At 41.6% G+C, this 46,771-nt stretch carries 31 protein-coding genes, 1 tRNA gene and 6 pseudogenes; 20 read left to right on the top strand and 18 right to left on the bottom strand.

Annotated elements, in window-relative coordinates; all coding sequences use genetic code 11:
• A partial coding sequence (locus tag V7L12_RS25015; RefSeq protein ID WP_335088455.1) for a hypothetical protein occupies positions 1-317 on the bottom strand: 317 nt, incomplete at its 3' end.
• A gap of 126 nt (positions 318-443) precedes the next feature.
• Positions 444-3,005: a caspase, EACC1-associated type gene (locus tag V7L12_RS25010; RefSeq protein WP_335088453.1), complete on the bottom strand. Its 2,562-nt coding sequence runs from the start codon at positions 3,003-3,005 to the stop codon at positions 444-446.
• Between the two features lie 170 nt (positions 3,006-3,175).
• Between V7L12_RS25010 and purN the strand changes: the two genes are divergently transcribed.
• Positions 3,176-3,838 carry a phosphoribosylglycinamide formyltransferase gene (gene purN / locus V7L12_RS25005; protein ID WP_335088451.1) on the top strand — a complete coding sequence of 221 codons (663 nt, stop codon included), beginning with the start codon at positions 3,176-3,178 and terminating at the stop codon, positions 3,836-3,838.
• 46 nt (positions 3,839-3,884) lie between these two features.
• Here the strand turns inward: purN and V7L12_RS25000 are convergent, their stop codons facing one another.
• The 4 genes from V7L12_RS25000 to V7L12_RS24985 form a co-directional block, all read right to left on the bottom strand.
• The gene (locus V7L12_RS25000) at positions 3,885-6,467 is read right to left on the bottom strand and encodes a GAF domain-containing protein (protein WP_335088449.1); all 2,583 of its coding nucleotides are present in this window, start codon (positions 6,465-6,467) and stop codon (positions 3,885-3,887) included.
• Between the two features lie 435 nt (positions 6,468-6,902).
• Positions 6,903-7,439 carry a bifunctional pyr operon transcriptional regulator/uracil phosphoribosyltransferase PyrR gene (pyrR, locus tag V7L12_RS24995; protein ID WP_335088447.1) on the bottom strand — a complete coding sequence of 179 codons (537 nt, stop codon included), beginning with the start codon at positions 7,437-7,439 and terminating at the stop codon, positions 6,903-6,905.
• Positions 7,440-7,528: 89 nt separating this feature from the next.
• Positions 7,529-8,500, bottom strand: a complete 972-nt coding sequence (cbiB, locus tag V7L12_RS24990) for an adenosylcobinamide-phosphate synthase CbiB (protein ID WP_335088445.1) — start codon at positions 8,498-8,500, stop codon at positions 7,529-7,531.
• Between the two features lie 86 nt (positions 8,501-8,586).
• Positions 8,587-9,027, bottom strand: coding sequence for an Rrf2 family transcriptional regulator (locus tag V7L12_RS24985; RefSeq protein WP_334819084.1), 441 nt, complete (start codon positions 9,025-9,027; stop codon positions 8,587-8,589).
• A 456-nt stretch (positions 9,028-9,483) separates the two neighbouring features.
• On the opposite strand from V7L12_RS24985, the gene V7L12_RS24980 reads away from it, so the two are divergent.
• The gene (locus V7L12_RS24980; RefSeq protein WP_104909531.1) at positions 9,484-9,897 is read left to right on the top strand and encodes an AbrB family transcriptional regulator; all 414 of its coding nucleotides are present in this window, start codon (positions 9,484-9,486) and stop codon (positions 9,895-9,897) included.
• 113 nt (positions 9,898-10,010) lie between these two features.
• Here the strand turns inward: V7L12_RS24980 and V7L12_RS24975 are convergent.
• Positions 10,011-11,914, bottom strand: a pseudogene (locus V7L12_RS24975) (chloride channel protein).
• Between the two features lie 473 nt (positions 11,915-12,387).
• On the opposite strand from V7L12_RS24975, the gene V7L12_RS24970 reads away from it, so the two are divergent.
• The 3 genes and pseudogenes from V7L12_RS24970 to V7L12_RS24965 all read left to right on the top strand — a co-directional run bounded on the left by V7L12_RS24970 (position 12,388) and on the right by V7L12_RS24965 (position 17,940).
• Entirely contained in the window at positions 12,388-12,774 is a 387-nt protein-coding gene (locus V7L12_RS24970) for a hypothetical protein (protein WP_335088443.1), read from the top strand.
• Positions 12,775-13,062: 288 nt separating this feature from the next.
• Positions 13,063-13,148, top strand: a pseudogene (locus V7L12_RS33345) (IS5/IS1182 family transposase); the annotation flags it as partial.
• Between the two features lie 361 nt (positions 13,149-13,509).
• The gene (locus V7L12_RS24965) at positions 13,510-17,940 is read left to right on the top strand and encodes a nitric oxide synthase oxygenase (protein WP_335088441.1); all 4,431 of its coding nucleotides are present in this window, start codon (positions 13,510-13,512) and stop codon (positions 17,938-17,940) included.
• 989 nt (positions 17,941-18,929) lie between these two features.
• On the opposite strand, the gene V7L12_RS24960 is transcribed toward V7L12_RS24965, so the two are convergent.
• The gene (locus V7L12_RS24960; protein ID WP_335088439.1) at positions 18,930-20,549 is read right to left on the bottom strand and encodes an ArnT family glycosyltransferase; all 1,620 of its coding nucleotides are present in this window, start codon (positions 20,547-20,549) and stop codon (positions 18,930-18,932) included.
• A 613-nt stretch (positions 20,550-21,162) separates the two neighbouring features.
• On the opposite strand from V7L12_RS24960, the gene V7L12_RS24955 reads away from it, so the two are divergent.
• Positions 21,163-22,332 carry a hypothetical protein gene (locus V7L12_RS24955; RefSeq protein WP_335088437.1) on the top strand — a complete coding sequence of 390 codons (1,170 nt, stop codon included), beginning with the start codon at positions 21,163-21,165 and terminating at the stop codon, positions 22,330-22,332.
• Positions 22,333-22,345: 13 nt separating this feature from the next.
• On the opposite strand, the gene V7L12_RS24950 is transcribed toward V7L12_RS24955, so the two are convergent.
• Entirely contained in the window at positions 22,346-23,653 is a 1,308-nt protein-coding gene (locus V7L12_RS24950; protein WP_335088435.1) for a recombinase family protein, read from the bottom strand.
• Between the two features lie 358 nt (positions 23,654-24,011).
• Here V7L12_RS24950 and V7L12_RS24945 point away from each other — a divergent pair, with 358 nt between their 5' ends.
• Positions 24,012-25,283, top strand: coding sequence for an alpha-L-fucosidase (locus tag V7L12_RS24945; RefSeq protein WP_335088433.1), 1,272 nt, complete (start codon positions 24,012-24,014; stop codon positions 25,281-25,283).
• Positions 25,284-25,511: 228 nt separating this feature from the next.
• Here V7L12_RS24945 and V7L12_RS24940 read toward each other — a convergent pair.
• From V7L12_RS24940 to V7L12_RS24920, 5 genes and pseudogenes are all read right to left on the bottom strand, one after another.
• A pseudogene (locus V7L12_RS24940) lies at positions 25,512-25,965 on the bottom strand (Hsp20/alpha crystallin family protein).
• Positions 25,966-26,586: 621 nt separating this feature from the next.
• The gene (locus V7L12_RS24935) at positions 26,587-27,297 is read right to left on the bottom strand and encodes a class I SAM-dependent methyltransferase (RefSeq protein ID WP_335088431.1); all 711 of its coding nucleotides are present in this window, start codon (positions 27,295-27,297) and stop codon (positions 26,587-26,589) included.
• A 507-nt stretch (positions 27,298-27,804) separates the two neighbouring features.
• A tRNA-Ala gene (locus V7L12_RS24930) sits at positions 27,805-27,877 on the bottom strand.
• A 65-nt stretch (positions 27,878-27,942) separates the two neighbouring features.
• Positions 27,943-28,671 carry an HAD family hydrolase gene (locus V7L12_RS24925; protein ID WP_334924244.1) on the bottom strand — a complete coding sequence of 243 codons (729 nt, stop codon included), beginning with the start codon at positions 28,669-28,671 and terminating at the stop codon, positions 27,943-27,945.
• The gene (locus V7L12_RS24920; protein ID WP_335088428.1) at positions 28,668-29,555 is read right to left on the bottom strand and encodes a class I SAM-dependent methyltransferase; all 888 of its coding nucleotides are present in this window, start codon (positions 29,553-29,555) and stop codon (positions 28,668-28,670) included. The genes V7L12_RS24925 and V7L12_RS24920 overlap by 4 nt, the downstream gene beginning before the upstream one ends.
• A 318-nt stretch (positions 29,556-29,873) precedes the next feature.
• Here V7L12_RS24920 and V7L12_RS24915 point away from each other — a divergent pair, with 318 nt between their 5' ends.
• Together V7L12_RS24915 and V7L12_RS24910 are read left to right on the top strand one after the other, a co-directional pair.
• Positions 29,874-31,055: an RtcB family protein gene (locus tag V7L12_RS24915; RefSeq protein ID WP_335088426.1), complete on the top strand. Its 1,182-nt coding sequence runs from the start codon at positions 29,874-29,876 to the stop codon at positions 31,053-31,055.
• A gap of 176 nt (positions 31,056-31,231) precedes the next feature.
• Positions 31,232-31,597, top strand: a complete 366-nt coding sequence (locus V7L12_RS24910; RefSeq protein ID WP_335088424.1) for a hypothetical protein — start codon at positions 31,232-31,234, stop codon at positions 31,595-31,597.
• A gap of 142 nt (positions 31,598-31,739) precedes the next feature.
• On the opposite strand, the gene V7L12_RS24905 is transcribed toward V7L12_RS24910, so the two are convergent.
• The gene (locus V7L12_RS24905; RefSeq protein WP_335088422.1) at positions 31,740-33,041 is read right to left on the bottom strand and encodes a dihydrolipoamide acetyltransferase family protein; all 1,302 of its coding nucleotides are present in this window, start codon (positions 33,039-33,041) and stop codon (positions 31,740-31,742) included.
• A 373-nt stretch (positions 33,042-33,414) separates the two neighbouring features.
• A pseudogene (locus V7L12_RS33340) lies at positions 33,415-33,757 on the bottom strand (ISH3 family transposase); the annotation flags it as partial.
• Positions 33,758-33,948: 191 nt separating this feature from the next.
• Here V7L12_RS33340 and V7L12_RS24900 point away from each other — a divergent pair.
• Positions 33,949-35,161, top strand: a pseudogene (locus V7L12_RS24900) (ISAs1 family transposase).
• Entirely contained in the window at positions 35,158-35,304 is a 147-nt protein-coding gene (locus V7L12_RS24895) for a hypothetical protein (RefSeq protein ID WP_335088420.1), read from the top strand. The pseudogene V7L12_RS24900 and the gene V7L12_RS24895 overlap by 4 nt, the downstream one beginning before the upstream one ends.
• A 131-nt stretch (positions 35,305-35,435) precedes the next feature.
• Here the strand turns inward: V7L12_RS24895 and V7L12_RS24890 are convergent, their stop codons facing one another.
• Positions 35,436-35,624 (bottom strand): hypothetical protein, encoded by a 189-nt coding sequence (locus V7L12_RS24890; RefSeq protein ID WP_335088418.1) that lies wholly within the window; start codon positions 35,622-35,624, stop codon positions 35,436-35,438.
• Between the two features lie 130 nt (positions 35,625-35,754).
• Between V7L12_RS24890 and V7L12_RS24885 the strand changes: the two genes are divergently transcribed.
• The 5 genes from V7L12_RS24885 to V7L12_RS24865 all read left to right on the top strand — a co-directional run bounded on the left by V7L12_RS24885 (position 35,755) and on the right by V7L12_RS24865 (position 41,896).
• The gene (locus V7L12_RS24885) at positions 35,755-36,132 is read left to right on the top strand and encodes a hypothetical protein (RefSeq protein WP_335088416.1); all 378 of its coding nucleotides are present in this window, start codon (positions 35,755-35,757) and stop codon (positions 36,130-36,132) included.
• 136 nt (positions 36,133-36,268) lie between these two features.
• Positions 36,269-36,550 carry a hypothetical protein gene (locus V7L12_RS24880; protein ID WP_104904624.1) on the top strand — a complete coding sequence of 94 codons (282 nt, stop codon included), beginning with the start codon at positions 36,269-36,271 and terminating at the stop codon, positions 36,548-36,550.
• Between the two features lie 104 nt (positions 36,551-36,654).
• Positions 36,655-37,842, top strand: a complete 1,188-nt coding sequence (locus V7L12_RS24875) for a TRC40/GET3/ArsA family transport-energizing ATPase (protein ID WP_334819124.1) — start codon at positions 36,655-36,657, stop codon at positions 37,840-37,842.
• A 256-nt stretch (positions 37,843-38,098) separates the two neighbouring features.
• Positions 38,099-41,404 (top strand): GAF domain-containing protein, encoded by a 3,306-nt coding sequence (locus tag V7L12_RS24870; RefSeq protein ID WP_335088414.1) that lies wholly within the window; start codon positions 38,099-38,101, stop codon positions 41,402-41,404.
• 168 nt (positions 41,405-41,572) lie between these two features.
• The gene (locus tag V7L12_RS24865) at positions 41,573-41,896 is read left to right on the top strand and encodes a hypothetical protein (RefSeq protein WP_335088413.1); all 324 of its coding nucleotides are present in this window, start codon (positions 41,573-41,575) and stop codon (positions 41,894-41,896) included.
• Between the two features lie 88 nt (positions 41,897-41,984).
• Here V7L12_RS24865 and dnaN read toward each other — a convergent pair whose 3' ends face one another.
• Positions 41,985-43,148: a DNA polymerase III subunit beta gene (gene dnaN, locus V7L12_RS24860; protein ID WP_335088411.1), complete on the bottom strand. Its 1,164-nt coding sequence runs from the start codon at positions 43,146-43,148 to the stop codon at positions 41,985-41,987.
• 584 nt (positions 43,149-43,732) lie between these two features.
• On the opposite strand from dnaN, the gene V7L12_RS24855 reads away from it, so the two are divergent.
• The 4 genes and pseudogenes from V7L12_RS24855 to V7L12_RS24840 form a co-directional block, all read left to right on the top strand.
• Positions 43,733-44,173, top strand: a complete 441-nt coding sequence (locus tag V7L12_RS24855) for a hypothetical protein (protein ID WP_335088409.1) — start codon at positions 43,733-43,735, stop codon at positions 44,171-44,173.
• A gap of 335 nt (positions 44,174-44,508) precedes the next feature.
• Positions 44,509-45,246 (top strand): toll/interleukin-1 receptor domain-containing protein, encoded by a 738-nt coding sequence (locus tag V7L12_RS24850; RefSeq protein WP_335088407.1) that lies wholly within the window; start codon positions 44,509-44,511, stop codon positions 45,244-45,246.
• A gap of 150 nt (positions 45,247-45,396) precedes the next feature.
• On the top strand, positions 45,397-46,149 hold the full coding sequence (locus tag V7L12_RS24845) for a formylglycine-generating enzyme family protein (RefSeq protein WP_335088405.1): 753 nt from the start codon (positions 45,397-45,399) through the stop codon (positions 46,147-46,149).
• A 102-nt stretch (positions 46,150-46,251) separates the two neighbouring features.
• Positions 46,252-46,434: pseudogene (locus tag V7L12_RS24840) on the top strand (diversity-generating retroelement protein Avd); the annotation flags it as partial.
• Between the last annotated feature and the right edge of the window lie 337 nt (positions 46,435-46,771).

Here is a 46,771-nt window from a genome sequence, read left to right as displayed (position 1 = left end):
AGTACCTCAACACGACTTTCAAGTACCTCAACACGACTTTCAAGTACCTCAACACGACTTTCAAGTACCTCAACACGACTTTCAAGTACCTCAACACGACTTTCAAGTACTTCAACACGACTTTCAAGTACTTCAACACGACTTCGGAGTACCTCAACACGACTTTCAAGTACTTCAACACGACTTCGGAGTACCTCAACACGACTTTCAAGTACCTCAACACGACTTTCAAGTACTTCAACATGACTTCGAGGTATCTGTATGCTGTGGAATAGCTGAACTTCTGAGGCGATCGCTTGAGTAAGCTCTTGGTTCATAATTATCTCTACTTGGAGTCTTTGTAAGTCCTATTTTTGAAAAAAAATTAGATCGTTCCGCTTCGCTACACTCAAAAAGGGAAAAGGAAAGAAGTGCATAGGGTCAAAGAGCTAAAGTATAAAGGGCTAAAGAGTCCTCCCAACCGCGCAGACAACACGAAAACCAACATTGAAGTCGATGTCGACGTGCTTCTGCTCCGCCCAATAGTTGCTGCCGCGGGACGCGGAACGGCAGACTTCAGGAATGAAGAGCCAGGAACCGCCCCGCAGCATTTGATATTGATTATTATCTATCCATGCACTTCCATCACTAGGCGCTCCTTTATAGCTGTCATGCCAATTATCTTGACACCACTCCAAGACATTCCCGTGCATATCGTATAATCCAAAGGCGTTGGGTGGAAAACTTCCTACTTCTGTTGTTTCTTGACGAGATTTGCCCTTTGGTTCAGAAGCGTAGGTATAATTCCCATTGTAGTTAGCTAACTCAGTTGTAATCGTCTCGCCGAAGTGAAATGGTGTCGTTGTTCCTGCACGACAGGCGTATTCCCACTCTGCTTCACTAGGTAGGCGATATTTACGCCTAGTTTTTCGACTCAGCTTTTCGCAAAAGTCTACTGCATCATTCCAGGACACTCTCTCTACAGGACGTTTTGCTCCCTTGAAGTAGGACGGATTGCTACCCATTATTTGCTGGTACTGTTCCTGAGTCACTTCAAACTTGCCTATAAAAAAAGCAGGTACATTCACAGCGTGCTGTGGTTCTTCAGTTGTGCTTCGACCATTTTCACCGGGTGGCGAACCCATCTTAAATGAACCAGCAAGAATCTCAACCATATCTAAAGTTATGCCATTGCCTAAGTCCTCCTTAAAGAACTTAGCTTGCTTGATAGGATCTCGTTTAATTACCTGTCCCTTTTTATCTACCGTTACCGTTTCATCACCCTTAAAAATTTCACAACCTGCTAGTGCTGTCACCAAACCTACACCTCCCCAGCCAGCCCACTTCAAAAACTTTTGTCGGGTTATTCGCTCTTGAGCCGGTTGAATGCGTTGAGCAGAACTTAGCTGCTGAATCGGAGATTTAATCAATTCTTGGCTTGCTACAACTCTGGTTTCAATTGCAGTGATGTCCGCTTGTTTAAGTCCTAGAGTCCGTTGAAGTTGCCTCAACCTCTGCCGAATATCATTACTATCAAGGGAATTTCCTGCTTTAATTGTTTTAATTAATTCCTGCTCATACTGCTGAAGTTTTTGATGATAGCTTTCAATCTGTGTTGTGATTTGCGCTTCAATTGGCGCAACATCTACATCCGTCAGTCCCAAGCGCTGCTGCTGTTGGCGTAAATTATTCCGGGTTGCCTCGCTGAGAGGATATTCCTGCTGCGTGCCAGTAAAAAACAGCCGTTGGTAGTCCTGGAGTTTCTGGTGATATGCCTCTACCTCAGCCGTAATCTGAGATTCTATCGCCGCAATGTCCCCATTCGCCAGTTCTAATTGCTGCTGGGTTTGCCGTAAGCGATCGCGGCTTGCTGTACTTAGGGGAAACTCCTCTCGCAGTGCCGTTGTAAACTCCTGCTGATATATTTGCAGGTTTTGCTGATGCGTCTTAAACCGTGCAGTCACTAGTGCCTCAATCGGCATCGTGTCCTCATTCTGCAGCTCCAAAATTTGCTGGAGATTTTGCAGATCGTGGCGATCGCTATCGGTAATTGTCTCGTCTCGCTCCAGTAGTTCAGTAAACACCTGCTGATACTGCTGGAGTTTTTTGCGGAACTCCTTGCGGTACGGTTCTAATATCTCATCTTCGATCGCCTTCGCCTCAGTTGTCTCCAATCCCAAGCGAGTCCTCTGATAATCTAATGTGCGACGACCAACAAGAGAAATTTCGCCTCGATGAATAAATCGCGCTACCTCTTTACGGTATCGCTGTCTGGGATCACCCGGAGCCACCTTTGTCAGTCGAATTTTAAAGCCTTCTCGAATTGCATAAATTTCCGGCTTCATCGCAGGTTGAAGTTCTCGCACCTTCTGACTGGCGTATTCATGGAGTTCATCGATGGAGATAAACTCATCTTGATCGCGATCGGCTTCTCCCGACTTGATACCTTCAATCAAAAAACGAGTGTAAATCGATAAATCTTGTCCCTTTTCCTCAAAGGAATATTGAGTTGAAGTAGAAGAAGTCAATACGGCTCGTCCTTCACCGCCTAACTGCTGCCGGATGTCAATTGTGCCGTCATCTTTGGCAGACATCCCCTCAGCAAACGCGCCACTAAAGCAGCTATCTAGGATCACCACCTGCCGCCGGGAGCGGCTTTCGATCATGCGATCGTGAATAAAATTGGCAGACACCGACGTTGAGCGAATCAATTCGCCCTGCGGTGTCTTACTGGTGTTGCGAGTCGCCAGATACAGCCTACCGCGATCGTCTTTGATGCCGTGTCCTGAAAAATACAGTAGCAGCAAATCATCCTTGTGCCGACTGGAGAACAGCATTTCGATCGCCATTTCTACAACTTGTCGCTCAGGATTTTTTAGCAGGGTAATATCTGACGCAGCAAATCCGCCCATTTCGGTATGCAGCAGTACCTCGCACACTGCTTCCACATCTCTAACTGCACTGGGTAACGGGTTCAGCCCCGGCTCATACTCACTGACCCCAATCAGCAACGCTACCTTCGCCATTTAACTCACCTATGCTGCGATCAAATCCTCTGCGGCTTTAATCTCTGTGTTGTTCCCTTCATACCAAGTTTTAGAATATCACCTATATCAATTGGACTAGTTATGAGCTAAATCTTTACCCACAACTTAGTATATATTTTTGGCATCTATAATTTTTCCTCTTAGCTGTTATGACCCTGTGCCCTGATTCTACCCTGAGCTTGGTTTCTCCTAGCATTAGCAATATTTGCCAACAAATCGCCCCTTTAAAACTGGGAATTATGGCTTCTGGGAATGGCAGCAATTTTGATGTAGTTGCCCAAGCTATCCAAGATGGGCGGCTAAATGCCCAAATTCAAGTTTTAATTTACAATAATCCCTCAGCGAAAGCAGCCGTCAGAGCAGCTAATAGAGGTGTAGAAACTGTCTTATTAAATCACCGCAACTATCAAAGTCGAGAAGAGTTTGACGAAAAAATTGTGCAGACATTGCGGCACTACGATGTAGAATGGGTGATTTTGGCAGGATGGATGCGACTATTAACGTCAGTTTTCATTGATGCCTTTCCTGAGAGGATTATTAATATCCATCCGAGTTTGTTACCTAGTTTCAAGGGAATCCATGCTGTAGAACAAGCCTTGGCATCTGGGGTAAAAATTACTGGTTGTACAGTACATATAGCTTGTTTAGAAATGGATAGCGGCCCAATATTAATGCAAGCAGCAGTACCAGTATTGCCGGATGATACAGCAGAAACACTCCACGCCAGGATTCAAAATCAGGAACATCAAATTTTACCATTAGCGATCGCTCTGGCAGCTTCTTCGTCAAAAGTTACACTAAGCTTGTCGTAAAAATACATATATCAAGTAGGAGCGCACATCTAGCTGTGCGCCTCTACTATTCATCAGAGTTAGCTTCAGCAGTTTGATACGCTTGTAGGAGCCTAGCATGATCGAGAGTAAATCCTACTTGCATCGCTATCTGGGCAAATAAATCAATCTCAGATTGTTGCCAATCACGGGGTTCAGAACACTGATGTGCAATTAACAAGCCAAATAGCTGCTCATCTTTAATAATTGGTGCTACTAAATTTGCTTTCACACCAAAAGATTCGAGCAGTTTAATATGACAATCAGCCAAACTAGACTCATAAATGTTGTTGATTGCGACAACGCGACCAGACTGGTACTTTTCTACATAGCCTTGAGTGAAACAGGGGTCATGGATTTTAGACCGCAAAACTTTGGGATAACCTGGAACTACTGATTCAGCAATGATAATTCCGAACCAATTAGCGTAAAAGCTATAAACCAACACTCGGTCAGTATTTAGTGTTTTGCGAACCTCTTCCACTGTGGTTTTGATGACATCCTCTTCGTTAAGTGATTGGCGAATTTTGCGGATAATATCCACCAATAACTGACTTCGCATACTTTCAGCTTCGATTCGTTGCAGCAGCCTAGCATGGTCGAGAGCAAATCCCACTTGCATCGCTATCTGGGCAAATAAATCAATCTCAGATTGTTGCCAATCACGGGGCTTGGAGCACTGATGTGCAATTAACAAGCCAAATAGCTGCTTATCTTTAATAATGGGGGCTACTAAATTTGCTTTCACAGCAAAGGATTCGAGCAGGTGAATGTGACAATCAGCCAAACCGACTTCATAAATGTTGTTGATTGCGAGAACGCGACCAGACTGATACTCTTCTACATAGCCTTGACCGAAACATGGGTCTTGGATTTCAGCTCGCAAAACTTTTGGGTAAGTGAGAACAACTGATTCTGCAATTACAATTCCAGACCAATCAGCGTTAAAACTATAAACCAGTACTCGGTCAGTACTCAGTACTTTACGAACCTCTTCTACAGTGGTTTTCAGGACATCCTCTTCGTTGAGCGATTCGCGAATGCTACCGATAGTATCCGCCAGCAAGCGACTTTGCACACCTTCAGCATCGATTCGTTGCAGGAGTCTTGCATGGTCGAGAGCAAACCCGACTTGCATCGCTATCTGAGCAAATAAATCAATCTCAGGTTTTTGCCAATCACGGGGTCTAGAGCATTGATGTGCAATTAATAAGCCAAATAGGTGTTCATCTTTGAGAATGGGGGCGACCAAATTTGCTTTCACAGCAAAAGATTCGAGCAGGTTAATGTGACAATCAGTCAAATCGGCTTCATAAACGTTGTTTGTGGCTTGAACGCGACCAGACTGATACTTTTCTACATAACCCTGAGCGAAACAAATGTCTTGGATTTCGGCTCGCAAAACTTTTGGATAACCTGGAACCACTGATTCGGCAATCACAGTTCCAACCCAATTAGCGTTAAAGCTATAAACCAGCACTCGGTCAGTACTCAGTACTTTGCGAACCTTTTCTACAGTCGTTTTCAGGACATCCTCTTCGTTGAGTGATTGGCGAATGCTACGGGTAGTTTCTATAAATACCTGAGCTCGATCTGCCTTTGAATCTACCTGTTTGAAAAGCCTAGCGTAGTCAAGAGCAAATCCTACTTGCATGGCTATGTGAGCGAACAAATTAATTTCAGACTGCTGCCAAAAGCGAAGTCTAGAACACTGATGTGCAATCAATAAACCGAATAGCTGCTTGCCTTTAATAATCGGTGCTACTAAATTAGATTTGACAGCAAATTGCTCTAGCAGCTCAATATCACCATCACTGAGATTGGCTTGATAGATATCATCAATAGCCCGGATGCAACCATTCTGATATTTTTCTATATATCCTGTCTCAAACCCAGTATTAGAGACTGTAACCCCTAACATTTTCGGTAAACCAGGTGCTACTGATTCGGCGATAAAGGTTCCATTACAGTTGGAGTTGAAACAAAAGATGGTTACGCGATCGATGCTTAAAGCTTTACGAATTTCTTCTGAGGTAGTTTTGAGAACATCTTCTTCATTGAATGATTCTCGAACCCAGCGGGTAATTTTTCTCGATAGCTGGGAGTAATCAGCTTCAGCTTCTTTTTGTTGTTGCAAACCCGAAAGCATCTCTGTGAATAAGTTTATGTTGCTCTCTAACATCACTAATTCATCTTGGCTAGCGATCAAAGATTGAGTAAACTCACTGTCTGGACGTAGCTGATTTTTGATAATATTAGAAGTTGCAGCAGCCTTGCTGACTCGACTAATAGCTCGATTAACTACAAAAACAGCGATCGCACCTGCTAAAATTGCTGTCACTCCCATACCAATTAACAAAAGTGACAATTGTCTTTGTAGAGCAAGTTCAGTTTCTGTTGAATTTTTTGCACTCTCTTGTCTGACTTGCGGAATTTCTGTATTAATTAAATTGATGCCATAGTTGTAAGTAGCTGTTCCAATTGCAACTACAGGAAGTACACTGATACTTAGTGCCCAAACTATTGCTTTAGTTTTTAAACTCCATTTTTGTTGCCAGAGTCTCTGTTGACGATTTTGTCTTGCTTGGTTTTGAGAAAAAGACTGACTCATAAATGAAACCTGGATTGTTGCAATTGAGAATCAAGTAAATAACTTCACCACCAAATTCTATACAAACTTTATTAAACAAGAACTAGCTTTGAGGAGTATTTTGAGACACTAATCTTCTAAGTCATGTCCTATAATGTTTTTATTTGCTTTCAACTCGAAAAAATTGGGTCTGATAAACAGGTTTGTCAACAATCTTATGGCGATCGCTTGGTTGGAATGTCTTATTTTCTCATTAGGAGTTGTGTTTTTATGACAAGACAGCCAAACAATCTTTATTTTTTAACAAGAGTTTTACAGACTTCTCACAGTTGACTCTTACCCGTAATCTCATGTCTGCTTAATTACTTACATTAGTTTTCAAGTACATGAGAGACAAAATGCAGGATTCATGCATCAACACAAAAGTTTGTACTTCTTTCCTCCTGCCTCCATAGCCTAATCTGCAATCAACTCTACTGCATCTCGTCCATCAGAATTTTGTAAGTAAACTTTGACAATTTCTTCTTTAGCTGTAGGCAACTTCTTGCCAATAAAATCTGGGTGAATTGGTAATTCTCGATGACCTCTGTCTACTAACACAGCTAAACGAATCGCCTCTGGTCTACCGTAATCGTTGACTGCATTCAAAGCAGCGCGAATCGTCCGTCCTTTGAAAATCACATCATCCACGAGTACAACCGTTTTCCCAGTAAGGTCAAAAGGAATTTCGCTTTTCGTTGGAGTCCGTAATCCAATTTTGTCAAGGTCATCTCGATAAAATGTAATGTCCAAAGCACCGACTGAGATTGCTACACCTTCGAGCGTCTCAATCTGACGCGCCAATAATTCGGCTAATAATGCACCCCTAGTATAAATACCAAGAAGCACCAGTTGAGACAAATCACGCGTCCTTTCGACAATTTGAGAGGCAAGACGAGTCAAGGTACGACGGATTTCTTCGGATGAGAGAATTTCAACTACTTTGGCAGACATAGCGAGTCATAAGTTAGGAGTGATAAGTTAAGAGTTAGGAGTTTTTATTCTTAACTCCTAACTCCTAACCCCTAACTTTATATTTATCATTACCTATTTGGGAGCATTAAGAATATAGCGATCGCTATCCCTAACCATAGCAAAAAACAATACCGAGTCAGCTGTAAAGCATTCTGAATAGAAGTTGCAGTAATGGCATAAATAGCATCTCCTAGTAGTGGTTTGTACTTAGCTACCCCCCGATACCAATTTGTACCCCCCATCTGCACACCCAAAAAAGCCGCATAGGCGCACTCACTCCAGCCAGAATTGGGACTAGGATCGTTAATTGCATCCCGACGACAAATTTGCCAAATATGTATCGGTTTACCCGATAGCAGCGCCAGAGTCACGACTGTTAACCGACAAGGTAGCCAAGTCAAATAATCTTCTAACCGCGCACAGAACCATCCTAAATAAGTATAGGGTGCTTCCCGATAGCCCACCATTGAATCAAGGGTACTGCTGGCTTTATATGCTAAAGCCAAGGGAGTTGGCCCCACAACTGGTATAAAGACACCAACAATTCCATAAAAAAGCGGAGCCATTACTCCATCGGTGGCATTTTCTGCAACCGTTTCTAAAACGGCTCGTGAAATTTCTGCTTGTGAGAGGTTTTGGGTATCTCGACCAACGTAATTACTTAAAATCTTCCGAGCCTTCTCCAAATCTCCGACTGTTAAAGGTTGTAAAACAGCCTCCGCTGCTGCTCGCAAACTTCTGCCAGCAAAACAACTAGCCAAAAGAATGCTATCTATTGCAATTCCTAAGAGTGGATGAACCCATCTGGCAATTTGAATAATCAAAAAGCCAACAAGACCGCTACCAATTATTAAGATAATACCTAGTAAAATTCCAGCTAGGCGTTGTGTTAGAGAATTTTGACACAAGTGGAGAAAAAACTTGGTCAGGCGAGAAATTACCCACCCCATAACTTGCACTGGATGGGGCCAATTCCAAGGATCACCAATTAAATAATCTAAAAATGCCGCAATTATTAAGATATAGATATTATTAGTCATAAGTCACGAGTCAAGGGTTAAAAGTCAAGGCTCAATATTTCGACTATTGACCGGAGCAACGGAAACGTCTCCGGCTCCGCTCTTGACTAAACCACAAAACTAGCTTCTTCTCCAAGGGAAGCTTGCCGACTCCGAGCATCGTAATAAAGGTCTGCCAGAGTAATACTGTATAAAGCTTCTTTGAGCTTTTGGTTGAGTCTCTGCCAGAGGCTAAACGTTACCCAATCTTCAGCTTGTGTAGGTGCTGGGGTGTGATGAGGTAAATGGCTAGTTTCGCCAACAGCTTCTAAAATTTGTCCTATAGATATTTGTGCAGGCTCTCTTGCCAATTGATATCCGCCGATGCTACCACGAATTGATTTCACTAAAGAGGCACGACGCATTTCTATTAGTAGTTTTTCGAGGTAAGGAGCTGGGATATCTTGGCGTTTAGCGATCGTTCTTACAGATACAGGCCCATATCTTGGCTGTAAACTCAAATCTAGCAACGCCTTTACACTATAGTGTCCTCTGGTAGTTAATTTCATTTTGGCAAGCTTTGTTGTTTGTCCTTTGTCTTCGTTGGCACTGCATCTCTCTTAAAATAAATTCTGATGGTCGGCTTCCGACTCTTAGACTTCTTTAGTTTGTCGTTTCTAAATAACCAATGACTAAGGATCAGTTTTGCTTATCATTCTATGACTCAGTTCTCATCCTTAAGAAATAGACAACCTTTAGAGCCTTAGTTTAGAAAACTTAAAACTTATATAGTCTAGCAGTAATTCACAAACTATATATCTATATATATAGTTATCAGCATTGCCAGCATTTTCTAAAATAGATTGTCTTGGTAATATTGGTAATGGCATAACAATTGTGCATCTGAGTGTAATATACTTGGCTAGGTTGAGATAAAAACTAAAGGATTATGTTCCTGTTAGCTCAACCTCAGCTAAAATAAAATCGATTCAAACACTTCAAACATTCATTTTCGACCTAAGTTGATGCCTAAACAGAAAAAAATTGAACCCCTACTCGGCGAAGAACTGCTCAAAAAAGTCAAAGAGCTAGAGAACGAGAGCAAAGAAGACAAAGCCAAGAAGTGCGGCTACTATACCGTTACCAAAAATGGTATAGAGCGCGTCAATATGATGAAGTTCTTAAATGCCCTAATTGATGCTGAAGGCATTCAGTTAGACAGTACACCCAGTGCTAATGGGCGTGGTGGACGTAGTGCTAGCTATAGAATTAGTGTGCAATCGAATGGTAACTTACTTATAGGTTCAGCTTATACAAAACAGATGAATCTGAAACCAGGAGATGAGTTTCTGATCACTTTAGGCAAAAAGCACATTCGTCTGAGACAGGTAGATCCAGAAGATCGCGAAGATGATGAAGCCATAGAAGCCACGGCTTAATAAATGGTCATTAGTCAATTGTCATTTGTCCTGTATGAAAATCAATGACTATAAATAGTCATTAGTCAATTGTCATTTGTGAAAACTAATAACTAATGACCAATGACCAATGACTAATGACTAATGACTATATCTGTAGTTGGTAATACTGGTAATAGTGGCGAAGTGCCTTGCGTGTTACTGCTAAATTACAGGTTAATGCAATTTGCTCTTTTTCTAATAAACCTAAAATGCGATCGGGTTTATCTCGTGCTATCACCGGTAATTGATGTAAACCTCGAAGACTCATCCGGTCTAAAGCCTCAGATAAAAGTTCATCTTGCCATGCATAGAGAATTTCAGTAGTACAAATGTCTATGAGGGTTTGACTAGATAAATTATCTGGAATTTCAGTTAGGGAATTTGGGTATGTTTGCCAAATAGCAAGGGCACGGTTAATATCTTCCAAAGAAAGTATACCAACTAATTGCTCTGCTTGATCAAATACTAAAGCACTACGGACGCGATCGCGGGTCATTTCCACAGCGGCATCTAATACTCCCAGAGTTGCAGGTAACTTTTTGGGACAGGGATACATGGCATCTTCTACCAAAATTTGCTGTACAATTTCCGCTTGTTCATCTTTCAATTCCGAAAGACCAATTTGTTGTAAATTAGAGTTAGAGTTAAAAGTTGGTTTAATCCTTTCCACTAACCAAACACTCAAACCCACAGCTGCCATCAACGGTAAAACAATCCGATAGTCACGGGTTAATTCAAACAGCATTAAAATAGCCGTTAACGGCGCTCTCACACTAGCAGCTAGCACTGCTGCCATTCCCACCATTGCGTAAGCTGGGGGAGCCGCCATTTGATCGCAAATTGTGGGGAATGCTACAGCCAACATTTTGGCGTAGGCCGATCCAAAAGAAGCACCTAAAAACATTGCTGGTGCGAACAAACCACCGATGAAACCACTACCTGCACTAATTGCAGTCATCAATAACTTTACCACCAACAACACGACCAATAAGTAGAGTGGAAACTCCACATCCTGAAGCATTGCTTCTACAGTTTCATAACCGACGCCCAGAATTTGCGGGAACTGCAAAGCAACAGCGCCAATTATCACACCGCCAATAATTGGATGAATCGGCTCAGGAATTCGTCCCAAAAAGGCAAAGCCTGGAACCTTCCCAGCAAAGCAAGCTTTTGCTAAATGAATTGATTGAGTATAAGCCAGAGAAACTAGGCTGGCCCCTAAACCCAAACCAAGATAAAGAGGTAATTCCAAAGGACTGCGGACTTGATAAACAGGTAAATCAAAAGCAGGTTGGGCCCCCAAACCAATTTGGGCAATTAATGCTGCTACCACCGCCGCTAACAGCACCACACTCACACCAGAAGTAGCGAAAGATGTCGCTCCCATCACCACCTCTAGGGCAAAAAATACTCCAGCGATGGGAGCATTAAATCCGGCCGCAAGTCCAGCCGCAGCGCCAGCAGCTAAAAGCAAACGTTGTCGTTCTTGAGATACATTCAGGATCACAGAGAACAACATCCCAAAATTTGCGCCAATTTCGACACTCGGCCCCTCTGGGCCCAAAGAAGCACCGCTCCCCAAAGAAACAGATGCAGCCAGCATCTTCGTAACTGGTCGTAGTGGTCGCCTAATCTCTGTTCCCTCAGAGGCGGCGATAAGAGATGAAAGTTCAGGGCCAAAGTCTTGAGTGCGCCAGCGCATCAAGCCAACAATTAATCCGCCAAGGGTGGGAACGCAGGCTAAAGTCCAAGCACCCCAGGCGCCAATTTGACCCATTAAATTTTCCAGCATCAGCTGGTGAACCAATTGGATTAAATAGTGAAAAGTGACTATACCCATACCAGTACCACCGCCAATGAGCATGGCTAAAAACAGCACAACTGTTTCTGGGGATGGTTGAAAACGATTAATTAGGTGAGCTAAATGAGCAGAAGGTGTAGGAAAGGCAGGTTGTTCCGTTACCTTCCTCAGTTGAGTGGGAGGCAAGAGAGTCATTGAGAGGCGGGGTAAATGTAAGAAAAAATTTAAATTTTTATCTGTTACTTATCATTGTGAGCCATTATTTAGCAACCGGACAAGTAGACTTTATTTGCTTAACTTACAAAGCTTTAGCTAAAAATGTTATTGTGCAAAATTTTTGTGGGGAGAATGGTTAAATGAGAGAGAATTATTTAAGGGTCAGCGATACCTAAGTTAGGCGTAGCTGCAGCTAGTGGAGTGCGAGCGATCGCCAACGCTATTTTTTCTAGAGACAACAAAGTTTTTTCGGCTGGGTGGACGCACCCGTAAACATTAACGATGAGTCATCCTTGCTTAAATCTAGCTATACTCGTCTTGCGACCATTAAGCCATCCTTGGTAGTAATAGAATGTATGTATGATTGATGCCTGATGTCAGATCATACATTGATCCCAATTCAATATAGCTATTGTTATAGAGCGAGTAAATGGACTAGGCGGATGAGGTAAATGAATATACACACTTTTGATAATCATTATGTTACTTGCCCAATTTGCCAAAGAAATGCCACGCCAAAACCAGTTAAAACGCGCATGGGCTTGTTTTGCTGTCCCTATTGCCAGGAAAGGCTAGTAGTTTGCCAAAGTGGTCATTATGTCCGCGATCCGTTTACTTGGAGACAATTGATGATCTCTTCGTCGCTACGTCGTCAAAGCCGACCTTTAGCGAGGATTATCAGAGATTTTGTCCTACTCAAGCGTCCTATGGTAGCCTTGGCTGTAGGAAGCGCCATTTTCTTTGGTGCGATCGCTTTGACCCAAGAAAAGACAGGCTATGATCGCCAGATTCTTCCCACAACAGAGAAAGTTAATGAACCAGCAAACAAATCTCAGTAAATGGATTACTTTTGTATAAATCAAATTCTACTTTGATTTTTGTAATATTATAACTAAATACTTTGATAAAACCGTGTCTTATTGCCCAAAATAAAACACGGTTTTATATTATGTCCCTTTAAAGACCGATCGCCCATTAGACATCTAATGAAATTAAATATAGGTTATCCATAACTCTTATAAAAATGTAGCACTGCTACGTCTTTACATTTATTTTTAGTCGTATCTATATGTGTTGTGTCTGTTTATCAACTATTGGAGTTGATGACACTCACCATCGCTTAAATTGGGTTCAAGATTTTACCAAGACACGGGTATTTGAATATACTTTTGGTTGGTTAGGACGCTATCGACGCCTGAGTAAGGATTACAAACTAAGCAGGTTGGTGTAAAAATTCGTCGTTGGGATAAGCTAAGAGCCAGGAGCCACGAACCACGAGGGAAGAGGGTTTTAGCCTAGTTTATTTTTGTTTACATAGTTTGGTTTTATTATGCCAACTTACTTATTGCCAGAGGTAATGAGTTAATAATTTATGCAGCTATAGTGCGACTAGTACTCTGTAATATCGCTTCTTGAGTATTATTTAAACTCTCAAACCGCGTCTTTATGTTTACTTTACAAATCAAATTTTATTATCTACCTTTAGATAATTAGGGTAAATTAAAAACAATGTAAAATTTCTGCCGATCAGTACATTTAACTACACACTTTTCTCACTCATTGACTTTTTAAGCATGAATGACAATCAACGAATCATCCACCTAACCGAGGTTTCTGCACTCGATTTCCCGGCTGACAATAATTATAAGTATAAATGCCATTTGCAGGTAGTTTCCGAAGAGGGACAAAGCTTGTTGTCAAGGGATCTGCTGAACCGCACGCAACCCAGTTGGTTGGTAGATTTGAAAAATAAGGGAGACTGCACGATCGCCATTACTTTGCGTTACCGAGAAGGGGACATCACTCAACCTTGGCAGGATGCTGGAACGGTCGCGTTTGCCACCCAGGAGTGCCTGAATGGAGAGCGCAGCACTGAGTTAGAATTTCCGATTACAACTTGGAACCAGGCACCCCAATTGAAGTTAAAAACTCGCCTGACTCAGAGTAGCACTGAGGGAAGTAGCAGCAGCTTTACAATCTTGGGGAATCAAAACGCTACTCGCCGCACTCACGGCAAAGGGACTCAGACAGAGGGCAAGTTCGAGATGCCAGAATCTGTTCCTCTCTCGCCCCCAGAAGAAGTGATTGTCAAAGACACTTGGAACAAGTTACGGGCGTGGAAAGAATTGCAGATGGAAAAGTTCTTGAAGCGCCTGTTGCTAGAGTCACCTGAATTAGAGTACATCTTCGGGGAAGCGATTAACAGCATCAATGACTTTTTCTTTGAGTTGTTTGATTGCTGCATCCACCAACTTCAGCCTGAAACTCAGAATATAATTGGAGAACCCTTAATGGGCGTACCTCCAGAAAAAGGGGATTCGTTTGACACGGTTGAGGATTACGGTGCGCTGTTTGCCGATATCGGGATGCGTCCCCAGCACTGGTTGAAGGCACGGCAGGTGTGGATGTGGATGCTACCATCGATTCCTTACCTGGAAGAGTACGATCACCAGGATTTAGCAAAAGGCGCAAACTCTGCCCTCTACCGCTTCTTCAATACCCATGTGATTGTGCCGATGGTAGAAGCAAATCACCGCTACAATAAAGCTTTGCCCCCAGAAATGCTGCAAAAGATGATGGGATCTTGGCAGGTGTTTAGCCAAAATAAGCAAGTCATGGGGATGGAGTTTTATCAAATCCTGTTTGAGAAATATCCCTTTGTATTGCCGATTTTTGGACGAGCAGACATGGATTACCTGTCTCTACACCTGTTTCAGGCATTGGAATTTCTCGTCCAATGCCTAAGAAGCGGCAGCAGTGATCAGATGATCCGAGAGTTGCGCTTCTTAGGGCAGGTGCATATTAATGCAGGGGTGCCATCCTGTACTTATCCGGCAATAACGGATGCTATGTTTACCTTGTTTGAGCGGTACATACCGGACTTCACGCCAGAGTTACGGCAGGGATGGCAGACGTTAATCGATCGCGCTGTGAATGTAATCAAGCTGCCCAAGCTGAATGAGGAACGATTGCTCAAAAAAGCCAAGCAATACCTGGAGCTAATCGCCACTGAGCAGGCATGGGAACCGGAGGACAGGGCACGACGCTGGGCAGAAATTCAAGAGGAAGTACACGCCACCGGAACCTATACCCACACGTATGAAGAAGTGGCATATGGGGCACAAGTGTCATGGCGCAATGCATCCAAGTGTGTGGGGCGGATTCAGTGGAATAATATGGTGATCCGCGATCGCCGCCACGTTAGCGACCCGGATGAGATGTTCCGTGAACTCCAAGAACACCTACAGTCCGCGACAAACGGCGGTAACCTCCAGATTACGATGACCGTCTTTCGTCCTAAACATCCTAAGGAACGCTGGGGGCCACGCATCTGGAATCCACAATTAGCTCGTTATGCCGCATACAAGCAACCGGATGGTAGCATTCTGGGCGACCCTGCCAACCTGGACGTGACAAAAGCGATTATCAAATTGGGCTGGCAACCCCCTGAACTACCCACGGAGTACGACATTTTGCCTTTAGTGATTGAAGCTCCGGGTATGGAACCGAAGATGTACCACTGGAATCAGGATGAGATTCTGGAAGTGGAAATCGAGCATCCCACGATTTCTGAATTCAAATCATTGGGCTTGCGTTGGTACGCCGTCCCTGCTATTAGCAACTTTTCAATGCACGTTGGCGGCATCACTTATGCCTGCATTCCTTTCAATGGCTGGTACATGGGCACTGAAATCATGCGGGATTTCCTGGACGAGTACCGCTACAACAAGATGGAGGACATCGCCAAAGTTCTCAAGCTCGATACTAGTTCTGAGCAGACATTGTGGCGCGATCGCGTCGCATTGGAACTCAACGTTGCTATCCTCTACTCCTTCCAAAAAGCGAAGGTGACAATGGTAGACCATCAATCTGCCTCTCGTCAATTCCTAGCGCACGATTTACGCGAGAAGAAAGCAGGACGCGAGTGTCCGGGGGATTGGGGTTGGGTCGTACCCCCATCGGGAGGAAGTGCTTGTCCGGTCTGGCACCACCAGATGCGCGACTTCTACTTAGAGCCAGCCTATCACCATGCTGCCGATCGCTGGGCAGTCGAAGATGGTATTGACCTGGAAAAATCGATCACCACTACTGACGAGGACGACAACAAGCAAGACCGCATCCTGATTCTTTACGCTTCCGAGACAGGTACTGCTGAAGGCTTTGCGCGGAAAGTTGCTCGTCAACTCCAGCGATTCCGTCCCAAAGTGATGGCGCTGGATGAATACAACACCGACACCCTGGCATCGGAGAAACTCCTACTGATTGTCACGTCCACCTTCGGCAATGGCGAAATACCTGGAAACGGCAAGAAGTTCCTCCAGTGGTTGAAAAAACAACCTGCGCGTTCCCTCGACGGTTTGAATTACTCCGTTATGGGCATTGGTAGTACCGTTTACGAAAACTTCTGCGCTGCCGGAATTTCGGTAGATAAGGCACTCGCCAAGGCGGGAGGTAACTGTATTGTGCCACTTCACAAAGGCGATGAAATCAAGGGACAAGCCGACACCTTCAAACAATGGTTAGGACTGGTTTCCCGCATTCTGGGTGAGGATCAAAGCTCCGCCGATGCGACAGCCCAAGCCGCACCTCAACTGAAGGTTACGTTTTTGAGTGAGACAGAAGCAGCAAATTCACCAGTAGAAGTGAGTGGAGACAGAGGGGTTGAAGTACCTTTGGTGGCCAATAGCGAACTACTCAAAGAAGTGATTCCCGGTAGCCGTTCTACTCGCTATCTTCTCTTTGATATTTCTAATACCGATTTGCAGTATGAAACAGGTGATCATGTTGCAGTTTATCCTGGCAATCCGGCAAAGTTGGTGAATCAGTTGTGCGATCGCCTTTCAGTATCCCCCAACACCTATTTTACAGCTCGTTATCTAATGCCCGATGGTACGGAATTAGAAGAAAAACCTCCTGTTACCGTTCCCACAACCATCGGACAGGTTCTCTTGGAAGACCTCGATCTGACTTTGCGCGAACCATTCAACGACCTGCTGACCTACCTATACTCAGTAGCAGAAAATCTTCAGGATAAACAACGCCTGGAAACCTGGTTGGAAATTCTGCGGCAAGGAGATGAGCATCCCGACAGCATCACGCTCAAGAAAACGATCACGGACAACTTCATCAGCGTTGTCGATCTGTTCAATGAGTTTCCTTCTGCCCAAATTACATTGGAAGTCCTGCTAGAATTGTTGCCGAAGCAAAAACCACGCCTCTACTCGATTTCCTCCTGTCCTCTGCTTCATCCTCAGCACATCCAAATCACAGTTGGAGTGTTGCAAGTTAAAACGGATGCAGGTAAAACCCGTCAGGGACTCTGCTCCAACTACCTTGCCGGACTGGAAGCGGGGGCAAAGGTTCGCATCAGTGTCCGCACCTCCGGCTTCCGTCCACCCACCGATCCACTCGCACCAATGCTGATGGTTGGGCCGGGTACGGGGGTATCGCCGCTGATTGCCTTCCTCCAGTATCGGCAGGCCCTATTGCAGCAGGAGACACAATTAGGTAATGCTTGCTTGTACTTCGGCTGTCGCGATCGCAGTGACTTCCTCTATGGAGAGCAACTTGTAAGCTGGCAGAATCAAGGCGTGCTGTCAGGGTTAGAAGTTGCCTTCTCGCGTTTGACCGACAAGAAAGTCTATGTGCAAGGCTTAATGGAAGAAAAAGCTGAAGAACTCTGGCGAATACTCAGTCATCCGCAATGCCACTACTATGTCTGTGGCGATGCCAAGATGGCAGACGATGTGTTTGAAGTGTTTATGGCGATCGCTAAAACGGAAGGGGGATTATCGCATATTGAAGCTGTTAGTTTCTTCAACAAAATGAAGCAAGAAAAACGCTTTTTCAGTGATGTTTGGGGCGTGGTGCTGCACTTCAAGGAAGCGATTAAAGAGGTACAGCATGACAACTACTCGAAAGCTGAAAAATGGCTTGAGCGTGTGCAGGAATCTGCTGATAGTCAAGCCGCCGTTCAGGAGGAATTGCAACTGCTAACTATCTAAAGAAGGGAATATCGCATTTCGCTGAGTTCACCAATATCAACTTCCACGACTTTGGTATATACCGTAAAGTTTGCAAATCGTCTCCTGAAAGCTAATTATTTCTATCAATGTGATCCCTGGCAAATAAAATCTCCTGCTGCTAAGTGTCCATTCCATCATCAGGTTTAAGCAGGCAAAAGGGGTATAAAGGAAGATAAATCTTCTTTTATACCCTTAGCCATGCACTGCTCACCTCTAAATTTTCATACGTAAGTCCTAAATATTTTGGGTATAGGTAGCAACATTATGAGCTATGACAAGAATTGGTTTAAATTAGTCCTGAGTTTCAGAGGTTCTGTTATTTGGGATATTAAGTATCAGGTAGCAGTAACTATATATAGGAATCCGATTTGATTCCTGAACTTACTTGCGTAGCGAGGGAACAGGGAACAGGGTTGGGAGAACAGGCAAGAAGGGAATAAATAGACCTCTTGCAAAAGTCCCTAACACCCCACCCCCAACCCCTCCCCGCTTACGGGGAGGGGAGACAAAGCGTAGCTTTGGCGGGGTGGGGTTCTTATTTTGGATTTATGCAAGAGGTCTAATGTGTACTAAGTTTTTTCAAAAATTAAATACGAGTCCTATAGCAGGGAAAATTCCTACAAAAATCTCAAATAATTCCAAATATATTAAGTATTAACTTTTATTAGATAAAAATAAAACTCTAGATAAATTACTTAACTTGTTGTAGTTCTAAAAGTGACTTTTTTTAAAATAAAAAAAGACTAGTTTCTAGGCGCAGTCCTATAGCAATATAAACCGTTTAGCAAGGTGTTCGCGCTATTGGGTTAATATTAATGACTAACCTGCTGCGACTCCTTGGTAAGGTGAGTATTTTTAAACGCAGGGGAAGCGGAAGGACAAGGGAGCAGGGGAGAAGTTACAGTAAGTTTTTCCCCTCTGCCCCTCAGTTCCTCTGCCTCTTTTGCCCCATGCCCAATACCCCATATTTATAGCCGATTAGTATCTTTTGTGACTAATTTCCAACCTTCAGCTTGGTCAACTAGTTTCATCGACTCTAGTTCAAGATTGTTGAAAGCAGATGCATGAAGCAGGAAGTAGGGTTGGCCGTTGTAGTGCCAATAGTATTCTAGTTCACCAACAGAAGCGGGAATGATGGTACGATCGCTATAATAATCCAACGAGGGACGATGGTAAGGAAAAGATGTGTAAATCTTCCTGGTAGCTGGATTTGCCCGCACAATCATGGCGGCGACTGGTTTAACTGGATAGGCTTCCGATAATTCCCAAACCCAGTAGTTAGATTTCATTAACAGCAGCAGCGAAATATAACTTCCCCAAAACAAAATCTTCAGAAATTGTCCGTCGCCTCGTTCTGCCAAAATAGCTGCTAAGGTCATAGTTAAAGCTACTGCGGCAAAAATCAGTTGTAAATCTGTTTTTGGTGTTGTACCCGAACTAAAATAAATGCTACCAGCAGAAGCAGCCACAGCAAGTATTGCCAAACCAGCAACCCAAGCACGGGGATAAGATGAGAGTAAAGGCGAATTTTCCGTATCTGATAATTGGATACCAAAAGCTAAAGCTAAACTAGGGTAAATCGGGAATAGATACCAGGGAAGTTTGGTAATCATGAAGGAAATTACCAGCAGATAAACCCCACTCCACGCCATTACTAGTTTTGCCCAACTAAGGTTGCGATTTTCCCAGGTTAAGCGGACAGTTTGTGGTAAGAATAATAACCACGGCCATGTGTATTTGAGAAGTTCAATCACATAGTACCAAGGTGGTTCAGAATTACCTTCTACAATTGAGCTAAGTCGGCCTGTTGATGGATTTGCAAGGCCAATTTGAGCGACAATATAACCATAGTGAATTAGTTGGGCACTATACCAAGCAGCGACAGGTAGAATGCCAATTAAGATTGCTATCCAAAGATAGTAACAGGTGAGCAGTCGTGGTGTATCCCAAAACAGAAATACAAGTGCGATCGCACCTAATAATACGCCTAACAGTCCTTGAGTTAAACAAATAAATCCAAAACTAACACCAACACCAAGACAATAACGTAAATCTCGGCGCGATCGCAACACGCACAACATCATCACCATCAAAAAACTTACCATCGCCCCATCCAACATTGCCAGCCGCCCATGACGCACCACAGGTAGCATTGTTAGATAAATCAAGGCACTATAAATAGCAGCCCAACGTTGGCGAAATATCTCTCGAGCAATGCAATACAGTAAAGGTACAGATGTTGCTGTTAAAATTGCTCCAGGGAGGCGCGTTGTCAACTCATTTTCGCCTCCTAGAGAATAAGCCCAAGCTATTAGCAAATGCATCAAAGGTGGCTTGTCATGATATGGTTCGCCTCCTAGAGTTGGGTAAAGCCAAGGCATTGAACCTGCTGGGGCGTGCCAAATTTCACGAGCAACCTGTGCCACAGTACCTTCATCCCAATCTCGCAGCGGCAACCCTCCCAGATTGATGCTAAACAGTAATACTGCTGCCAACAGTAATACTATTAGCCATACCCAATCAATCCATTTTCCAACCGTGCGATGCTGTTTTTCCAGATGACTCCAAATAAAGCTTCCTTCTTGCATATTCTCTGGTAATCATTTTACTTGCTGGTTTGATTACATAGAGACATCTAGCGAATCTCCAATGTTGCCACCCAGTAACAACGTATGTTTTTAACAATTGCTAGTTTCCAAGATTAACTCAAATTTTTCTAATTAGCGCTATTTTTCAAAAAATTTATATTGGTTATTTAAATAACATTTAAACCAATAAATGATAAAAATAATACAAGTAATAAAGAATTTATTACCTGCTATATAGTCCGTAAATAAACTTGTATTTTATTTTGTATGTGACGCTTGGTTTAAATTTTATCTACTTAGTTTTTCTCTGGCTAATTTCAGAAACTTAGTAAGTAATTGCTACACTAATTTAATAGTGTACTGAATACCTTAAAGAACTATATATAATATGTTTTAATAGAAGCTTTACGAAAATTATAATTATTTATTGCTTAAAAAACTATTTGATGATTAATAATCAAAGATGATTGTTGTTAAATAAAATTATTCCAAACAAGGAACCCTTATATTTTAAATTTGATTAAGTAAACATTGAATTATAATATCTATAATCTAGAATTCCTTAAGCACTTTTAATAACAAGAAACAGCTAAAAAATTATTGGAGACTGTCAATGAACTTACCTGTAGTTGTAGATATTACTCTTGGCTTAGTTTTTATTTACTTGATTTTGAGCTTGCTAGCTTCGGAAATCCAGGAACTAATTGCCACATTATTACAATGGAGAGCTAAACATTTAAGAACTTCGATTGAATTACTTTTATCAGGTGGTAGTGAAAGTGAAAAATCAGATATTATTAATGCAATCCAGTTGGTACAGAAACTTTATAACGATCCTTTGATTAATACATTGAATCAGCAAGCTAAGGGTAAAGTAGAAAAGCATTTCCAGGAAATTACCAAAAAACCTGATAAACTAGTACTAGAAAAACAAAGTGGCCCTTCCTATCTTCCTTCTGAAACATTTGCAACTACTTTATTAGATACCTTAAAAATTCCCCAGCTAATTAATCATGTTAAACATCCTAGTGAAGAAGCAAAAACCAACTTGCACATGATATTAGCCTCTTATAAAGAACTTAAAAAAGGTATAAACGATCCAACGAGTGCAAGCTACACAAAAATTCAAGAAATTTATGGGGATATTGACCAGAAATTTATAGATTTTGTTAATAATGAGTTACCTGATGAAGTCCCTAATAATTTAATCAAGAGCCTTGGTGTAATTGCTCAACGTAGTAGGATAAAGATTGGCGATCTCACAGAGGAAGTGAATCAATTTAAAAATGAAATAGAAACATGGTTTGATCGCTCTATGGATCGAGCAAGCGGTGTTTATAAGCGCAATGCCAAAGGAGTTGCTATTTTAATTGGAATATCAGTTGCATTTTTAACTAATACTGATACATTTCACTTGGTTAAAAGACTATCGGAGGATTCGGTTATCCGCTCTACTATTACTCAAAGTGCAAGTCAACGAATCGATTATATCAATGATGAAGCAGCCAGAAGGAATATTGAGAAACTATTAGGAAATGCTTCTATACCGATTGGATGGCAAAATATTAATCAACAGTTTGAGTTATTAGATACAACGAAATCTAATAGAGTTTATATCAGAATTTCACAGGTTTTTAAATTAATTTGCGGTTGGGTAGTGAGTGGTTTTGCTATTGCTATGGGGGCGCCTTTTTGGTTTGATATCCTTAATAAAGTTATCAATGTGCGGAATGCAGGGCCAAAACCTGTTGCGTATACTAAGGATCAACCGTCTCAAAAATAGCGTTTCAATTAAATCAAAAAATAAAAATAACTTGGAGTTTTAATTCTTTATTCTGAAGAGTAATCTCAATTTGTCTGATAAATTCTCGAAAGTAAAATCTTCGTTCTGTTTCCGACAAATCTAACCAAAATTGTGGTATAGAAACAGCTTGAGCAACAGAACGCAAGTTAACTGGAGGAAGAGTTGCTAGCTTTGCTTCGAGTGCAGAAATTTCTGTGCGGAGTTTGTAAGCTCTTAACTTTGCTGTTTCGGTATCTAAAATTCCAGTTTCAATTAAAGCGGGTAACTGAGCAAGTATTTCTTGCTGACGAGCGATCGCTTGCCCTAAACTATTCTTGAATGCATCCAACTGGGGAAAATTCATTCCTGCTACCGCTAGAGGTAAATCACGGCAAACGGTTTCAATGGTATGTTCCAACACCTCTTGATAGGAAATAGCTTTACACTTGGGGCTTTGGGGACAGCTAGTAGAACGTAAATAAAGATACTCTTTATCTTGGTTGCGTTGGGTAACACGGGTAACTGTCAGATGCGATTGACACTCAGCACAAACAATCAACCCAGCGAGAGAACGCGGTGCGCTCGCAGTTCGGGATGGTAAACGGCTGTTACGGCGTAAAAGTCGGTCAACTTGGGCTGCTTCTTCCTTAGAAATTATCGGAATATGGGTATTGGAGATAATTTCACCATTTTGATAAGCTGTATTGCCGCGATAGACTGGATTAGTCAGCCAGCGTCTTCCTGTGGTGACGGAGATTTTCTTGCCGTATTTTTTCGCCAAGTAACGCACTGAACCCCGCAGGGAACCATAGAGTAAAAAATGTTCAAAAAAATCTTTGACTACTGGTGAAGTACTGCGGTCAATGGTATATTTTCCCTTACCTCTGCGATAGCCGTAGGGAACTTTACCAGGTGGCGGTGCAACCTCAAGACGATTACGGGCATGTCCTTGGCGGATGCGGCGACTACGTTGCTGACGTTGGATTGCGTGTAGCAAATTCAGCAAGTTAGCGCCTAGAGGGTAATTTTCGGAAGTGTAGGGCTGTTCAGTGGCGATTACTGCGATTCCCATGACTTCGAGTTGATTGAGGCGATCGCTAATTTCCTCTACAGTATCTCCCAATTCTTCCAACCGACGAATCAAAAGATAATCTGCTGGTTCAGTTTGACAATCGGTAAATAATTGTTGTAATTGCGATCGTTCAGAAGAGTCTGGCTTGCCCAAATCTTCATAAACCCGATCCACCTCCCATCCCCAATCGCTTCGATCGGGAGAAGATTCTAATAGCGGATCGGTGTAAGAGTAGGCAATTATTTTCAAAGGTTTAGCACAGCATCACAAATAAATGGTATCAGTTATAACTACTAGCTTGACGATAAAACATCAAGTGATACTGTCTACCTAGTGCCATCAGTTCGTCATGAGTGCCTACCTCAATAATTTGACCGTGTTCTAGTACTACTACTCAGTCTGCTAGTTTTGCCAAGGCGAGGCAATGGCTGATTACAACGGCTATTCTCCCCTTTGCCAGGTTACGCAAAATATTGTAAATCTCATGTTCTGTTTTTGGATCGAGGTTCGCCCCAACAAATAATAACAACCAAAATCTGTATATGTTCTAATATGCTCTTGGGAGCTATTTCTCGTTTATTAAGCAGAATTATTGCCAAATTTCACCATGATGAATAACTGGTTTGATACAGCTCGATTGGGGATGTTTATTCATTGGGGACATAGTTCCCAACAAGGATGTGAGTTATCTTGGCCGTTAGTTGGGGGTGTATTCAGCCTACCTTTTTGCAAAGATATTCCAGTTGAGAAATATCACTACACAGCTAATACTTTCAATCCACAGCAATACAATCCTCAAGAATGGGCAGATTTAGCAAAAAGTATAGGAATGAAATATGCCATATTAACAGCCAAACATCATAATGGTTTTGCCCTATTCCATACGCAAGAATCAAACTTTTCAATTGCATCTGCACCTTATAAAAAAGATATTGTACGTGAATATATCGAAGCGATGCGCTCTGTAGGATTGCGTATTGGTCTTTATTTTTCGCTTAGTGACTGGCATCATCCAGACTATCCAGCTTTTACAGAAGCAGATAAACCTTATCGCTTTGACCAGCTACCTCAACCTACAGCGCAACAGTGGGAGCGATATATCCAATTTATGTTCAATCAGATACGAGAATTATTGACTAACTATGGTCAAATTGACATCATTTGGTTTGACGGAAGTTGGGAACGCACTCCTGAGCAATGGCAGGCTCAAGAATTAGCAAAAATGATTCGTGATTTACAACCTAATATTCTCATCAACGATCGTCTTCCGAATTGTGGAGATTTTGAGACTCCTGAGCAGTTTATTCCTCCTCACCCACCCGATCATCCTTGGGAAACTTGTCTGACTATTAATGAGAGTTGGGGATATAATTCAGATGATTGCAACTTCAAATCGTCTCGCCAATTGATTCATACCCTTTGCGAAGTAGCAGGCAAAGGAGGCAACCTCTTGCTTAATGTTAGTCCAATGGGTAATGGACAAATCCCTCCTGAGCAGTTAGAGCGTCTCAAAGATATAGCAGATTGGATGGGGAGCCACTCTGAAAGTATACTTGATACAACCCCAGGATTAGAACCGTGGCAATTTTATGGCCCCTCAACTCGTAAGGGCGATCGCGCTTCGCGTGCCGGAGGCAATCGCATTTATTTACACCTATTAATGAAACCTTACGAAACAATATCAGTTAGGGGTATACCAATCAAACAAGTAAAATCGGTGTTTGTTCTTGCTGACGGTACAGCACTAACCTACACAAGTCGCTGTGCAATTATTGATTCTATCCTCAATTCTAATCCGTTAGGAGAATTAACAATTGATGTACCTGAATCAGTAATTAATCCATACGTTACAGTGATTTGTATTGATATTGATTCTTGAGTAATTAATGTAAATTCATTAACAGTACAGCGATCGCTCCAATTCTTAGAGGAAAAGAGAGCGACACCGATATAGCGTTAGCGAAGCGGTAGCTAGGTACGAGCGTCCGTAGGAGCGTCACAGCCCCTTAAAGTAGCTTAAAGTAGAGAGCGCATACAAAAAAGCCCAGTTATAAATGACTGGGCTTTTAGCTATTTCAATCAATTGTTGGAGGTGAGTAGTTTCGCACTATGCAGCAGGTTGTTCTAGATTAACCTTGACAACTTTGTTCTTTTCCTGCTCGGACTTGGGCAGTGTCAAATTCAAGATCCCGTCCTTATAATCTGCGGTGACATTAGGTATTTTGAACCCTAGCAGATAGAGGAATTACACGTTGGAACTTGCCGTAGTAAAATTCACTCTTGGTAATACCCTTGTCTTGGGTTTTAGTTTCAGACTTGCGCTCACCGCTAATGTGAACAGCGTCTTGGGTGACTTGAATATCTAAGTCTTTAGCTTCCAGTCCTGGCAGTTCTAGCTTGAGATGAATTGCATCATCGGTTTCGTGCAACTCAGCAGCCGATACTCTGATAAAGCCTTTTTCAAGCCGTACAGATGGTACTCTGGTATCTCCAAATAAGCCGTTGATATGACGTTCTAAAGCGTTCAATTCTTGCCAGGGGTTGTAACGAACTAGTACCATAACTCTTTCTCGGAAAAATTCAGCTATTGTTTAATCGTTTTTGCACTTGATTTTGTGCTTATGTATTCATAAGAAGTATGGTTCAAACTCCTGTAAATTCGGTAATCATCACCTAATAAAATGATGATTACCGCACTTAATTAGACCTAAAAAAAGATTACGGTTTACTCTAATTTCTCAGTTCGGTAAACCAGAATAATAACTATTAAGACCAATAATAATCAACTACCTAATCTGCTGTTGAGTAGGAGGCTTGAGAACAGGTTTAGCTGATTGGGTTCCACGAAGATCATCACTGGGAATTACAAATCAGTAGATTATCTCCCAGAACCAAAAATAATCAAGTATGCAATAAACCTGATAACAGCTTTATAATATGGATGAAGGCAATGCGAATATTTGTTTATCATCAATACAAAAAAGTCAGAACGAGGATATGATTCATTTCGTTGATCTTAGGCATGTTTTTGATCCTTTTTTAATTAAATGCATACACAAATAATTAAGGAAGTTTTAGTTCACTATCTCTGTACTGTCATTATCTACGACGACTTTTAGTTTTTATGCACAGAAAATAGAAAGTTTTTTTGAGAATCTGTAAAATCCATACGCAGTAAGGAATTAGGTTTTGGCTGTATAATTGAAATCTGTCAAAGAATTATGCCTTTGATATTCAATCCGCACTTGCTTAACGTCAAGCTCAGATTCTAAAAACACGAGTTTTTCTACTTGCTGTAATCCCACATTTTCAAACTGTGCTAATTCTGAGTCTGATAATGGCCAAGGTGGGCCAGAGGGTTCAACTTCTGTATCTCGAACACGCGTAATCAGCAAAAGTCTGCCACCAGGAGCAACAAAGGAGGCAACTGAAGAAATAACCCAAGAACGCACATTCAACGGCAAAGCTTGAATATTACGACATTCAAAAACAAAATCAAAAGCTTGATGCCATTGTGAGGGAATTGCTAACAAATCTGCAACTACATAGTTGACAGTCGAATCTGGAAATCGCTCTTGACACCAAGCGATCGCTGTCGGTGAAATATCAAAGGCAGTTACTTCAAATCCTAGATGAGCTAAAGCTTCGGCATCATCTCCCAAGCCGCAACCAATGACTAGCGCCTTTTGCCCAGAAGCGAACGGTTCATGATTCGTCAACCAATCTTGTAGATAAGGGTGAGGAGTTAACTTTGCCCAAGGAATTTTTGATGTATCACCTTTAGCTTCGGTATATAACACTTCAAACCATGCCGATGGTTCTGATTTTTGTACAGCTTCGGTAGCTAATTGTTTAACATAAAATCGTAAATCTTCAGGTTGCTGTTCAAACATAAAAACTTGACATTACTAACAATTGTGCAAAACTTCCAAATACCCTAAGTATTGTAGATGAGAAAAAGCGATGCCTACAGTTCACTCTATTACACTATTAGGCAAGGATTTGTTACAGTTAAAATTGCTTTGGCAGGAGTACGGAGCCTGCGATCGCACGTAAAACGCAGCTATATAGTAGCGGAGCCTCTGCTTGGGTGAAAACAGCAAAACAAGAGGTTATATATTTTTGTAATCAGACTGCAAATAAAGTGCTTTAAAGCTATTCTTGTAATTCAAGAGCCTTGGGCTTGCTGTAATAAATTAAATTAGAAAACATATATTTAGCCGAGTTTTACAGGCGGATTTTGGACAATAATTCTTTAAAACTGGTTTCAACTCTGGACAATAATTCTTTAAAATTGATTTGATTGCTGAAAGCCGCGAAAATACGTAACTTATGCCCCTGAACTTGGAAAAAATGGACATTAATTCTTTAAAACTGACAATAATTATTTAATGGACAGATGGAGAATAACGGATTCGAACCGATGGCCTCTGCGGTGCGATCGCAGCACTCTACCAACTGAGCTAATTCCCCTTAATCGGTACTAAGTCAAGAGTACTATTACTGATTAACTCAAGACATTATCACCATAGACTATTCTAACATTCAGTTACCGATGGTTGAGCCTGTTTTTGAGAATAAACTTTTTGCACCCGTTCGAGTTCCAAATCGCTGAGATAATCAACAGTCCAGTTACAGCAGCGTTGGAGCATGTGGAATGGGTAAGTATTTGCGACACCAACTACTTGCATAAGCGATCGCTTCGCTGCTTCGATACCTGCTGGAGTATCTTCAATTGCCAGACATTCCTGTGGTTGAAGATTCAATTCGGGATATTCTTTATTTAGGCGTTTTACTGCCAGTAAATAACCATCGGGTTCTGGCTTACTGGTGGTGATGTCATCACCAGCGACGATAATTTTAAAATGTTCAGCTAGTTTAGCGCGATGGAGTATCAATTCTATTTCTTTGCGAAAAGCGCCACTGACTAATCCTAGTTTCAGATTGCGCGATCGCACCTGAAATATTAAGTCTTCTACACCTGGATATAAAGGCAGTTTCTTTATTTTCTCTAGTTCCACCGTATAAGCTTCGGCTTTGCGGCACAGCAACTGAGTTAAATAGTTTTCATTGCCTACTCTACCACGATTAGCGAGTAGCTGCTGAAAACAAGCGCGATCGCTGCGTCCTAAAGAAGCTTGACGCTCACTCACCCTTTGGGGTTGGAGATTTTCTTCCATGAGAATCTCATCGATCAGTTGCAGGTGGATTGGCTCATCGTTAATGATTACACCATTAAAATCAAAGAGAACTGCCTTTAAACTCATGCCATTATGCCAAACGCTGGAGAACCAAGTCCCTCCAAATCATTATTATCTACTGATGTGGCAGTATACTGACGGACATTTTCGGTTGCTATTGGTTTAATGCCGCTAGTTACCTGATTTATCCACCATACATCCTGCGATCGCACCGCTTCAAATCCGGCTGCACCCATATTCGCCTCTACGCTACCAGCAGCATACTCACGAATATATGGCTCCTCAAAAACGTCATTGAGCCATTCTAACTGACGCAGAGTCTTCTGATTCCCATCTAGAATTAATACTTGTCCTCCAGTTACCAGCAACCGGAAGCTTTCCCGCAGAATTGCTAAAGACACTGCATCTGGTGTTTCGTGGAATAGCAAAGAAGCTGTTACTAAGTCAAATGTTGCATCCCTCAAACCCGTTTTTTCAGCATTCCCATGTCGCCATACTATATCTAAACCAGCATTTCTAGCTTTATCTTCTGCCCTTACCAGCATATACGGTGATAAGTCCAAACCAATAACTTCCGCTTCGGGGAAAGCCTGTTTTAACATTAAAGTAGTGGAACCTGTGCCACAGCCTAAATCGAGTATGCGTCGTGGTTTTACCTTGACGGCATCAACTAAAGCTTGACGAACAATACTTTCATTAGGCGGTAGAACGTATTGAGTAACCGGATCGTAAGTAACTGCTGCATCGTAAGTCAGATATCCGCCAACAATACCGTGAAAGTTTTGATTACTGTAGTACCACGGAATTATGACATCATCTCGTCGATAGCGATCGCTCTCTTTCTCCCAATTAATACTATCAGCGTAACGCCGTAACCCGTCTTCATCAATCAAAAGACGCACTACAGGGGATAAAAAACGTTCCCAGATTGTATCTTGACGCACTGCCATATTGTGTCAGAACTTTAAGGAGCTATTTAAACAAAGTTATTTTCTTTACAAATTTTAATACATTTGGTAAGCATCTGCTTTCTCCCTGTGGTCATATGTTGATAATTGTAATTTTTTGTGCTATAAATGTAGTATATAAATGTAACTCCTAAAAGTAGTTCTTCAGCTTCACGAAAATTCAGAGAGCCAAATGAAAGACAATACAACATTTATATTGCTACAACTAACTAAGTAATGGGTTATAAGTCATACCGATAATTATCACTATCCTATACCCAATCCCAAATCTAAAATTTAAAATCCAAAATAGAAAAAATTATGCCTTACGAAAAATTAGAAATTACCACACCAGCACCCGTCTTATCTTGGGCAAATCACTCTTTGGGGCCAGAAGAAACCAAGATGGCCAAGAATGTGGCATCATTACCATTCGTATTTAAGCATGTAGCATTAATGCCAGATGTTCACTTAGGAAAAGGTGCCTTAGTGGGTTCTGTAATTGCAACTAAAGAGGCAATTATTCCAGCAGCTGTCGGTGTGGATATTGGTTGCGGTATGAGCGCTATCAAAACAGCATTTACCGCCGAACAATTAGAAGGTAAACTAAAGAAAATCCGCTTGGATATTGAAGCAGCAATTCCGACTGGATTCAACGAAAATAAAGACGTTGAAAAATCTGTCAGCAACTGGCAGCACTGGGATGATTTTAAAGACTTACATCGCGGTGTGCAAGACCTACAAAGTAAAGCGATGAAACAGATGGGTTCTCTCGGTGGAGGAAATCACTTTATTGAAGTGTGCCTCGATACAGAGAATCAAGTTTGGCTGATGCTGCATTCTGGTTCGCGTAACATCGGCAACAAACTTGCCCAGTGTCATATTCACACAGCCAGAGAATTAGCAAAAATGGCAGGTAATAAATTGCCTGACCCGGATTTAGCTCACTTTGTCGCTGGTACGCCAGAATTCCAGGCATATTGGCACGATTTACAATGGTCACAAAACTATGCACGTGTCAACCGTGATGTGATGATGGCGCGTTTTAAGCACATAGTTGAGAAGCATTTAGTCGGTGGGAAAGCAACTAGACCTTTATTGCAGGTTAATTGTCATCACAATTACGCCGAAAAAGAAGTGCATTTTGATGAGGATGTATACGTTACTCGTAAAGGTGCAGTCCGCGCCCAAACTGAAGACTATGGGATTATTCCTGGTTCGATGGGAGCGAAATCTTTCATCGTTAAGGGTAAAGGTAATGCACACAGCTTCTGTTCTTGTTCTCACGGTGCAGGGCGTTTGATGTCTAGAAATAAGGCAAAAAATGTCTATACACTTGATGATTTGATAGAGCAAACTAATGGTGTAGAATGCCGTAAAGATGAGGGTGTATTAGATGAAATTCCTGGTGCTTACAAGCCGATAGAACAAGTTATGGAAAACCAAGCAGATTTAGTTGAAGTTGTAGCAACGCTCAAGCAAGTTCTTTGTGTTAAGGGATAAGTTTGTCGGGTGGGTAATGCCCACCTTTTTTATTTTTTAAACGCAGAGGTGTGCTGAGGTCAGCGCAGAGGTACGCTGAGGAATAAATGATTGTTTTAAGTGAATCGACTGAATAAATAGAGGTATCTGTTGAAATTCTTGCCTCTTGCAAATCTGAAAATTAAAATACACAGAACTTGTTTGAAAAGGCAAACAAAATTCTTGCAAGGCTAGAACCTATTATAATTTATGGCTATTATTATGGTGGCTACAATTATACTTACGAACATCGAGTCCTTTGTAGTACCTCATCAAATAAAACAAAAGCTATTAAGTTGGGATTGAAAGCTAATGGAATGTTTGCGGTTGATAAGTCGCTCTCAGAAATGATTAGTTATCCCAAAGGTCAGCAAGTCAGACAATTATTGCAAGAGGCACTTCAAGGTTGTAGACGTTACATCAGAAGTTTTTGGGAGAGTGGATATGCATATGATTTAGGTTATACTCAAATTGGAGATTGGCTTGGATTTAAGCATCAGTTTTGGTGTGAGTACAACACATAAAGCGCTGGACGAATATATAGCAGTCCAAAATTATATGTCGATAAAAAATTTAAGTGTAAATATTGTTTATTGTTAGCGCTACTCCACGAAAAACTGCTGCTCGCTGATAGCGCTAACATTTAAATTTGGCGTCTTTTCAAAATTACATTGTCAAAGATTGAGGATTTGTCTCAATCAATTTTGCTAAATCTTGCAAGAACGCCGCAGCATGGGCACCATAAATAATCCGGTGGTCAGAAGTAATATTGACTTGCATTTGTTGCCGCACGCCAAATAAACCGTCGGGTGTTGCTACTACTTGCGGACGGGATGCCCCGATCGCTAAAATTGAACCTTGTCCAGGCGGTAAAATTGCATCAAATTTGTCTACGCCAAACATCCCCAAATTGGACAGGGTAAAGGTACCACTGTTATATTCTTGGGGTTGTAATTGTTTTGCCCTGGCACGTTCTACTAAAGATTTCCAAGTACGCGATAGAGAATAAATATCCACTGCATCTGCATTTTGCAGCACAGGTGTAATTAATCCGCCATCATCCATCGCTACTGCTACGGAAATATTGATATCAGAATGATAAACAATACCCTGGTCTGAGTAGCTAGCATTTAACAATGGGTGTTTTTGCAATGTCACTGCTACAGCTTTCGCCAGTAGCGCTGTCATTGTCACGCCTTTGGATTTAATTTGTTTATAAAGTTTGTCTAATCCATCGGTGGTAATTGTATAACCGACACGGAAGACGGGCACGGATATGGTGGCTACCATGTTCCGCACTACGGCATTTTGGAAGGTAGTTAAAGGTACAATTTGACCAGTAACAGCCGCTGCCACGGGTGCGGGTGCTGGTGTCTGAGGTGCTGGGGGCGCAACTGGGGCACTGGTTGGTATGGGTGCTGGTGGAGGAACTGGGGCAGGTGCAGTTTGCTTGCCCTTGTTAGACAACGCTTCTACATCTTCGGCGACAATGCGTCCGTAGGGGCCACTACCTTGGAGTGTAGTTAAATCAACTTTGAGTTCTTTGGCTAACTTGCGGGCACGGGGTGAAGCTACAAGCCTTCCTTCTTTGTGGTTAGACCCGTTTTGAGACGCTAAGGCAGGTGTTGCGGCTGAGGCTGTGGCAGCAACTGGTTTCGGAGAAGAGGTAGTAGTAGCAGCCACACCGCCGGAATTAGCCTGAGATTTGGCAGTTTCAATTTCAGCTTCCGTTTCGGCGATGAAGGCGATCGCAGATCCTACCGGGGCAGTTTCACCAGCTTCAACTATGATATGGGCAAGAAAGCCTTCATAAAAGGTTTCTACATCCATATCTGCCTTATCTGACTCTACAACCACCACTGTTTCGCCTTTTTCCACTTTGTCCCCAGGCGATTTCACCCAAGAGACGATTTTGCCTTCCGTCATAGTGGAACTCAGCGCCGGCATAAATACTTCGTGAATGCTCATAGGGTGGTTTGGAAATCAATGGTTTATGGACTTTAACAGTTTTTGTCAGATCGAATTGTATCTTGATGGGAGAGTTTTAGACTGTTTATATTTTAGGTTGGGCATTGGGAATTGGGCATTGGGGCAAACAGTTCCTCTTTTCCGAGTTCTGTTAACAGCAAGGGCTAAACGCCCCATTGGCACAGCCTCTCGTAGAGAAGAAAGCTAACAGCACTCCTGAAGGGCATTGGACATTCAGTAAATCGCAAAGTTTTTTTCCAACAGAGCGATGCCTACGGCAGGCTACGCCTACGCCAAGAGTTTGTAACTTGAGATACATTTCTTGCTGAACTATTTTAACTCGTAGGTTGGGATAAATTACTTTTACTTATAGTTAAGCAACTTTCAACGACTGATAACCGGATGGAATATAAATATCTTTAATAGTTTCATATTTGCGCTCAACAACTTGACGTAGAAAAGCTAATATTTGCTTAAGACTAAAAAATTTACGATAAATTAATCGACTACCATGAGCGTTTTAGACTAATCTTAAACCAAAGAAGATAAACACAAATATTGACTAAAACAAAAGAAATACCAACAAATAATAATTGCAACACGAGCTTTTTATTATTCGTTCGGATTCGACATATATTTTTTAATCCATAACTGCTCTCAATGCCAAACCTTCTTTTATAATCTGGATGGATGTAAGATAAATTTATTTTTGGTTTCACCCCAATACTTTGGAGTTTCAAGGGTTTCGTTTAGTGGGTGGAAAATCAGGGTAAGCGCATAAAAATATGTGACCAATAACACAGAAAAGTTGACAGAGTTATGACCTCAACGAAAATTTGAAGTATTAAAGATGTTAAGTAGTAGGCTAATAAAATAGGCATCTATCAGAATTGGGCGAATCAGTCATATGGCACTATCTCTAAAATCCTCAAAAAAAACAGTTAAAAATTTAAATAAACTGAGTGTGGCAAATGCTGATAAGCTGACAGAAAAAATGGTGTCAATATTTAGCTGGCTCTTGGACCCTCGTGTAGAAAGAAAACGTGTTCATGCATTAACAGATATTTTAGTGATAGGAATATTGTCGGTAATTGCAGGAGCGAAGGGATGGGAAGACATGGAAAATTATGGGTTGAGTAAATACGAATGGTTAAAAACGTTTTTAGTTTTAGAGGAAGGTATCCCCTGTGCAGATACATTTCGTCGTGTGTTTGAACGTATTAATCCAACCCAATTTGAGCAAAGCTTTCGAGATTGGGTAGGAGCGATAATTGAATCCACAGGAGCAGAGGTAATTCCAATTGATGGAAAAGCGCTCAAAGGCTCCGATGATAGAGTTTTAGGCAAAACAGCCTTAAGAGTGGTTAGCGCTTGGTCAAGCGAACATCGATTAGTGTTAGGTCAAGTTAAAGTTGCGGATAAATCGAATGAAATTACAGCAATCCCGGCTTGATTAGAATTATTAGACATCGCAGGATGTATTATCACCATTGATGCGATGGGTACGCTTTCCAGCGCTCGCATCTCAAATATTTCATGCCAAAGCAGATTATATCTTGGCACTGAAAGGAAATCATCCCACCTTGCACGCACAAGTGAAAAGTTGGTTTGAGCAACAATTATCTCAAGGATTCGAGAGGATTACTCATAGTTATGATCAAAGAGTAGAAACAGGTCATCACCGAACAGAGAAGCGTTTGATATGGTGTGTTCCTATTTCCCAATTACCATCTTTACATAACCAAGAAGATTGGGTTGGGCTTAAATGTATTGTTATGGTAATCAGAGTACGACATCTTTGGAATAAAACAACCGGCGAAGTTCAGTTTTATTTAACTAGTTTAGACTGTGATGCTATCAAATTAGGTCGAGCGATTCGAGAACATTGGAGTATTGAAAACGGTTTACATTGGACAAAAGAAGTAACATTCAACGAAGATGCTTGTCGTGTTCGTACTGGTCATGCTCCACAAAACTTAGCATTGCTACGACGAATAGCCCTTAATGCTTTAAACCTCGAACAATCATTCAAGCCTAGTAATCGTCAAAAATCCAATCGAGCCGCGATGGATAACAATTATATGCTGACTGTTCTTGCCGCCAGCTTTGTTTCTAGATGATTTTTCTCAATCCGCTTACCCTGGGTGGGAAATATCAACCTTTGGAACCAAATGCTCAAGGGTGGCTGTGGAGTCAGCAGTTAGAATTATTTTTGGCAGTGTATGAGTCCAAATTACGGTTTTTTAACGTAGATAATCAGTAGCGACTCCAGAAGAAAGGGCACAAGCAGCAGAACGAGAAGCTGAAATAGCACAGCAGCAAGTAGAAGAACTGAAGGCTAGATTGAAGGGATTGGGGGTTGAGCCAGAAGAGTTAGAGTCGGAAAAATAAGCACTATTTCTCTTTCTCTTCATCTAGTGCTTTTTGGATAGCACGACGGCAAAATTCTGGAGGATCGTCTTTAGCTTTTACCTCTTCCTTCATAGATTCGGTAACACGAAAGCTGAGATTTGCTATTAACTTTTCTTCTCTGTTTGATTCAATAGGTTTTAAATTTTCTGGTGTTCCTTTGGGATTAGGCATTTATATAGAAACGTAAATACACCTTGAACGATATGCGCGCATAACAATAGATTGTATTTAAGGTAGGTGTTTACCCTGGAAAAGTTGACACCTACCAATATCCACTATCAAAAATGGACACTTCTATTTTATGTTCACGCGTTCCGAACTTGAAATCAAAACCATCCGAGAGTTACGCGACTTATGCCGACGCTACGGTATCAAACCGACAGGAAACCCAGGATACAAAGTTTCTTACATCACTTCTCTGATGGCATTCCCGCAATTAGCACTACATCAGATGCAAGAGGGAAGAGGGTTAAAGGCTCCCACTTTCACGACTTTTCAGTATATTGGCGCAGCGATCGATGAGATGAGTTCACCTACAGATAAGCAAATAGCACTGATTCGGCTAACGCTGGAAGGTAGGAAAATGACTTACCCCGATAGATTTGAACAGGAAAAGCTGTTGAATTTGCACAAAGCTAAAATGCTTGTTGAGCAAGCTTTTGCCATGTTGAGCCAGTAAACAGCCCTGATTGCAATTTTTAGGTAGTTAAACCATAGTGCGGGGTAGCACAATTGTGCTGCCCTACTGGGGATTGAAACAAAATCCCTCAATACTTTAGAGTGAATAATAAACTCAACTCCAAAGCGCGATCGCAATGACTGATAAAGAACTCAAACATCTACTTGAGAGTAATGCTAAAACAGTCCAAGCTATGTTAGATGAAATGGCGGAAGCACGACAAGAACGCCAAGAACTCCGAGAAGGAATGCTCCAAATCCAGAATGCAGTAGCACAATTAACGAATATACAAGAGAGAATAACCAATTTACTAATTTCTCTTGATGGCGATCGCCCCACAATTCTCAAAAAACTCTCAGCACTGGAAACTAAGCTCGATCGGCTATTGCAGCAAAACCCAACGGATGAGTTAGGGTAAATACTCATAATAATGCCTATACGTGTTGAAACAACATTTATTTTCCTTAAACAGTTGATAATGTAAATAAATGTAAAAAAGTCTCAGGCAGGATAGAAGCATCTATGCGTGTAATTTTAATGACTGGTAAAGGCGGTGTGGGCAAAACTTCCGTCGCTGCTGCAACTGGACTCCGTAGTGCCGAACTAGGCTATCAGACATTGGTTTTAAGTACAGATCCCGCCCACTCCCTCGCAGACAGTTTTGACATGGAACTGGGACATACACCCCGAAAAATTCGCCCAAATTTGTGGGGTGCTGAACTGGATGCCCTGCAAGAACTGGAGGGAAACTGGGGTGCTGTGAAACGTTATATTACCCAAGTTTTACAAGCAAGGGGTTTAGACGGCATACAGGCGGAAGAATTGGCTATTCTACCAGGCATGGATGAGATTTTTGGCTTGGTAAGGATGAAACGTCATTACGATGAAGGTGAGTTTGATGTTTTAATTATTGACTCGGCCCCCACCGGTACAGCACTGCGCTTACTGAGTTTACCTGAAGTCGGTGGCTGGTATATGCGTCGTTTTTACAAACCATTTCAAAACATCTCGGTGGCACTTCGACCCCTGGTTGAACCTTTTTTTAGACCAATTGCTGGTTTTTCGCTACCCGATAAAGAGGTGATGGATGCACCTTATGAATTTTATGAACAAATTGAAGCTCTGGAAAAAGTATTAACAGATAATACTCAAACCTCAGTACGTCTGGTAACAAATCCCGAAAAGATGGTGATTAAGGAGTCTCTCCGCGCCCATGCTTATCTGAGTTTGTATAATGTTGCAACAGATTTAGTAGTGGCTAATCGGATTATTCCTAGTGAAGTTCAAGACCCATTTTTCCAACGTTGGAAGGAAAGTCAGGAGCAATATCGTCAGGAAATTCATAATGATTTTCACCCTCTCCCTGTGAAAGAGGTTCCCCTATTTTCTGAGGAAATGTGCGGATTAGCTTCATTAGAACGCCTGAAAGAAACTCTTTATAAAGATGAAGATCCAACTCAGGTTTATTACAAAGAAACAACTCTTAGAGTAGTGCAAGAGGAAAACCAATACAGCTTAGAACTTTACTTACCTGGTATTCCTAAAGACCAAGTTCAACTAAGTAAAACCGGAGATGAATTAAACATTACTATTGGCAACCATCGTCGTAACTTAGTTTTGCCACAAGCCTTAGCAGCACTACAACCAGCCGGAGCAAAGATGGAAGATGACTATCTGAAAATCCGCTTTGCTGACAACACAACAGTTTGATTTAGTTAAACGTTCCTCTGTCAACAAAAAGTTAAAATTAAAAAGCAAGAATTTCCTCTTGTAGCTAGTACAGACGCAACTTTTTTCGCGTCTGTTTTTATGATTTTTTGGTGAATTTTTATAAAAGGCAAATAAATATTTTTATTAATGATTTGACCGTAGTTTTACTGAAGACAAAATGATGAAATAAATTTCAAAATGTCTTTAGATTTAATTATGTCCGTTTTCAAATTATTAATTTATTTTGCTATAAGCAATGGCCTCCAACCCTGAACAAGATTTGCCCTTATATCGTCATGAAGAAAGTTTACTACGCCGTATTACAAACCGGATCCGACGAAGCTTAGAGTTAGAAGAAATTATCAAAGTCACAACGGCAGAGGTGCGATCGCTACTAAAAACTGACCGAGTGATGATTTACAAATTTCATCCCGATGGTAGTGGTCAAGTGATTGCTGAGTCAATTTACGAAAATCGTTTGCCATCACTACTAGGACTGAATTTTCCTGCTGATGACATTCCACCCACCGCCCGTGAACTATTTATCAAATCACGGGTGCGTTCTGTTGTGAATGTTGATACTCAAGAGATTGGTCAAATTCACTTGCATGAGTTGGAAAATGGAGAACCTATATCAGAGGAGATCCGTTACCGCCCTGTAGATCCATGTCATGTTGAATATTTGACAGCAATGGGGGTAAAGTCCTCTGTAGTAGCGCCTATTCTCTATCAAGATCAACTTTGGGGACTGCTAGTCTCTCATAATTCGGAAGCACGTTTAATTTCAGAATATGAACTAGAAGCAATACAGATGGTAGTTGATCAACTGTCAGTGGCGATCGCTCAAAGTACCCTTCTTGCTCAAGTTCGCAAAACAGCCGAACACGAAACGATCATTAACCGCATTGCTAGCCTACTACATTCACTCCCAACGATTGTATTACAACCAGCCTTAGAAGCAGCTGTTGCTGCCTTTAATGGAGTTGGTGGCAGGCTTTGCATTAGAAATGAAGCTTTTGATTTCCACAATGGCAACGTGACCAGCTTAACAGAATGCTTAATACCAGGAAATACTTGTATCAAGCTTTATATCTGTGGACAGCAACCTGTGATGCCAGAACAAACCATATATCCACTCATAGAGCAGTATAGTGTTTGGCAAGAACACTACAAGTCTAGTAAATACGATGTTTGGGCAATTTCAGATATATATAACACTCCTGGCTTGCGAACTTTGCAAGTTGCTTTTCAACCAACTAAAATTCGCAGCATATTGATGATCCCACTCCAGTATCGCCAGCAGTTGTTAGGCTATTTAAGTATTTTCCGCAACGAAATAGATACAGAAACTCTATGGGCGGGGCAGTATGACAGCGATCAAAGGCAGCTTTACCCCCGACAATCCTTTGAGGTTTGGCGCGAATCTAAAAAAGCACAAGCTCAACAATGGACGATTGAAGAGATTGAACTGGCTAGAAACTTAGGTAAACACTTTGCTTCAGCAATTCAGCAGTATGAATTATACCAACAAGTACAAGTCTTCAATGAAAATTTAGAAAAACAAGTTAAAAGACGCACAATTGAGTTACAACGGTCGTCTGAACAAGAACAGGCTGTATTTAAAGTTATTGCTGAGATTCGGGAATCTCTGGACACAGATACTATTTTTCAAACCACTACTAAAGAGGTTTGTCAATTAATCAAAGCCGATCGCGTTTCTGTTTATCGTTTCGATTCTAATTGGGGTGGTGAATTTGTCGGAGATTTCGAGGCTGCTAGTCCATACTGGTCGAATGAGTCCGAACTAGGTATTAATACAATTTGGAATGATACCTACTTACAAGATACACAGGGAGGACGTTACCGCAACAATGAAACATTTGCAGTCGATGACATCTACAAGATGGAGTTTGCTCAGTGTCATATCGACAATCTTGAGCAGTTTCAAATTCATGCTTTTGTGCTTGCGCCAATTTTTGTTGGGCAAAAACTTTGGGGTTTACTAGCAACTTATCAACACACTGGCCCTCGGCAATGGAAAGCTTCTGAAGTTAACTTTCTCAGTCAGATTGCGGCCCAAATGGGCGTAGCACTCCAGCAAGCTGATTTACTCTCTCAGACGCAACAACAGACATTAGATTTGCAACAAGCAGCAGAACAACAACGGGTATTGTTTGAAGTTGTGGCGAAAGTTAGAGAATCTTTGGACTTAGATGCGATTTTTCAGACAACCACCCAAGAAATCTGTAAATCACTAGAAGCGGATCGAGTTGCAGTCTACCGCTTCCAGGCTGATTGGAGTGGTGAATATATCGCCGAGTTTGTGGGTGATAACTGGTTAAAGCTAGTAAGTTCTGATACCAAGACAGTTTGGCAAGATAGCTATTTGCAGGAAACCCAAGGTGGGCGATATCGTCACAATGAAACCTTTGCAGTTGATGACATTTATGAAGCTGGACACTCTCAATGCCATGTTGCAGTACTAGAGCAAATTCAAGCAAGGGCCTATGCGATCGCACCTATATTTATCGGGCAACAACTATGGGGCTTGCTAGCAGCTTACCAGAATTCTGCACCCCGCCATTGGGAACCCTCGGAAATTAAGTTTATTACTCAAATTGCTAATCAGCTTGGGGTTGCACTCCAACAAGCTCAATTACATAATCAAACCAAAGAGCAGACCCAAAAGCTAGCTCAAGCTTTGCATGATTTACAGCAAACTCAAACCCAACTGATCCAAACTGAGAAAATGTCCTCATTAGGTCAACTGGTAGCTGGTGTGGCTCACGAAATTAATAACCCCGTGAACTTCATTTATGGCAATATTAATCATGTCAATGATTACACCCAAGATTTACTTAGTATCCTAGACCTCTATTTACAAAATACTCCTAACCCTAGTCCTGAAATTAGCGATCGCGCCTTTGAGATCGACTTAGAATTTATCATGGAGGATTTGCCCAAAACTCTATCTTCCATGAAAATTGGGGTCGATCGCATCCGGCAGATTGTCTTGGGTTTACGGAATTTCTCTCGCCTTGACGAAGCAGAAAAAAAACCAGTTGATATTCATGAGGGCATTGATAGCACCTTGCTAATTTTGCAGCATCGCTTGAAAGCAAAACCAGAAAGTCCGGCGATTGAATTAGTCAAAGAATATAGTAACCTTCCTTTAGTAGAGTGCTATGCCGGGCCGCTAAATCAGGTATTTATGAATGTTTTAAGCAATGCGATCGATGCTTTAGAAGATTACACGGAATCTCAATCAAAACCTCATAGCAGTCAAATTACTATCCGTACTGCTCTTGGAGAACTTGAAGGCAATATCAAGAGTGTAGTCATTCGCATTGCAGACAATGGTTCAGGAATACCCGAAGCTCTCAGAGCAAGAATCTGCGATCCCTTTTTCACAACTAAGCCAGTCGGAAAAGGCACTGGCTTGGGGTTGTCAATTAGTTACCAGATTGTCGTAGATAAACACGGTGGTGTGTTGAAATGTGATTCTCAACCTGGGTTAGGTACAGAATTTTGGATTGAAATTCCGATTAGACAAATCAACTAATCATAGAAACAAAAAATTAACTTGAATAAAGTTATCTAATAATTTTGATTTTCTGCAAAAAATTTGAGTTTTGGGGTGAAAGCATAGTAGGTTGATTGATAAGTGATAGATAGCTAGTAAGCTGATTTATACTTGACTAGGGTTTAACGCTTAGGAGTATGCATGATTATGAATTTAATAAATCCCTCTGAAAACGTCATTAGTTGTTTGCAGACTATCTTGGATGCCACTGCTACGGGAAATTACGACCTTTTTCTTACAGTAGGTGATTCAGACTACAGAGCAGATATTACCAAAGAAATTTTTGACCAAGTTAGCTCCCCGCTAATTCCACGTATGTCTGAGGGTTATACAATTACTTACTTCGGTGATCTCAAACAAGGAGAAACTCAGACCTATTTGTGGAAGCTGAGTTTTGCTGATGATGGACATGAATTTATAGTACGTATGGGGATGAAGGGGGACAAAGTTAATCTGATATGGATTACTTAATATATATGCATATCTGCTGTGAAAACAAAAATACGCTGTAGGATAGCACATCTATGCTATGCTGCAAATCGCCAACCTACAATTCTTTTTAACTTCTAAGTTGCACAGGCATCGCTAAATAGGTCATTTTCAAACTACCCAATGGTGTAAAAATCACTGGAGTTAGGCTTTGATTTAAATGCATTTGAATTTCGGAAGATGGTAACTCTTTTAAGCCTTCCATCAAATATTTAATGTTAAAAGCAATCTCAATATTTTCCCCAGAAATTTGTGCTGGCATCGACTCTCTACCACTGCCCACATCTTGAGCTTCACAAGATAAGGTAATTTCTTGAGCTTGGCTATCAATACTAAGCTTGACAATATTGTTTTTCTGATCTGCTAACACAGCAATCCGCTCCAAAGTGCTGACAAATTGTCGCCGTTCAATTGTGACTTGTCGCTCAAATTGACGCGGAATCAATTGTCGATAAGCAGGATATTGCCCTTCTAATGTGCGACTGGTCAAGCGTTGATTTTGCCATGCAAACACAACTTGACCTTGATCGAAATATAAAGCTACAGGTTCATCTGATGAGGCGCTATGAGCTAGCATTCTTTGGAGTTCGCGTAATGCTCTAGCTGGTACTGTCACTTCTAGTTGACTAGTTCCGCCTAAAGGACGCTCGTTGCTAGTTTCTACTACTGCTAGGCGATGTCCGTCGGTAGCTGCAAATTCTAGAGTGTCTTGTTTAACTGTTAAATGCACTCCTGTGAGTACTTGCTTGGTTTCATCAGCACTGGTAGCAAATAATGAACCGCGTAATCCCTCAATTAATGCGGTGGTGGTGAGATGGATTACTTCTGTATTTTCAATTACAGGTAGTTCGGGAAATTCTTCCGGTCCCATTGCTCGGACTTGATAATGTCCGCTCTTGGGTGTGAGTGTGACTATTAAACCTTCTCCACCAGATGTTGCACCTGTGAGGGCTGATTCATCATCTAGAGTGATTTCGCCTTCTGGAAGACGAGAAGTGATGTCTACAAGTAATTTAGCAGGAAGTGCGATCGCACCACTTTCCCATACCTCTGCGTTAAAGCTGGTGCGGATTCCTAAGCTGAGATCAAAGGCTGTTAAGCTGACTTGGTTAGTTTCAGCATCCGCTTGGAGCAGCACATTGGCAAGTACTGGATGAGTTGGTCGTGAAGGTACTGCACGACTAACAAGTGAGAGGTTTGTACTGAGATCGCTTTGGGAGCAAACTAATTTCATAAGTCAGATTCAGCTGGTGAAAGATATCCTAACATCCTTAATACCAACAGGACTTCATTTATCACGTTAACAGGGTTGAAGGGAAGATTCTATTGTTAGACAACAGCTAAAAGCGATGTCTACGACGGGCTACGCCTACGCTCCTACGGTTCAGGCTGTGAAAATTTAAACCTTTGCAACAAATGTTCTTCCATGTATAAGAAAGGCTTAAGCATTTCCAAGAAATATATAAGCAGTTGCAGCAAACGCTTAATACTTTGCAACAAATATTCTTCCATATATAAGAAAGGCTTAAGCATTTCCCAGAAATATATAAGCAGTTGCAGCAAATGTTTAATACTTTGCAACAAATGTTCTTCCATGTATAAAAAACGCTTAAATCATTGCAGCATTTGTTGTAATGAGCTTATGAATTGATTTACTACCTGAAATCTAAAAATAATTTAGGTGAAATTAACTAAGCTTTGGGAGATGCGATGTCTAATATGGGCTACACCTACGTAACTTATTTGTAGTATTTCCCCATGACATAAAATATATTTTTGTATAAAACAGTACTATTAACCTAGTGGCAGAGATGCATTATGGCACGTCGTAAAAGAAATTCCAGCGTTTTAGAACGAGCCGATCGCCGGATTGAAAGTTTACAATCTATCAGCGTAGAACTTGACTTTGGCGGAGGACTGACTATACAAGCTTATAACATGACAATTAACGATCTCCGGTCTAAGCTTGCTGCCTACAACACTGCGCTATCTACCATTGACAAACTCACAGATGATGTAAAGAACGCAGAACAGGCTGTAATAACCATGTCAGAAAAAATGTTACTAGGAGTTGCCAGCCGTTACGGTAAAATCAGCCAGGAATACGAGATGGCCGGTGGTGCTAGACGAGGTAATACTAAGAAGAAGCGAGGCGTAGTAGGCAATTCTAAAGTCACCAATTCTTTAGCAGCCGATTCTGTTCAGCTTTCTTCTGCAAATGGATCTATGAATGGGGCTTCGGGTGCGATCGTCAGTTAGCTAAAATCCAATAGGGAACAGCACTAAGTTAAGCTGAACCAACACAAATAACTGGTTCCCAGCCTCCAGGCTGGGAAACCATTCTGGGAGGCTCCGCCTCCAGTAGGCTTGACGAGAGGTAGAACCTCTCGGAATACATTCCCAGCCTGGAGGCTGGGAACGAGGCGAAAAAATTAAAGCTTTTTAACCCGTGTAGGCGGGTTTTGTATTTCGACTCCGCTCAACACAAGTCTGTGTAGCCGTGACTTCCAGTCGCCCGGTGTAGTACGCAAACATACTATAATTTGTGAAAAGCCTAATTTATCCTACTCCTAAAGACGCAAGAGGTATCGTTGGTGTCGCTTAAAGTATTCTGTTCCTACTCTCACAACGACGAACCCCTGAAGGATGAACTAGCTAAACACCTAACTATGTTGGAACGGCAAGGTGTAATTTCAACCTGGCACGATCGCAAGATACCACCTGGAAGAGAATGGGATCAGCAGATTAATGAAAATTTGAACACAGCCGATATCATTTTATTGCTCGTCAGTTCAGACTTTATATATTCTAAATACTGCTGGGATGTTGAAGTTACCAAAGCAATAAAACGCCACGAAGCTGGAGAGGCTTGCGTCATTCCAATTATTTTGCGAAATGTTTCTTGGCAATCTGCACCATTTGCTAAATTACAAGCTCTGCCCAAAAATGCCCAACCTGTTAAGTCTTGGAATAATCAAGACGATGCATTCACGAATGTAGCTGAGGGAATTAAATTTGCTGCTGAACAGCTAACTAAGGAGCGTGAGCAAAAACAGGCAAGCAGAGAAGTCGCCATAGCTGAGTATCGGCAGAAGGCTGAAGAATTTTCGTCTGATGGCGAGATTTCTCTTGTGGAATCGGTAATATTGAAAGATTTACAGGAAAAGTTAGGATTAACAGATTTAGAAGCCAGTGCAATCAGAGAGAAAGCATTAGAGCCTTACGGTATATATAAGAAAAATATAGACAAATACAGGCTATTCTTGCCAGATTTTGTAGATCGACATGGATATCCATTGGATGAAAAAGCTAAAAATGAATTAAAGAAATGACAACAATACTATGGACTTAGAGATGAAGATGCAGTTCGCTTAGAGAAAGAGCAAGAAGTAGAGTATCAAAAACGGCAAGCAGAAAAACTTCTGCAAGAACAGGAAGCAAAGCTTTTTACAGAAAATTTGGGCAATGGTGTAGTTCTGGAAATGGTTGCAATTCCTGGCGGTAAATTCTTGATGGGTTCCCCAGAGAATGAGCTAGAACGACGCAATTCTGAAAGTCCACAGCACAGTGTTATCGTTCAACCTTTTTTCATGGGTAAATTCCCAGTTACACAAAGCCAATGGGCAGTTGTAGCTGCTCTGGAAAAGGTAAATATTGATTTAAATCCCGACCCCTCGGACTTCAAAGGTGCTAATCGACCTGTTGAGTGTGTTTCTTGGGATGATGCAATTGAGTTTTGTGCCAGATTATCTAACAAGACTGAGAAAACCTATCGCTTGCCTAGTGAGGCCGAGTGGGAATATGCCTGTCGTGCAGGAACTACCATCCCATTTTATTTTGGTGAGACGATTACGACTGATTTAGCTAATTATCGGGGGACAGATTGGAATTATCAAGGGACATTGTATCGAGGTAATTATGGTCAAGGGCCCAAAGGTGAATTTCGTGAGCAAACAACAGATGTCGGTAAATTTCCACCAAACCCCTTTGCTTTATTTGATATGCATGGTAATATATGGGAATGGTGTCAGGATGCTTGGCACAAAAATTATAACGGAGCGCCAACAGAGGGCAGCACTTGGATAAGTGATAATGAAGATCGGCTGCTGCGTGGTGGTTCGTGGTACCACAATCCGAGGAGCTGCCGCTCGGCCTTTCGCAGCATGATCGCGCGTGACGTTAGGGGCAACGACGTGGGTTTTCGGGTTGTGGTTGCGGCTCCCCTCAGGACTTAGTATCCCTTTACACTCTTGCCCTTTTGCACTCTTCGCTTTTTTCTTTTCCCTTCTTCTCTGTCTCGTGCTCTGCGCGATAAAATTTTTTTAGCTAAATTTTGAATAAGTGATTTACCGATAATACAGAAAACTTATGATTTAATCAAGTGGTATGTACCAATTTTAAATCGTTTACCTAGAGATCATAAATTTTTGTTGGGAAATCGGATAATTACAGAATTATATGAGCTATTAGATGGTTTGATTGTAGCACGGTATGCAAAGCAAAAATTAGCTCAGTTAGAGGTTGTTTGAAAAGTGTTTCGCTGTGACTTTAGGCACTTTTAGATCCCCCCTAACCCCCCTTAAAAAAGGGGGGAACCGGAATCAAAGACCCCCTTTTTAAGGGGGATTTAAGGGAATCTAAAACTTTTTGTTACCAACAACAGGATTTTTCAAACATCCTCTTAGAAGCGTTGAATAGCAAGTTTTTTGAGTAGGCACGCCAATATTAATACTGTTCTGAAGTACGACGATAACCACAAAAAACAAGAGTTTCAAGCTACTATTACTGACATGCTTGCTGACCTATTTTGAGTTAGTCTGAAAAGAGTTATGTGCTTGCAACCCTTGATGGGATATA

Source organism: Nostoc sp. (genome assembly GCF_036918245.1).
Lineage (GTDB): Bacteria > Cyanobacteriota > Cyanobacteriia > Cyanobacteriales > Nostocaceae > Nostoc.
The sequence above is the reverse complement of the archived record's forward strand: the minus strand, read 5'-3'. Positions and strand labels throughout refer to the sequence as shown.

What these genes read in the sequence shown, in the direction of transcription:
- V7L12_RS24875 (WP_334819124.1), top strand. Translation starts at nt 36,655, where the DNA reads ATGCGTGTAATTTTAATGACTGGTAAAGGCGGTGTGGGCAAAACTTCC.
- V7L12_RS24880 (WP_104904624.1), top strand. Translation starts at nt 36,269, where the DNA reads ATGACTGATAAAGAACTCAAACATCTACTTGAGAGTAATGCTAAAACA.
- cbiB (WP_335088445.1), bottom strand. Translation starts at nt 8,500, where the DNA reads ATGACTAATAATATCTATATCTTAATAATTGCGGCATTTTTAGATTAT.
- V7L12_RS24855 (WP_335088409.1), top strand. Translation starts at nt 43,733, where the DNA reads ATGGCACGTCGTAAAAGAAATTCCAGCGTTTTAGAACGAGCCGATCGC.
- V7L12_RS24920 (WP_335088428.1), bottom strand. Translation starts at nt 29,555, where the DNA reads ATGGCAGTGCGTCAAGATACAATCTGGGAACGTTTTTTATCCCCTGTA.
- V7L12_RS24935 (WP_335088431.1), bottom strand. Translation starts at nt 27,297, where the DNA reads ATGTTTGAACAGCAACCTGAAGATTTACGATTTTATGTTAAACAATTA.
- purN (WP_335088451.1), top strand. Translation starts at nt 3,176, where the DNA reads ATGACCCTGTGCCCTGATTCTACCCTGAGCTTGGTTTCTCCTAGCATT.
- V7L12_RS24865 (WP_335088413.1), top strand. Translation starts at nt 41,573, where the DNA reads ATGAATTTAATAAATCCCTCTGAAAACGTCATTAGTTGTTTGCAGACT.
- V7L12_RS24890 (WP_335088418.1), bottom strand. Translation starts at nt 35,624, where the DNA reads ATGCCTAATCCCAAAGGAACACCAGAAAATTTAAAACCTATTGAATCA.
- V7L12_RS24895 (WP_335088420.1), top strand. Translation starts at nt 35,158, where the DNA reads ATGATTTTTCTCAATCCGCTTACCCTGGGTGGGAAATATCAACCTTTG.
- V7L12_RS24970 (WP_335088443.1), top strand. Translation starts at nt 12,388, where the DNA reads ATGAATATACACACTTTTGATAATCATTATGTTACTTGCCCAATTTGC.
- V7L12_RS24905 (WP_335088422.1), bottom strand. Translation starts at nt 33,041, where the DNA reads ATGAGCATTCACGAAGTATTTATGCCGGCGCTGAGTTCCACTATGACG.
- V7L12_RS25010 (WP_335088453.1), bottom strand. Translation starts at nt 3,005, where the DNA reads ATGGCGAAGGTAGCGTTGCTGATTGGGGTCAGTGAGTATGAGCCGGGG.
- V7L12_RS24870 (WP_335088414.1), top strand. Translation starts at nt 38,099, where the DNA reads ATGGCCTCCAACCCTGAACAAGATTTGCCCTTATATCGTCATGAAGAA.
- V7L12_RS24980 (WP_104909531.1), top strand. Translation starts at nt 9,484, where the DNA reads ATGCCTAAACAGAAAAAAATTGAACCCCTACTCGGCGAAGAACTGCTC.
- dnaN (WP_335088411.1), bottom strand. Translation starts at nt 43,148, where the DNA reads ATGAAATTAGTTTGCTCCCAAAGCGATCTCAGTACAAACCTCTCACTT.
- V7L12_RS24985 (WP_334819084.1), bottom strand. Translation starts at nt 9,027, where the DNA reads ATGAAATTAACTACCAGAGGACACTATAGTGTAAAGGCGTTGCTAGAT.
- V7L12_RS24925 (WP_334924244.1), bottom strand. Translation starts at nt 28,671, where the DNA reads ATGAGTTTAAAGGCAGTTCTCTTTGATTTTAATGGTGTAATCATTAAC.
- V7L12_RS24965 (WP_335088441.1), top strand. Translation starts at nt 13,510, where the DNA reads ATGAATGACAATCAACGAATCATCCACCTAACCGAGGTTTCTGCACTC.
- V7L12_RS24915 (WP_335088426.1), top strand. Translation starts at nt 29,874, where the DNA reads ATGCCTTACGAAAAATTAGAAATTACCACACCAGCACCCGTCTTATCT.
- pyrR (WP_335088447.1), bottom strand. Translation starts at nt 7,439, where the DNA reads ATGTCTGCCAAAGTAGTTGAAATTCTCTCATCCGAAGAAATCCGTCGT.
- V7L12_RS24955 (WP_335088437.1), top strand. Translation starts at nt 21,163, where the DNA reads ATGAACTTACCTGTAGTTGTAGATATTACTCTTGGCTTAGTTTTTATT.
- V7L12_RS24845 (WP_335088405.1), top strand. Translation starts at nt 45,397, where the DNA reads ATGGTTGCAATTCCTGGCGGTAAATTCTTGATGGGTTCCCCAGAGAAT.
- V7L12_RS24960 (WP_335088439.1), bottom strand. Translation starts at nt 20,549, where the DNA reads ATGCAAGAAGGAAGCTTTATTTGGAGTCATCTGGAAAAACAGCATCGC.
- V7L12_RS24885 (WP_335088416.1), top strand. Translation starts at nt 35,755, where the DNA reads ATGTTCACGCGTTCCGAACTTGAAATCAAAACCATCCGAGAGTTACGC.
- V7L12_RS24945 (WP_335088433.1), top strand. Translation starts at nt 24,012, where the DNA reads ATGATGAATAACTGGTTTGATACAGCTCGATTGGGGATGTTTATTCAT.
- V7L12_RS25000 (WP_335088449.1), bottom strand. Translation starts at nt 6,467, where the DNA reads ATGAGTCAGTCTTTTTCTCAAAACCAAGCAAGACAAAATCGTCAACAG.